Origin of the sequence: Citrobacter sp. wls619 (assembly GCF_005281345.1) — a bacterium.
GTDB lineage: Bacteria > Pseudomonadota > Gammaproteobacteria > Enterobacterales > Enterobacteriaceae > Citrobacter.
Map to the genome: position 1 here is coordinate 169,379 of NZ_SZXJ01000078.1, position 53,387 is coordinate 222,765.

The following is a 53,387-nucleotide window of genomic DNA, read 5'->3' on the forward strand; positions in this document are numbered from 1 at the left end:
AACGATAGGCGTGAGTCTCACCCTCAACTCTCCAGGTAGTTCGGCGCTGTCCTGATAGATTGGCTGTCTGTGTATCCCACGTGTAACCAGAATCCGGGTTATCACTGCGGCCCAGCTCAACAGTGATATCGTTCGCGCCTTTTCCGTTTAGGTATGCCTCGGTAATCATTGAGCGATAGCCAGTGTTAAACTCAAGCCCTCTACGCTCTGCGTAGCACTGCAAGTCTTGCTGGGTCATGATTCCCACGCCCCCCGAAATAATGTTTCTCACCTCCGTTGACCCGTAGTTCAGGTAATACACGCCACCAGCAGCAGATGCCCCAATCATGGTTCCCTGTGCCGTTTTCACGTCACCGCTGTCCCATGTCACGTTTGCGTCATCCCATATAGTGTCATCGTCATCCCACACAGTTGGGGAGCTAACTGGTGCTATTGGGCAGAAACATGCGTCGTTGATATAGGGGAGTGTTTTTCGTGACCACGTTTTTTTGACGTAGTTATAGGTGAGCGAGGTTGTTTTGGCGTAATCGCCCTCGGCCTGGTCTGCGCCGTACATCATCACCCAAATCTCTGACAGTTCCGGGTAATTGAGTAGGCGAATCATCCCCCGCTCGTGCGTTGATACGTAGTCAGCCAGATATTCTTTTACCGCCCCGTCAGCCACAGACACCCAGGACACGGAGTCGTGCTTCACCACGTCCGACCCGGTAAACACGTAGTTGTAACCGTGTGCGTTCACGCAACAGCCAATATCCAGGCACCCTAAATCGCTGTATACCAACTTAGTGATAAAGGGTGACTGGTCGTTGCCGCTGGGCGTTAGTGAGTATGTCTCGCGCTCGGTGTACACATACAGGGTGCCGCCGTTCTCCGCTGCGTCCGTTACCTCGTAATTGCTGCTCAGATCCTGCCAGCCTGCGTACCCGTCAATTACTGCTGACGCAAAGTCCTCCGGAGTCCTGTTTGCTGCTGTATCGTCCCAGTTTATTGGTAGGCTGTTTTCCTGAGCGAATCCAGACCACCTCACTCGCGTTGGGTACGGCACGTCCTGCCCGCCCTGCGATTCTTCAACCGTTGAGAGCAGTAGCAACCGGTTATCGAACGATACTATTTTTTTACACGTCCAGCGCCTGTCCTGAATATCCGGTGTCCCGGTACTGTCCACGACAGTTTGCTCACCCCATCCGGTTAGCGCGTCGAAGCCGTCCCAGTCGTACTGCTTGGCTATTGGCGCGGAACCAGTGACGCCAAAAATCTGACAGTTGTTAATCTGGCACTTGTAGCTAATCCAGATATCGTCAATCGAAAAACCTGTGGCGTAGTTGTCGTCAGACGTTACGGCGAGCTTTGCGAATTCCGCAGTAATCATCGACTGCTGCCACACGCAGACGTCGTCACCGTCAACGCCCAGCCCAAACAGAACTTTTGCTCCGGCCGAGTAGAAATCAAACATGACTACGTCAATCAACCACAGTGGCTGCGGTTGGTAGACTCCCGAACTATCAGTAGTGTAATACTCGCAGAGCTGATTCCCGAGATACTGCGTTATTTCACGTCCATTGAACCGGATGTTGACGGCGTCCGTAAACGCCGCATCAGGGAGCATTGTCGGGTCACCGTCGAGCATTAGCCCAACGGAGCCGAGTTGCTGAATATTTGGTTTTGTCATGCTGTACGCACCCAAATATAAGCACCGTAATGAAGCGGAGCAAACCCCTCTGCGGCAGTACCCAACGAAACGGCGTTTCCAGAGAATGTTGCGTTGTGCACATGCCCACCAGCCGACGCGGAGGGCTGATCTCCCCCGAACCCGGTATTGCCCATCACCGATGATTCAAGATATTTTTTCGCCTCCTTCCCTTCGCCGTAAGCGGGAAGGTCGTGCACGTGTTCACCCTGAGTGTCCAGCGATACGGTGCCAGTCGGGGTGATGGTTTCCGCAGATATGTTTGCCCGTGTCACGATGGCGCGACCATTAATCCCCACACCAAAACTGACAGACCCCCCATCCGCCGAAGATTTCGCAGTTCCAACCCCAGCAAGTAAGCCCGTTACCGCCGACCATGTACCAAACCCTAAAATATCAACCGGGTTACGGGTGTCGGTAAAGCTGATGAACGGTGCGCCTACCGGGTATTGCAGTTGCTGAAACAGCTTGAACGTCATTAATAGGTCGGTGTTGCTGTTGGCCTGTGTCGTTGTTGGTGTCCCTGCCGCCAGTGCCGCTAACGTCCCATCGTCTTTTGTTGGGTCGGTTAGGTTGAAATTACTCAGTGCACCAGCCGTGGCGCTGTTATCAATCCATGGGGTGTTTAGGGTGATGTTGTTGATTTGGTCCGGTGTCCCGGTTATTGGTGCGGTTGCGTTCGGAATTGTGTTCTGAACGGCGCTCTTTATCCCCCTGATGTGATCGTCACCGCCGCTGACAAAATCCGACTTTCCTACAGGCCAATCCGGGTTGAGCTGGCTAATATACGTGGCATTCTCAATGGGCATTATTTCTTATCCTCCAGTCGGTTTACGCGGCGATCAACGTCTACGATTTCCTGCTGCTGCACTCTGATATCAGCGCTTAGTGACTCAATCTGCGCCTGATCCGTCTTTGCCATGGCGCTTGTGTCGTCGATAACCTGTTGCGCGTGACCAAATGAGAACGCGACGCCAAAAATGGCGGCAACGCCAGTGAACCCCATAAACTTCAACAGGGAGTGAGTTTTGTCGTTAGAAGTAGCCACGGCGTTTCACCTTTGCTGTTCCGGTTTTCTTGAATTGGTCGCTAACGGCGTTTAGTTCCTGTACCTCTTTATCAGCCATTGCAGACCATGAGTTAGCTGAGTCGCTATCGCGTGAAAACATTGCGCAGTATGCCAGGCCATACCAAAGCAGGGCGTTTTCTGCTGCGTCGGTGTAGGCGTTAGTCTGGACACCTTGAGAAATGCGCGGGGGCTTTTGATAACCGGTTATCGTTACTGACGCGGGTTTTACCAGTTCAATATTATTGCCGTTGGTGGCGTAGTGGAAATCGTACCCCGCCAGCTCCGGGCGGTTCGCCAGCGCTACGCGCAAAGCCGTAACGTCTGCATAACTGGTTGCAGTCCCCACCAACTCAGAGATAGTGACGCTATCAACCGTCATGAACTCAGACATATCAATACTAACTGAGTCGGTGTTGTAGGTTACTGTTTTGCTCATTGCGCCGATTTTTAGCTCGCTATCCAGCTTGGTTTGAGCAGCGGCGATAAATTGCGGAATGGCGTTGATGGTCTGACTATCGGTGCGTCCTGACCATGATTTGATATTTGACACCAGGTCGTTGTATGTAGTGCTCATAATTCACCCTCAAATCCGTCGAACATAGCCCCTAGTAAGTAGCAATAGGTCTCATTTCCCTCGCCCTCTCTAACAGGCACGCCAACCATTGAGCATATTTCAAATGCTGTATGCGCCAACTCATGCACTAGCGTTGACTGCTTTCCGCTGTTTACGCACACCAAAAAACGACGCTTTCCGCGATAGTAGATATACCTACTTAGCCCCGAGGAATATTTATGATCCTCGCAAACCTCCAGTCCCGCCGCCTGATGCGCCTCGCGCCAATCATCAAAACCCCGACAAAGATATACCCACCCATTACCGAACAACGGCACCTTCATTGATGGGAGATCGGGCCATTTACTTTTCATAATTCACCTGTAAAAAAGGCTGGCATTTGCCAGCCTCCTGCTTATGCGTATTTGAGGGTTTTCTTTTCATCGCGGACAACGTTCATGATTTTTCTCACAACATTGCCCTCTGTGGTTTGCGGGATTGGCCTCCCGGTCAGCGCCTGGGTGATGTAGTCGATAACTACCCCTTGCGCGTCGGGTTCCAGATCCACAAAATCGAGTTGCTCACCCCCCCCTGTTGCTTCACGCAGTGCGGCTACACCTGCGTAGCAAATAGCCGCTAATTCAATAATTGTGATTCCTCCTTTCATTCAACCTCCACCGGGTCTGTTGGCTTTCCCTCGATCCATGCGGAGCGCCATGGGTTAGCGTGTTCCCAGCCAGATTCCAGCAGGAACGCCACTTCATCGGCGTCGCCAAGCTCAGGCAGGTCTTTGACGCGAGGCTCACCAAATACAGCCTCTTGCCAATCTTCCGGGTTGTAGATAAGGACGGTGCCGTTATTCATTATTGGATTGAACATCACCATTACTGTTTGCCCAAAGGCATCCGTCAGGGTGCTGACTTCCCAGCTCACTTTTGTGGAATCTTCGAATACGCGGACGCGGTTACCGTTCTCTCCGGTCTTCTCCTGCATGCCGGAAATGGTGTCCGACATATCCATAGATGCCATGAGAATCTTTGGCTTCGCGCCAACGGTTTTCAGGCGCTTTAGAGCGTCTTTAATGTCATCTTCGGTGGGGGTTGCAGAGGCAGAAACGATATAAGTTTCGACATTTTTAAGTGGATCGCCAGAAATGGTGGTGCCGCCGTCGGTGCTGGAAATCAGGTATTTTATACCCGCCGCAGTTGCTGCGGTTGGGTTGCCGTCAGAGTCATTAGCCGGAGCCTTTGCGGGGCCATTGTTGAACATTGCCCATTCAAAATCGGCTTTCAGTTCGGTGGCGCGTTTTTGGGATTGTCGATCAAGCTGCCCTTTGCCTGCATAGTATGCCTGGCGTTGAGCTTCACTGGTTACCGCTAAACCCAGAATGAGCTTTTGGGTGTAGTTTTCCAGCATGGTGGTTTTGCCGTAGGACTTTGGCACATCAGCCCATTGAACGTTTTCGGGATAGGCGTTTGCACCGGGCGCTTTCAGGCTATCAATCTGCCATTGGTGGTGCTGGTTATCTACTTTCTTTTTGCCGATGGTGGACCAGAACATAGTCTGTTCAGGGTCTAGCATGGCGATGTCGTTGGCTACTTCGCTTTCTACGCCGACGTGGTCATAAGACCAGAGTGTTAAGGCTGCCATTCATATAGGCCTCCTTTGTTGGGCTTCTTGCCCATATCCTGAGGATCGTTGAAATGATTTTTTGCATTAAATCGTCGCGATTAGATCATTGATTTTTGTTATATGTCAATTTATTTTTTTTGCTGCTGCCTCTATTTCCGCCCTTTCCTCCCTCCCAACCACACGGCGAACCACGGCGCGTGTCACTTTTTGTGCTACAGCTCTACTAACTGGCGCAGCAACAGCCCCAACCGGACCACCAAACATAAATCCCGCCCCCACTTGTGCAGCCGTATTATCCAGCGCCTTATCAGTCATTGTCTCATCCCTCACCCCCGGCAATGACGCTCGAATAGCCTCTAGCTGCTCATAAAGACGCATAGCCTTCGCACCGCGTTGCGCGGCATCATGCGTGTGCGTCATAGCCCAATAAATAGCCCGTTCATCTTCGGGTATATCAGACCATTTTACGCCATTAGCTTTAATGCCTTTTGCGTCATTCATAACCGACTTAACGTTTTTTTGTATCTTGTCTAACAGTTTGATTTTATGGTCTAAAGCTGTCTGCACATTCCTCTCGCCAGCGGCTCGGGCTTCCTGATATTCCGCTGATGTAAGCGATCTCTCTTTAGACAATTCTTTATCCAGCCTTTCCATTGCGGCGGTGTAGGCATCAGACACCCCGGCGCGGTGCGCTGCCGCCTGCTTTGCTGAAACATACCGCCTCATTTCAGGGTTTAAAATCCCTTTAGCATCTAGCCATTGCAATGTGTCTGGGGCGTCTTTTACCGCCTCAAGTAGTCGCTTTATATTGACGTGCGGTGACGTTTCAAGAAATCGCTCTAACTCAAACTTTGTGCCATGTATGTATGATGCGAGCGCATTATAAAACCGCTGTGACGACACATCTTCACCTGAATCTATTTTAGTGATCAGCTCGTTAAGCGGGTCATGACTGGCTCTCATGACTTGCTCAAATTGACCATAGCCAGATAACTCAGGGTGCTCATCTCCGGGAAAAGGCAGGTGTGGGTTTTCGTAGTCTTCTGTAAACTCCCTGAACTGCTGCAATGCCTGCTTAGCCGTCATCCCCTTTTCTGCTGTATCAGTTTCTTTCAGCCCGTTAAGAGCGTAGCTCTCGGCCTCGACACCCACCAGCCTATGCGCTATTTTTTGGTTATATTCATCCAACCATTGCGCCTGCTGAGCCGTTAGCGCGTCAACACGATCCGTTTGGCGCTGCCCTGCCTTTATCGCCTTTTCTGCCTCTTGCTCTCTGCTAACCTCCGTTACTGGGGATTCATCAACATACTTTTCAGCGTTTGCAATATCCTCAGGCGCTTCTACATGCCCCAAACGCCCTTTTAGGTATTGAACTGCAGACGGCGTAAATCGCTCTAATACAGGTGCGGCTAACTTTCCTACCGTGTGGATAACCCCAGGTAAAACCGCTGCCGTCGCCATGTTTGTAGCTACATCATTATTTTTTCCATCAACGATGTTTTCAGCCTCGGATTGCACCCCTGCCGTAGCTGCATTAAGCACCGAGTCAACACCCGCTCGCGCCACCCATGACAACCCTCGTGCGCCCGGTACAACAAACCCCGCCGCCACGTCACGAACGTCATGCTGCAATTCAACTGGTACACTATGCGCGTAATCGTTGATGCTCGCTGCCATCTTCGCTTGCGTCGCATTACCCTTGCCACCTACTGCCTTATAGATTTCAGGGTAATCCGCAAAATCCATTGGTGTTGCGTAGCCCTTTTGCACTGCTCTCTTCGCAATGTCGGTATCACTGGTTCCGTCAGGGATGTTATTCATCGTAAAGCCGTTTGGCAGCTCCATTGAGAAAGGCATTAGTAATCCCCGCTGCTCTGTTTAGGTTGTCCTGCGTTCTCGCCAAACTTACGAACCTCTGGCGCTACACGATTAACGTACTGCTGCGCGGCCTGCGTGGTCGTGATTGTGCCGTCATTCAGCGCCCTGATTGTGTCAGGCGAAACATGAAACGCAGCCACCAGCGCACCCATCACCTCTGGATTGTCCAGATCGTATCCCTTCGATTGTACCGTGTCCTGTACGTGCTGCATGTGGCTCTCTGCCTGAGCAGTTGCATTTTTCTTCGTCAAATCAATCATTTGTTGTCGGTCTGCGTCTGTCATACCCTCGCCAAGAAACGACTTAACAGCCCCATACGCCTTATCCACCATGCCCGTTGACATTTCACGCTGCACAGCATGATTTTGCGTGACTCGCGGCGACAAGTTAGGCGACTCGCCAACCTGAAATTGCATAGCGCGTTGCGTGTCACCTCCCGAGTTGTAAGGCGCTGCCGCTACTTTTTGTGCGGCTTCCAGCACCTTATCAAACATCGCTGTTTGAGCGCTCTCACTGGTTCGCAGGTTTTTGGCGCTGGCTATCTGCTGAATGGCCCCCTTTAAAATCGCCCCGTGATAAGCCCGCCCCGCCGCCGCGATGTAAGCAGCTCTCTCTTGCGGGTCTGTAATTTCCTGCGGCACTTGGACCTGCGCCGGATTGAATGACGCATTTTGCAGTGTTGGCTGACCACCAGCCGCTAATTGCTCGCCAGCCTGCGCACCCTGCTTAGCCAATGCTGAGATACGTGCACTTCCTGCGTTCTGCAGTGCGATATTTTCCATCACCCCCTCATGTCTCATTTGGTCATTATGGAAAACCGCGCTCTGCTCTCTCGCTAAACGCCCCTGTTCCATCTGGTCTTTATGAAACCCTTCGCGCTGCTCTCGATCCGCTTGACGCTCTTCCGTGTCAACCTGCCTGTCTAACGCTTTCTGCATACGGTCTGCTTCTTTGTCCAACTCCTTGTTATCGCCCGTTTGGTACCAGTTCAGAATCGCTGGGGCGCTAAAGCCCTTCTCGTGCAACTCCATGATGTAATCGCCACGCTGTCTCAGGTCGTAGCCGTGGTCATGCACCGCCAGCGCCGCCGACATACCACCAGCAATACCCGCAGCGGCGTTACCCGTCACCAGAGCCGTTACCAGCCCCATAAGGCCTGACGCCATCCACATTTGATGTGATATCTCTTCTTCACTTGGTGGACTTACCTTTGGAATTCCGTTATAAGCCGCCTGTGCCTGCTCAATGAGCTGTTGAGTCTGGATTACGTACGGGACGTTGCTACCCTGATTGGGTGTCACGCTCTGCCCGTGAATCGCATCCATGTTGATTTGCAGGTTTTCATTCTCGCGTTGTTGCTGCAGGTCGGTTACGGCTGTCATTTGTTAGTCTCCACTAATTTTTGACCTTTCATTGCTTTGCTCATGGTCTGCTGGTAACTGGAAGACTTAGCCCCAGCCCCTTTTGGTTTACCCATTGCTTTTGCTTCTTTGTAGTTGTTGCTCATGCACGTATAAATCAGCTCTTCTCCGCGCTGCTGCGTTATTTTTCCGTCTAAAACGCTCTGGTATATCTCCTTTAAAACCCCATCAATCTTGTCTGTCTTAAGTCCGAACATGGGGTAGTTTTCTGCCATCGTTTCCGGTGACATAGAGCCACGAAATTTCATGAGGTCGGGAACGTTGTAATTAGCCTCCGGCGTTTTCGTCCACATGACCTCATTAGCGTTCGGGTCGTATTCCTGTTGCCACCCTTCCTGCTTTGCCCATTGGTATTTGATGGGGTCATTCTCTGCCGTGGTTCCGGTGGTATTGTGCGATGCCAAAATCTCACTGGCTCTCGTGTTGTACTGCTCAAATAGCTGGTCAAACTGCTGGTTAATATTCATGGTTTCTCAGTTTTTTATTCTGCGCCGGTCAACTGGCCAACGCAGTTTTGTAGTTGATTGTTCTGTTACAGCAGGTTTTTAAATCCACTCAGCCCTTGTAGCGGGTCACCGCCTGCCAGCCCCTCCACCTCGTTAATTACCGAGCCGTTAGATCCTGCGCTGGCCTGAACTCCATGACCCGACCCACCCAGCGGGGCGCGTTGTTGGTATTTCGGGGTCATTGCCGCCTTTAATATCCCTGGCATTTGTTTACTCAGCGCCTGCATTGTCCAGTCTTTCAAACCACCGAAAACAGAGTCACCGCCAGCCATGGAGGTTGCGCTTACCCCTGATGCGAGTTGGTCTATCGTGGAGTCGGCAACCTTAGCCACATCAGCCGCCGAGTCTCCCATGCCGAGAAACTCAGCCACATCACCACCAGCCTCTACAATTGCCGAACCAGCCGCCGATGCCATTTCTTCGATTGATGCCATTACCATAAACCGCCTCCCGTTCCGTTCGTTGTCGACGTTGTGTCGGTTGTTGTGTCAATTCCTGCTGCTGGCAGTATTTCTTGCATCAATACAGAGAAATCAATCAAATCCATGTTGTTGTTAATCATGTCATTCTTGCGATTATTGTTGGCAGTCTGCTGATTAAACCACTGCTCAAATAGCCCGGCGTTAAACTGGTTTTTCTCTCCAGACGCCGCCATTTTTGTCCCGGTCTGGAATATTGAGCCGCCAGCACTTAGCAACTGATCCAGAAGACCCACCTCACCTGACATAGCGCCAGTTGTCAGGCCAACGGAGCCTTTCAGAATCTTCATAGCAAGGTCGCTTTCCTGAGTGACCATGCTATTAGCGCCGCTCGACAATACGGCGTTTCTCGCGCTATCAGCCGAGCTACTGCCACTTACAGCAGTTGATGCCATTGTTGATTGAGCGGTATTGCCGAACTCCGCACCCATTTCACTGTAAACGCTATCTTCAATTGCACTGTCTTGCGTATCCATGAAGTCGCTAGCGCCGTTGTACAGCCCCGTAACGCCGCTCATGAACTGCGTCTTGCCGTTACCCTCTAATAACCCCTGAATTTCCCCTAGCGCCTCATCAACCAGGCTTGCGCCGCCTTTAGCGATAGATGTACCCGTATCAATGGCCTTTCCGCTTCCTGCTCGCTCCAGCGCTGCTTGCTCTGCCGGAGTCAGGCCGGATACGACGCTATTCTCGTAGTTGATACCGCTGTAGCTGCTAATGAAGTCATTCACTATTGGCTCAAGAGCATCGGCAAGCCATGACGTTGTGTGGCTGGTTGAGCTTGATGTGCTGCTTCCGTTACCCGTAATGAGCCCCATTATTTGTACTTATCCCCCCACACCTTCTCACCGAATGACAGTCCGCGCTTCGCCTGCGGCTGCTCTGCTTTGGGCTGAGTTCGTGGCGTTTTCAGTGCCATGGTTGTTTTCTTCTGTAGTTTTTTCGCCGCCTCTTCACGTCCGGCTCGGTAAATCATTGCGTCCCTCACAATCTCCATGAATGCCGGGCTAATTGCGTCAGCGTATGCCGCCTCCGGCATCACCTTTTTAGCCAGGGCATCCACGGCGATGATGTGCTCGCGCTTCCATCCCGCTTTTGTCAGGGCCATTACGGTTTGCTTGGCGTTGTGTTTGCGCGTCCGGTTAATGGCGTTATCACGAAGGGTTTTCTCTTCGCTGGCGATCGCTTCCAGCTCGCGCTTTCTACCTCTCGCGTCGCGGAGTTGCATGTGTGCCGCCTGGTATTGCTGTGACGTCAGCTTTCCTGATGCAAGATGCGCCTCCAATTGCTCAATCTCTTTGTCACACTCAGTTACCGCCAGAAGCATTGCGCGTTCAAGCTTTTCGCCGTGCTCATTGACTGAGTCAGCCAGCGGGGCTACGGACTGGTTGTATCGCTGGTTTGTCTCCAGTTCGCGTAGTGCGTTTTCAACCTGCTCCGGCGTGTATTTAGTGCCTGAAAACTCATAAAACTCTACGCCGCCGTCCCCTTCGCCTTCTCCAGAATCTCCCTGAGTCGGGGTGCCATCGTCGGTGATACCGATAGCGATTTCCTCTGACTCTCCAGATGGTTTTCCATCTCCCTCTGTGCTGCTCGGTTCGATTTCTTTTGCCTGTTGGCGGTTTGTAGCCCGAAGTACAGCCTGTGCAAGAGCTGACCGTCCGATTCCTCCCACGGCAGGCGCTTTGCTTTTGTTTTCGGTGTTGGTGTTTTCATTTTCCATTTCATGCCTCTTGGGTGTTGTCGATGCGCTCTTGTTCCTGCGCGTTCTTGGTTACTTCGTTTGCTGAGTTCTGCTCCAGCTCCTGAGCCTTGAGCAGCGTGTCAACCATGCTGATTTTGGTTTCCGCGTCCATCTGCTTGATGGTGGCAAGGTCTTTCAATGCCTCGTTTAGTTTCTTGGCAACATCAGCCTTCATGTCACTTACTTTGGCCTCTGCCAGCCCGGTAGCGGCGATTTGCTCGCGAGCTTTACCGATGGTGATTAGTGCCGTAATGAGTTGCTCAACCTTTGACGGTTTCGGCATATCTTCAGGTGCGGTGATATAGCGGCTAACGTCCTCCTGCCCGGTAGCAACCCGGAGATAATCGGCGTAGATGTTGTATACGTTTTCAGGCTGGAAATTTTTCGGGAGCGTGCCGAGCTGCGCGGCTGTTTCATACGCAGATTTAACATTAGATGCGGCCTTGGCTGCGTCATAAACCGACTTAATGTCAGCAGTCAGGCCAATGTCTGAACGAATCAACTTGAGCGGGATGTGATCAGAACCAAGCTTCACGGATGCGCCGATTTCCTGCATAACCATCAGCAACTTGCGATACAACGGAATAACGAACGTCTCCGCTATGGTTTCTGCGATCTGGTTCTCATTCAGTTCCTGTTTGTCCTGGGTCAGTGCAATGGCTGTTCCGGATGCCTGGCTGTTTTCTTCCAGCGCCTGAGCCTGTCCGGCACTCCCCTGAATGGTCGCCTGCACATCCTCGTTAATCTCTTCATTAAGGAGTTGCATAGCGTTAGGAACGTCCGTTCCCTGTAATTTTTGAATGGCGTTAGGGCTGCGAACGTTATACGCCGCACCGGGACCACGATCATTCAGGAACACCGCAAGGCCGTCAGGCTCCATGTTGTTTTCCTGATAGGTATATTCCCCATATGCCGCACCGTCTGCGCTGCGCTGAATGGCTCGCATCGCACGCGTTTTGTTGGTTTGCGCGGTGATGCACATGTCATAGAGCGACTCTGACCACGCAGAACCGGAGACAATCGACATACCACCTAGAATCAGTGGGTTAACGTCAACTTTCTCTTGCAGCAGAATATCTGTATCGGTACTGACAACGTGCCATAACTCAGGTGTTTTCCCTTGATAGCATCCGCGCCAGTAGTGGTGGGTGATTGTAATTTCGCGGTTGTACTCGCTGTACGACAGGTTAGGCGCGTCGATATCTGAATTCATATCATCGACAACCAGCAGTTGCTTACTGGTTCCCGCAGTGGAATCAAGCGCCGACTTTTCACCTTTGGCGAGCTTGTTTTTTGGATAGCCGCGCATCTCCCCCTCAGCAACTGTTATCAACTCGCGATAGGCCGAATAGGTCGCGTCGTCGGTGTTTGTTGCCCTTGGGTGGATGTAGAAATCGGAGAAGGCGATCAGATTGAGGACGGGAAACTTGATTGTGCGAGTCCCTTTAATCCAACCGGTTACGGTCTGGTCGTCATTGACTGTGATTTCCTGGTCAATGTTGTACCCAGCCTTCATGATGACAGCCGTTTTCACCACCAGCTCGTGAGCCGGAGAATTGTCAAAGTCGTACCTTTCCGTTTCAAACAGCTTTTCGTCATAGCCAACACAGGCGACCTGATTACCGGTTATCAGGATCTCTTTGATTGCGGCCATGTAGAGCAACTTTGAGTTATTCACCTTCATTGCGGCGGTGTGCACTGCTTTGGTGATCGCCTTTGCCAGCTTGCCGCTGGTCAGGTCATCACTATCAAACGTTACCGGGCTGCGATTGCTATTGGTAAACAGCGCAAGCACTGTCGGGTAAATACTTTCAAATGATTCCCACATCACGCGAGAGGCGCGAATATCGGTGTCATCCGTTTTAGGTGGCACTTCGCCGCGATACGTCTCGTATGAGAGCGTATAGCGCCCTGTCACAGCCTGCTTGAATGTATCAGCCGCCTGAAACTGCGATTGCAGCTCGGCTAACAGTTCGTTTTTGTTCACAGTTTTTTGGCTCCCGCTTTGCTGTACGCCCGCATTGCGCGTTTGTAAGGTGATTTGGAGTGATCAACAGGTGGTTGTATTTTGCGTTTAGCTCGCAGCATGGTTACGCCGTCGAATTCCACGCGAGTTGAGCAATAACGCATAGCGTCAAGATGATGGTTGTTTTTGTCGGACGGCACGGTCTTTTTACCTTCCTTAACCCACTGATACAGGCGCAACTCATGCAGCAGGCCAGTACAGGTGTTAAATATTTTCAGGTCGTTATCCTGGAACCACTGAGCAAGGAGGGAGATAGAGCCCTGCAGGGTTTTGCGATTGGTATAGCCTGGTAGTTGCGTTTCGTGTAACTGCCACGCGTCCGGACAGGTAAGCGCCCCGACATCACGCATAACCTCTAAGCGAGTCATGTTGGTTCCTGCCTGCTGCCCGTTCCCGTCAGATGGTGAAATCACACGAATAGACGGCAAACCAAGACCAACAAACTCCACAGGTTCCTTTCCGGTTGCTTCCTCCCAGTCCTCCGGGGGTAGGTCGATGATTTTTCTAGCCATGTAGTCAGGCATGTGACTATTGAAATACACCTCAGACTCAGGAACGCCGTATAAATCCTCCCCTTCGCTACTCCACTCCTGAAACACGTACTTTTTTCCCGTTTCCGGGTCGTATGCCACGAAGAGAATGATTGATGGATCAGCGAGGCCGGAGTATCCAAAGTCCAACCCAGCCAGTACCAGCCAATGGTCAGGAATCTTGAAAGGAGTGCAGGTTATTTGCTCATCACTGTACGGGTAGATAGCACCCACACCGAGAACCGGTACACCCTCACTGCGCATCTTGCGTTGCCAGTATGGAATACGAGCCTCCATTGACTTCCGGCGCTCCGGTGTGATGTGCGGCGCGTCATTCCAGGTGGCGTTCTGGAAATATATCTCCCCCGTCTTATCGTGTTTGCACTGGTTGTAGAAATCAGTTGCGCCAACCTCCGGTGTTGCAGTACATGCCACGCACCCCTCGGTATTAGTGGTTCGCGTGGTGCATTGCGCGATTAATTCCGCCTCCTTTTCGCTTTGTTCATCAACCCATATATACATGACACGCTGACCCATGAAGACCTTCTCATCCTGGGTGGAGCTATAGAAATGAATCTCTGTCTGTCCACCCGTCGCATCCCATACACGGAACGACTTGACCGTTTCGCCATCAGTAATAAAGCTGTCAAAGTCGATACGTTCGCGAGGAATGGAGCCTGACCCCATCTCCTTACGCTTACGAGCGTCATTGGTTCCAAGCAATTCTTTTTGGAGCACTTTGCGGGTAGCATCAGTTGAGATGCCGATAGCCCACATGATGCGGGTGTCATCTGATGCGCGATCACAACGGAAGCCAGGCCACCACACCGGATACAGCGCCGTTGCTTGAATCGCAAACTCAACCGCTTCTCCGTATGTCTTACCAATCTGGTTGGCTGCTGACAGGTAGCGGAGCAAGTAGTTTGCACCAGAACGAAACCAGCGCATCTGGTACTGATAGGGTTCAAAGAAATCCAGCTTGTAGAACTTGTTGAAATGCGCCGCCAGCCGAAGCAAGTGAATATGCTCGCGCATCTTCCCCTTGCCCTGAGACACGATCATCACCGCCAGTGATCGCACACGGTCACGATATTCTCTGGTTGTGAACTCCGGGCGCTCAGTCACTGCTCACCCCTTTCATCACATCACGCTCAATGGCGTCGAGATCTGAATCAGAGAGATATGCATCCGACTGCCCAGCAAGCGCCGCCCTTGACTTATCGGCTAGTGTTGGAGCCAGCGATAGCAGGCGTGTTGCGGTTGTGGCTAGGTTGGCAAATGCAGTTGCCTTGATGCCGGGAGACTCCAGGCGGTCAAAGATTTGTGCCATTAACCCCCCGCGCTCAACGAACACAGACACTTCGTTGTTGAGTGCGTCAGCACGGCGTGACATAGCCAATGTTTCCAGGTGGGCTGCGTAGCGCTCAAAGTGCCTTTGAGTTACCACGCCCTTGCGAGGGGCAAAGCCAAGCTTGCGCATCTCCCGGAGTTGAGCCTTGCTCACTTCGGATATTGCTTGCTTAACCTGTTCTCTGCGTAGTGCGGATTTTTGGATCTGCTGCTCTTTGCGAGCATGTGCAGGTTTACTACTCATCACCAGCTCTCGCTAGTGCTTGGGCATCCGACCCATAACCTGAGGTTCGTTAAAAAAAATATTTCTGCGACTTGAGCAAGTGAGTGCGGATTAGGATTCGCGCCTCAGAGAAACGGCTCAAGAAACAGAAGTGACAAAGGTTCAGCCATTTTCAAGGCAAACCAATGTCACTTAACTCTCTGGAATTCTCGTCTCGGGAGGGTCCGTATACGAAGTTTCCAGCCTATCCGCACCGACCAAGGCGTGGTAGATAGGTGATGCAACGTTAGGGCTTATCCTGTCAGCCCCGCCAGGTGTGCACCATCAAAGGAGCCTGTCCCGGAACTCAATCCGCGAGACTCTTAAACTCTGATACGAGTCACCTGTGGGGCTTGGCGATCCAGATACCCCACTTCCCTTACCACGCCTCTGCAACCAGGCTAGTGACAGCCGTCAACGCTAAACGTAGCTCTACACCAGACACAAACCTCATGAGATTTGATAGCCCGTGCAGCAAGCCAGAACCCCGGCTCCCTTTTATCGTAAGACAATCACCCACTAAATGGTCAAGATTTATTTTGCTGTGAAGATGTTAAACGTCTGTGTATTCCAGCCAATACAGGCAAACCAATGGGGTAAAAACATTCCCCAAAACTATTTTTATATTGTTGTTTTAAAACGAGTTTATTTTTTGCTAAATCTTTACTATCAGACAAACAAAAACAAATCCAACCATTTGAATTTAATGATTTTTTATTGCTTGTTCAGCTGATGCGCCGCTTTCAGCGTCAAATATCCACTCCAGATCCGGGTGAGTGTTGTCATCCAGCACAGCGCGCCAAATATCCATGCCATCAGGGCAAAATAGCCTGGGAACAGGCAGCCCAGCACAAACAGCAAAATGGTCTCGGTTCCTTCGGTCAGCCCGCCCAGATAATAAAACGACTTATGCGCATAACCCGGATTATCAATCTGGTGTTTCGCCGCCAACGCGGCAAAGGCGAGAAAACTACTCCCCGTTCCGATAAAGGCGAACAACAGCCAGCTGCCGGCCAGCGCATTCAGATCCGGTGCGGCCAGAATAAAACCAAACGGCACTAAGGCGTAAAAAAGAAAGTCGAGCGAGATATCGAGAAACCCGCCGGCATCAGTAAGCCCCCTGCGCCGCGCCAGCGCACCGTCCAGTCCATCAAACAGACGATTTAGCACGATGGCCACCAACGCCGCCGGATACCAGCCTAAAGCCAGAAACGGCAGCGCCAGCACGCCAATGGCAAAACCTACCAGTGTCAGGCCATCCGGCGTAATTGCGGGCTTATCGATAACCCGCACACAGCGATGCAAAAGCGGTTTTAAGCGCGGATGAAGATGCCTGTCAAGCATGTGGGCGTCCTTTGAAGGTGTCGCACAGTCCCTGAGAGGGGATATCGAGTGCGGCATTAAAGCGCGCCGAGAGATTCTGGAACGCAATCAGCGCGGTCATTTCAGTAATGGCATCCTCGGAAAAATGCAGCTTCATTTGCGCTTTTAATGCCTCATCAACCCGAGGCGGCGTGGCGGTAACGGCATCCGCATAAGCCAGTGCGACACGTTCTTCTTCACTGAACAGCGTCGATTCTTGCCAGGCAGCAACCTGCAAGACTTTATCCAGTGCGCCACAGCGTTCAGCCAGACGTAAACTGTTGGCATCCACACAAAAGGCACAATGGCACACCTGAGAAACGCGGGTCATTAGCAATGCTCGCATCACCGGCGTTAAGCGCGCCCGCTTACGCTCCAGGAAGCCAACAAATAGCGCCACCAGCCAGAACAGAAATGGCATTCGCCCCCACCAGCGCGTGGGATGTAGCACATCGCCATAGTGTTTTTTCTGTGTTGCTACAAGCGGTTTCAAACTGGAAGGGATACGCGTCAACGGTTTTACCCATGACTGAGGTTCATTCAACGGTTGCTCCTGAATACTTTTGGTCAAACCCATGGTTAACTATATTATGTCATTTTCTGCTGTTAGATCTTGATGAATATGATGAAAACCCTCGACGTGGTTGCCGCGATTATTGAACGTGATGGCAAAATTTTACTGGCTCAACGCCCGCAGCATGCAGATCAATCCGGTATGTGGGAATTTGCTGGTGGTAAGGTTGAACCTGGAGAGAGCCAACCACAAGCGCTGGTCCGTGAATTACGTGAGGAACTGGGTATCGAGGCTATCGTTGGGAATTACATCGCCAGCCATCAGCGTGAAGTATCAGGCCGATTGATACATCTGCATGCCTGGCACGTGCCGGCTTATCGGGGCGAGCTTTACGCCCATGAGCATCAGGATTTGGTCTGGTGCTCCCCCGAAGAGGCGCTGCGTTATCCACTCGCGCCTGCTGATATCCCGCTATTAGAAGCGTTTATTCTTTTACACGCCGCCAGACCAGCGGGTTCGTGCTGATGGTTTTCTCATCGCGCTGGCACTGTAGCAGCACGCCATCGGCTTTCACCACCGCCCCTTCTGAATAGTTTTGATCCTGATAAATGCAGCACTGATTACAGGGCTGCGCGCGCTGACCGCTGGAACTGAACACTTCCGGCGGCACATTCACTTGCACATCCGGACGATAAAGCTGATTTGCCAGTACCCCGTTGGATAACATCACCAACGCACCTGCCATGATTAAACGGCGCATATTCTTTCCTTTTTAACTGACATTTATGCTCAGTATAACGGTATAAACCGGCAGAAACTTTAGTTCCTCGATCATCGTTTTTGGTTATGAGCAACGCCGCGATATTAATTTACTTAGCGGGATTAATTTTTTCTTGCGTCTCGTCACACTGCTGATGGTATAGTCAAAAACTGCAAAACACTTAACACAAATATCAAAAATATAACCATATCAATACATAAGAGGTTCTTATATCTATGGATCAGACATGTTCTCTGGAGTCGTTTCTCAACCATGTACAAAAGCGCGACCCGAATCAGACCGAGTTCGCGCAAGCTGTTCGTGAGGTAATGACGACACTGTGGCCGTTCCTTGAGCAAAACCCGCGCTATCGTCAAATGTCCTTGCTGGAGCGTCTGGTTGAGCCTGAGCGCGTGATCCAGTTCCGCGTGGTCTGGCTCGACGATCGCAATCAGGTACAGGTTAACCGTGCGTGGCGCGTACAGTTCAGCTCCGCGATTGGCCCGTACAAAGGCGGCATGCGTTTCCATCCTTCGGTGAACCTGTCGATCCTGAAGTTCCTCGGCTTCGAGCAGACCTTTAAAAATGCACTAACCACGCTGCCAATGGGCGGTGGTAAAGGCGGTAGCGACTTTGATCCGAAAGGTAAAAGCGAAGGCGAAATCATGCGTTTTTGTCAGGCGCTGATGACGGAACTGTTCCGCCATTTAGGGCCCGATACCGACGTCCCTGCGGGTGATATCGGCGTGGGCGGTCGTGAGGTCGGCTTTATGGCCGGGATGATGAAAAAGCTGTCCAATAACAGCGCCTGCGTCTTCACCGGAAAAGGCCTTTCTTTCGGTGGCAGCCTGATTCGCCCGGAAGCAACGGGCTACGGTCTGGTGTACTTTACCGAAGCGATGCTCAAACGCCATGGTCTGGGTTTTGAAGGGATGCGTGTGGCGGTTTCCGGCTCCGGTAACGTTGCACAATTCGCCATTGAGAAGGCGATGGAGTTTGGTGCGCGCGTGGTTACCGCCTCCGATTCCAGCGGTACCGTGGTTGATGAAAGTGGATTTACAACAGAAAAACTGGCGCGTCTGTGCGCGATTAAAGACAGCCGTGACGGTCGCGTGGCGGATTACGCCCGTGAGTTTGGTCTGACCTATCTGGAAGGTAAACAACCCTGGTCTGTTCCGGTTGATATCGCCCTGCCATGCGCAACCCAGAACGAACTGGATGTCGATGCCGCACGCGTACTGATCGCCAATGGCGTGAAAGCCGTCGCCGAAGGCGCAAATATGCCAACGACCATCGAGGCCACCGATCTGTTCCTGGAAGCCGGCGTTTTGTTCGCGCCAGGCAAAGCCGCTAACGCGGGTGGTGTCGCCACATCCGGTCTGGAAATGGCGCAGAATGCCGCGCGTCTGGGCTGGAAGGCAGAGAAAGTCGATGCCCGTCTGCACCATATCATGCTGGATATTCACCATGCCTGTGTCGAGTACGGCGGTGAAAGCAAACAAACCAACTATGTGCGCGGCGCCAACATCGCAGGCTTTGTGAAAGTTGCCGACGCGATGCTGGGCCAGGGTGTGATTTAATTCAGAACGGTCGCTCCCGTAGGCCTGATAAGCGTCGCGCCATCAGGCATTGCCGGATGCGGCACACGTGCCTTATCCGGCCTACGAATACACTACACGCCTGCCTCTTCCGATGGCGGGCTTTTTTTTGCCGGACGTTTACGCGGCGCACTCTTTTTCTTCTCACTACCGCCAGGTGCGGCAATCCCACGGAACCGGCGAACGGGTGTACTACGAGCCTGGTCGATTAACTGATACAGCGTTCCGACTAACGGTTGCATAAAGTCCTGATAACGACACTGTTTTTCACTAATTTGGGTCAGAATCGACTCCCAGTGCGCGGTCATATCCGGGCGCGTCGCCATTTCAGGCAATGAGTGGAACAACGCTTTTCCGGCATCGGTCGAATGGATATAGCGCCCTTTTTTCACCAGGAATCCGCGTTTAAACAGTAATTCGATAATCCCGGCTCGTGTTGCTTCGGTTCCCAGTCCGTCTGTCGCACGGAGGATCTTTTTCAGATCTTTATCCTGCACAAAACGCGCGATCCCGGTCATTGCCGACAACAACGTTGCATCGGTAAAGTGGCGCGGCGGCTGGGTCTGGCGTTCAACCACTTCGCCTTTTTCACACAGCAACGCATCGTCTTTTGCCACCACTGGCAGCGGCGTACCGTCGTTATCTTCATCGCGCTCTTTGTTACCGAGCAGCGTACGCCATCCGGCCTCCGCCAGGAAACGCGCCTTGGCCACAAACTTACCTTTGGCGATATCCAGTTCAATGACGCACTTACGAAAAACAGCATCCGCGCAGAACTGCATCAGATACTGACGGGCAATCAGGTTGTAAATTTTCGCTTCGTTGTCATTCAGGTTGATGGATGAACTGCGCGCGGTAGGAATGATGGCGTGGTGCGCATCCACTTTTTTATCGTCCCAACAGCGGTTTCGCGTATCGGGATTGACCGCCGGTTGCGGGAGCAAATCCGGGGCATGAACGCTAATCGCGTTCAACACCGCGTGACGTCCGGCAAAGTGTTCTTCCGGTAGATAGCGACTGTCCGAACGCGGATAGGTAATCAGCTTGTGGGTTTCGTACAGTTTTTGGCAGATATCCAGAACATTTTGCGCACTTAAACCGAAGCGTTTCGCGGCTTCAATCTGCAACGCTGACAGCGAAAACGGCAGCGGCGCGGATTCTGATTCCCGTTTATCATTATAACTGGTGACTATCGCCGGCTGGCCGTTAATGCGGTTTACCACGTGTTCAGCCAGGGTACGATTCAGCAAGCGCCCTTCTTCATCCTGATACGGCTCACACGCTTCGCTCGGTTGCCAGATAGCGGTAAATCGCTCATCGGCAGGCGTCACGATATGCGCTTTTACCTCGAAGAAATCTTTGGCGACGAAGTTTTCAATCTCTTCATCGCGACGCACAACCAGGCCGAGCACCGGCGTTTGTACACGACCAACAGAGAGGACGCCCTGGTACCCTGCGTTGCGCCCGAGAATAGTGTAGGCGCGCGTCATATTGATACCGTACAGCCAGTCCGCCCGCGCCCGCGCCAGTGCCGACACGCACAGTGGGATGAAATCGCTGTTTGCACGTAGGCGATCTATCGCCCGCTCCACTGCCTGTGGGTTGAGGTCGTTAATCAGGCAGCGTTGTACCTGCTGGCGCTTTTCAGGCGCCAGTTGCAGGTAATCCAGCACCTCGTCCACCAGCAGTTGTCCTTCGCGATCGGGGTCTCCCGCGTGAATAACTTCGCTGGCTTCATGTAAAAAGCGTTTAATGACGTTGAGTTGTTTGGTCACAGAAGGACGCGGCTGTAGTTGCCACTTTTCCGGAACAATCGGCAGATCGGCCAGGCTCCAGCGAGCATAACGGCTGTCGTAGGCGTCCGGCTGCGCCTGTTCAAGCAGGTGACCGATACACCAGGTCACCACTTGCCCATTTCCGCATTCAATGAAACCGTCACCTTTACGATGTGGTTTGGGTAACACATCGGCGATGGCGCGCGCCAGACTCGGTTTTTCGGCAATAAACAACCGCATCGGGTTAACGAATCTCAACCATGGCGCGACCGCCGCGGGCTTCCACTAGCTCACCGATAGCCGTGAGATCGATACCAAACTGCGCCGCTGCGGCTTTGACCTCAGCTTCAGATTCCGGCGTTACCGCCAGCAGCAAGCCGCCGGAAGTTTGCGGATCGCACAGCAGATCGCGTACCGATTGCGGCATTTCCCCCATCAGGTGTCCATAGCTCGCGTAGTTACGCTGCGTACCGCCCGGCACTGCGCCCTGCGCGATGTATTCTTCAACGCCAGGCAGCTTAGGAATGTCCTGATAGACGATCTGCGCCTGAACGCCGGCCCCCTGGCACATCTCGCTCAGATGACCCAGCAGACCAAAACCGGTTACATCGGTCATGGCTTTCACACCGTCGATATCGGCAAATGCCGCACCGGCAATGTTCATCCGGCACATCACTTCCGTCGCCAGTCCGACGTGTTCCGGTTTCAGCAGCGATTTTTTCTCCGCGGTGGTCAGTACACCAATACCCAGCGGTTTGGTGAGGAACAGCTTACATCCAGCCTCTGCGGTGCTGTTTTTCTTCACACGTTCGGTTGGCACAATACCCGTCACCGCGAGTCCAAAGATTGGTTCAGGGGCATCAATAGAGTGTCCACCCGCCAGTGCAATCCCCGCCTGACGGCAGGCAAAACGCCCACCTTCGGTCACTTCGCGGGCTATTTCCGGCGCCAGTTTATCAAGAGGCCAGCCCAGAATAGCGATTGCCATAATCGGTTTGCCGCCCATCGCAAAAATGTCGCTGATAGCGTTGGTCGCAGCAATGCGGCCAAAATCAAACGGATTATCGACAATCGGCATAAAGAAATCGGTGGTACTGATAACGCTGGTGCCGTTACCCAGATCGTACACCGCCGCGTCATCGCGGGTTTCATTACCCACGAGTAAATTCGGATCAACAAACTTCGCCTGCTCGCTGTGCAGGATAGTTTCCAACACTTTCGGGGAAATTTTACAACCGCAACCGGCTCCGTGGCTGTATTGTGTTAAACGAATAGCGTGCTCGCTCATGGACATCTCCTGTCATTGCAATGCGGATATGGTAGCGCTCATTCCATGATGTGGTAAGAGTGACTGTCTGAATTAGGGTGTCTTTGCTCATAATCCAGACAGTTTTGCCGTTGGTATCAGAAATAACGGACGAATGAGGTCGGATCGGCAAGATTAATCGAGGTGGAGGCTTTTAGCTGCGGCGTTCCCAGATAGAGAAAACCGACGATTTTATCCTGTGGACGACAATCAAACGCTTCGCGGACTACCGTACTTTCCGTTAAGGCTCCGCTGCGCCAGATCCCGCCAAACCCTTGCGCAATCGCCGCCATTTGCATCGCCATTACCGCGCAGCCCGCGGACATTTCTTGTTCCCACATCGGGACCTTGTCGCTTTCTTCACATTTCGCCACCACAGCGATAATCAGCGGCGCGCGAAACGGTGCTGTACGGGCTTTATCCTGTGCTTTTTCATCACTTCCGGCAGCAATCGCGCCTTTTTCAAGCACGGCGCTAAAACGTTCGCGCCCTTCACCTTCAATCACAAAAAATTGCCACGGTTGTAGCGATTTGTGGTCTGGCGCACGCATACCAGCGCGCAGGATATTTTGCAGTTGCTCTCCCACCGGGGCCGGTTCGACAAGACGAGAAGCGCTACGACGGGTCATAAGTAATTCGAGTGCATCCATTTGCTTAACTCCAACAATGATATTTGTTCACAAAATTAACACGTGGGCGGATTTTGTTACAGCACAGGTAGTGATTCCTGCTGACAAGTGCCTGCCGGGTCATTACGATAGCCACATCTTAACGCCTTTCTCGTGGCTCACGGGGGCGTGTTGTTAATCGATAGGGAGAATACATGCGAACCCTGTGGCGATTTATTGCCGGATTTTTTAAATGGACATGGCGATTACTCAATTTCGTCCGTGAATTTGTGCTTAACCTGTTCTTTATCTTTTTAGTACTGGTGGGTGTTGGGATCTGGATGCAGGTCAGTAGCAGCAACACCAGCGAACATGCTGAACGTGGCGCACTGCTGCTGGACATCTCGGGGGTTATTGTTGATAAACCTTCAAGCACCAGTCGGTTAAGTGTCATCGGTCGTCAGCTGTTTGGCGCAAGTTCCGATCGTCTACAGGAAAACTCCCTGTTCGATATCGTGAATACCATTCGACAGGCCAAAGATGACCGCAACATTACCGGCATCGTGATGGACTTGAAAAACTTCGCCGGTGCCGACCAACCGTCGATGCAATATATCGGTAAAGCGCTACGCGAGTTCCGCGACAGCGGTAAGCCTGTCTTTGCTGTAGGCGATAACTTCAGCCAGGGGCAGTATTACCTGGCAAGTTTTGCCAACAAAATTTGGCTATCTCCGCAGGGTTCCGTTGATCTGCACGGCTTTGCCACCAACGGTCTGTACTACAAATCCCTGCTGGATAAGCTGAAGGTCTCAACGCATGTATTCCGCGTGGGCACCTATAAATCCGCCGTCGAACCGTTTATCCGTGATGATATGTCACCTGCCGCACGTGAAGCTGACAGCCGCTGGATTGGCGAGCTGTGGCAGAACTATCTCGATACGGTCGCCGCTAACCGGCAGATCCCGGCGCAACAGGTATTCCCTGGCGCGCAAGCGATGCTGGACGGCCTGACGAAAGTCGACGGTGATACCGCGAAATATGCTCTCGATAACAAATTGGTGGATGCTCTCGCCTCCAGCGCTGAAATCGAAAAGCTGCTGACCAAACAGTTTGGCTGGAGCAAAGTGGATAAAAACTACCGCTCTGTCAGCTACTACGATTACACGCTGAAAACGCCTGCTGATACCGGGGACAGCATCGGCGTCGTCTTCGCCAACGGCGCCATTATGGACGGAGAGGAAACGCCGGGGAATGTAGGTGGCGATACAACCGCTGCACAGATCCGTGAAGCACGCCTCGATCCGAAGGTGAAAGCCATTGTCCTGCGCGTGAATAGCCCAGGCGGTAGCGTCAGCGCCTCGGAAGTGATCCGTTCTGAGCTGGCAGCGGCAAAAGCGGCGGGCAAACCGGTTGTCGTTTCCATGGGCGGCATGGCGGCGTCCGGGGGGTACTGGATCTCCACGCCTGCAAGCTACATCGTGGCAAACCCCAGCACCCTGACCGGTTCCATCGGCATCTTTGGTGTTATCAATACCGTGGAAAACAGCCTGGATTCAATTGGCGTGCATACTGACGGTGTTGCAACATCCCCACTGGCGGATATCTCTATCACCAAAGCGTTACCGTCGGAAGTACAGCAAATGATGCAGTTAAGCATCGAGAACGGCTATAAGCGCTTTATCACGCTGGTTGCGGATGCACGTAAGACGACACCAGAACAGATTGATAAAATCGCGCAGGGTCACGTCTGGACCGGTCAGGATGCGAAAGCAAACGGACTGGTAGACAGCCTGGGCGATTTCGATGATGCCGTCGCGAAAGCTGCAGAGCTGGCAAAACTGAAACAATGGCACATTGAGTATTATCAGGACGAACCCACCTTCGTGGATATGGTCATGGACAGTATGTCAGGTTCGGTGCGCGCCATGCTGCCAGAAGCCCTTCAGGCAATGCTCCCGGCGCCGCTGGCTTCTGCTGCCAGCGCGGTAAAAGCTGAAGGAGATAAACTGGCTGCGTTTAACGATCCGCAAAACCGTTATGCGTTTTGCCTGACCTGCGCCAACGTCCGCTAACTATTGACCCCTCTTCGGGATGAGGAGGGGTTTTCTTTGAGACAGAAGAAAAGTCATGCAAAAGAAATCGATTTACGTTGCCTATACCGGCGGTACCATAGGTATGCAGCGTTCTGAACAGGGTTACATTCCGGTATCGGGCCACCTGCAGCGCCAACTGGCATTGATGCCTGAATTCCACCGCCCTGAGATGCCAGACTTCACCATCCATGAATACGTCCCACTGATGGATTCCTCCGATATGACGCCGGAAGACTGGCAACATATTGCTGAAGACATCAAAGCGCACTATGACGATTATGATGGCTTTGTCATTCTGCACGGCACAGACACCATGGCGTTTACCGCCTCGGCGCTCTCTTTTATGCTGGAAAATCTGGGCAAACCGGTCATTGTGACAGGGTCACAAATCCCACTGGCAGAGCTACGCTCGGACGGACAAATCAATTTGCTGAATGCATTGTACGTTGCAGCAAATTACCCGATTAATGAAGTCACCCTGTTTTTCAACAATCGCCTGTTTCGTGGCAACCGTACAACCAAAGCACATGCTGACGGTTTTGACGCTTTCGCCTCACCAAACCTTGCTCCACTACTGGAAGCGGGGATCCACATCCGCCGGCTTGGGACGCCGCCCGCACCGCATGGTGCAGGCGAACTGATTGTTCACCCTATCACCCCGCAGCCGATCGGCGTGGTCACGATTTACCCCGGGATCTCTGCTGACGTGGTGCGAAATTTCCTGCGCCAGCCCGTGAAAGCGTTAATTCTTCGCTCCTACGGTGTCGGTAATGCACCACAAAACAAAGAATTTTTGAAAGAGCTTGAAGATGCGAGTTCGCGTGGCATTGTGGTGGTGAATCTCACCCAATGCATGTCCGGCAAGGTCAATATGGGCGGTTACGCGACGGGGAACGCGCTGGCGCACGCGGGCGTCATTGGCGGCGCGGACATGACCGTCGAAGCTACGCTTACCAAGCTGCATTATTTGCTGAGTCAGAACCTGGATACCCAGGCTATTCGCGAAGCGATGACGCAAAATCTGCGTGGCGAGCTCACACCAGACGAGTAAAGGAGTCTATGACGATGGCCCGAGCCTTATTGTTGGTCGATTTACAGAATGACTTTTGCGCCGGTGGCGCTCTCGCCGTCCCGCAAGGCGACAGCACAATCGATATTGCCAACCGTCTGATTGACTGGTGCGCCGTACGCGGTGACACCGTCGTTGCCAGTCTGGACTGGCACCCGGCGAATCACGGTAGTTTTGCCAGCCAGCATCAGGTTGCGCCTTACAGTCAGGGACAACTGGACGGACTGCCGCAGACGTTCTGGCCCGATCACTGTGTGCAAAACAGCGAAGGTGCTGCCCTGCATCCACTGTTGAACCAGCGTGCGATTTCTCAAACCTTCACCAAGGGTGAAAATCCACTGGTCGACAGTTACAGCGCCTTTTTTGATAACGGCCGTCGTCAGGCAACTGCGCTTAATGCATGGCTGCTGGAAAACCGCAAGGCTGAACTGATCATCATGGGTCTGGCAACCGACTATTGCGTAAAATTTACCGTGCTGGATGCGCTCGATCTTGGCTATACCGTCAGCGTTATTACTGACGGTTGCCGTGGGGTAAATATTCAGCCAGAAGACAGCGCGCACGCCTTTATGGAAATGGCTGCGGCCGGAGCAACGCTGTACACACTGGCTGACTGGGAAGAAACGCAGCGCTAATATTTTGCCTGATGGCGTACTGTCAGGCAAAACTCACCCCAGGCTCGATATCTGCTCCAGCGAAACCCTGCGGGTTTCAATACCAAAACAAAACAGGATCAGTGAGCACACCACCAGCATAGCGCCGAGCACAATAAACACGGTGACCGCGCCATACTGAGTGAGTAATACAGCAACCCCGTACGGTGTAAATACAGCGACAATTCTCCCCACGGCATTCACAAAACCGGAACCTCGCAATCGAAGATGGGTTGGCCAAAGTTCCGGGACATACACCGCAGAAGCAAAACAGACATACATATACAAAAAAAAGATCATCACCAGGCCATAGCTTAAAATCGCCCATTCCTGTGTTTGAATCGAATAAAAATATCCCAGGATAGCAATAATAATCAGCAGCGTTGAGCCAAATAACCGTCGTGGGAAGCGGTCAATAATTAATGCGGCAATATAAATGCCTACCGGTGCCCCAATCATAATAATCGAGGTCATGAAAATAGATTTCGTCACATCAAAACCGGTGTTAACGAAAATTGTCGGGATCCAGACGGTAATAGTATACAGCGAGATGTTCATCGCGATCAGTACTGTGATCGCCACCAGCGTCCGGCGTAACATTTGCCCCTTGAATAACAACCAAAACGAATCATTTACCGTGCTTAACCCCGTTTTTTCTCGAGGATTTGGACATGGCGGCAAGATGATCTTTTTTTCTTTCTCGACCTGTTGTTCTACATCCAGGATATGCTTTTCCGCCTTTTCTTGCAGACCTTTGCCTGCCAGCCACCGGGGAGACTCAATAAGGTATTTTCCTGACAGATACCAGGCCAACAGCATTCCCACACCACCAAGAAAAAACATCACTCGCCAGCTGAAACAGGCGATGACGACAACACCGACAGCCGCAGACAGCATGGGTGACCAGTTGCCGACAAAAGACAAACGAGCAGACCATTTACCGCGTACCACCGGGGGAATAAACTCAGTAAAGGAGGCATAACCCACCATAATCAGCGCCCCCATTCCTACCCCCATAAGCCCACGGAAGAAGATTAACCAATACATATTGGGAACAAAAGAGGCGGCAGTTGCAGAAATACCGACTATCAGCAAATTCATCCGAAACGCTTGCCGCCGCCCAAGATAATCGCCGATAAACCCACCGCTCAATGAGCCAATAAAATAACCAAACATTAGCGCTGAAGTAAATGCCGCATTAAGGTAGTTATTCGACCAGCCATTACTAACCAGTTTAGCTAATACCACATTACCGGAATAACTCAGAAAGCCCGTCAGCAACAAACCAAAGCTGATAATACCAAAAATACGAAAGTGAAACTTTGAAAAAGGTAAGCGATCCAGCCTTGCGCCGATATGTTCATATTGTTCCATCTGGGTGCCTCAAATGCAGCAAAATATAATAAACTTGTTATGGCAATAGGCGACAGTGTAAATCTGTCGCATTTACCATCATCATTTTTATTTGGCATTAACCGGATGCAATCTAAAAAATATCGACTACTTAGCCCTGCATTAGTACACAAGCTGGATATTATTTTTCTTGCAAAATTCAACCCACTCAGCACCCGGTGCTTTATCTGTTATAATGTAATTAATATGGCTAAGATCCACTAACTGGACAAATGCTTTACGATCAAACTTTGAGTGATCGACTAACAGAGCGACCTCTGCCGCCTGACGAATCATTGTTTTTTTGATCTCAGCTTCTGCTTCGTTTGAATCAAGCGCACCGCTTGTAATGTCCAGCCCTTTGCAGCTCATCACCATGATATCAACGTGATAGCGGCTGATAATCTCTTTGGTGATACGGCCCTGAAGTGACAGTGTATTCTTATTTAACTCTCCCCCAGTCGAAACCACATTAATCTCAGATTGCGCTAATTCATGAAACGCTTCCGCTGAGTTCGTCAGCAACGTCAGATCGTTTCTTTCCTTCAATAGCTTTAATAATTCCATCGCAGTACTGCTGGAGTCGGCAGCCATCGTGGTCTTATTTTTAATAAACGGTAACGCATTACGGGCAATGATCTGCTTCTCTTCGAAGAAAGATTTTGCACGCTTATAAAAATGAATATTGTCGGACAACGCGGTAGTATTGAGCACTGCACCGCCATATGTTCGGGTCAGAAAACCTTCATCTTCCAGTTTTTCAAGATCGCGGCGAATCGTTTCCTCAGTTACCTGAAAGATTGAACTTAAATTAGATACCGCCACTTTCTTATCATTAGCCACCATTTGCTTAATGGCCTGAATCCTGTCTTTTGCCGCCACGATGACACCTCTGTTTCCTGCAAAGTAATAATAAGACCCTAGTATCTCACAGGCTATGTTTATTTTCAAAAGAACATGTCTGAATCACAGATTTCAATACTCTTTTACACAGAAACAGAGGTCAATCCTATCTGCTGGCTTATTTGCTATCCAACGCCTCTGCCATTTGCCTCATCAATAATGAATCATCATCTGTCAGAGGAATGGTCAACGCCTCGACATTCTCGCGAACCTGTTCAGGCGCGGTTGCGCCGCTCAGTAAGGTAATTAAATCGCTTTGCTTTAAAATCCATGCCAAGGCCAGCGCGGGGATTGTGCAGCGGTATTTCTCGCACAGTGGCTGCCATTGCTCAAGCATGTCAATCACCCGCAGCATATTGTCCCGTTGGAACCAGACTTTGTTGGCCCGCGCACCGCTAGGGACATAATCTCGATCAATAGTCCCGGTCAGGAGTCCCTGCTCGAGTGGGGAATAAACCTGCACAACAATGCCATTCTGCTGGCATAACGGCAGCAGTTCAGTTTCCAGCGCGCGATCAAGAATGCTGTACTTGGCCTGCACGATATCCAGCTCGCCATACTTGAGGTACTCCCTGACATGCCCGGCATCCACGTTGGCGGCGCCGATAGACCGAATTTTCCCTTCTTTCTTTAGGGCGTTTAGCGTATTAACGGTTTCCGCTATCGGCGTAAAACAGGGTTCAACCGACTGCCAGTGGGTCATATAGATATCAATACTGTCGATACCCAATCTTTGCAGGCTGGCATCAACCTCTTCGCGAATAGACTCAGGCGAGAGGTTTTTATACAGCTGGCGATCACCTACTTTGTTAAACAGGCTGCCTGTTCGCTCCCATACGATGCCGCATTTGGTTTCAACCACGATCTCGCTGCGCGGCAGCTTTTTCAGCGCCTGCCCGACAATCACTTCGCTATTACCGAAGTTGTACCCCGGAGCGGTATCAATCAGATTAATGCCGCAACGGTGTGCTTCAAGAATGGTGTCGATACAAACCTGCAAATCAAGATCGCCATTCCATGCCGGACCGCCGCCGATGGCCCAGGTGCCCAGCCCCATACGGGAGAGCGTAATATCCGTAATGCCTAAAGGAATCATTTTCATCTGCCGCTATTACCCTTCATATTCGTCGAGAAGTTGTTCAACCAGCTTTCTGTTCTTCACGCCCGTCGTGGCGCCCACGCTGAGGACCGATATTGCTGCCGTTGCATTAGCAAATAACGCACACTCGCGCAGCGGTTTGCCTTCAAGCAGCGCGGAGATAAACCCCGAGGCGAAATTGTCTCCCGCGCCGATGGTGTCGATGGCGGTAATTCCCGACACCGCCGGGACCTCCATTTTCATATCAGCACGCTTGATAAAGCAGCCTCTCTTGCCGGTCTTAATGACTACCGTTTTCACACCACAGCTCAGGAAGCTATCGGCTATTTCATCCAGCGTCTCTTTCCCGGTGAGCAGTTTTGCCTCTTCAAAATTGGGAAACAGATAATCCACATAGCTCAGCGCCTCACGGATGTCGTCCAGCGTTTCATTCAGTCGCGGTTTAATCATATCGGCGCAGATAATGAGCTTATGCGCTTTCGCCTGCGTGAAAATGGCCGTTAACGCCTGACCATCAAGCAGCGGACTGTTAAAAATACTCGCCAGCGACAGCAGCTTTGCCTGCGAGAAACGGTCAAAATCAACATCGTTAATATTCAGTTTCCACAGGCTGCCGTTGCGGTTGGTGACAAAGGTGCGCTCACCATCGGCGGTGACTAAACCCACGTTAATAGAAGTATCAATATCCGCATCCTGTTTCAGGCTCTGAATATCAATATTCTCCCGACGACAATGGTCGACAATAAAATGTCCCGCAGCATCGTCACCGACCCGGCTTATTAATGCAGTACGATGTCCGAGACGAGAAATAATCGTCGCTTCATTAATCGCATCGCCTCCCGTCGTCATCGCAATACGTTCTAAAGGATAAGAATCTACATCAAAGATATTTTTACTTACTGGCTGCAAGGGAATATCAACAATAGCCGCCCCGATACAAATAACCTCGATATTATCCATATTGTCATTCCGCTTTACCGTCAGAGCCAAACAGTTTAATTTTCTCCAGTGCGCGCTCTTTTACCGCTTTGCGAACTTCACGCTCAACGTGCAGGAACGGCTGATTCTGGTTCTCCTGCACCGCCGCCATTGCCGCCTGGCACAGTTCGGTATGAATATTGATTTTCGAAATACCTAATGAAATGGCCTTTTTGATATCCGCATCGCTAATGCCGGACGCGCCGTGCAGCACCAGCGGAACGGATACCGCCCGGCGTACGCGCTCAACAACCTCGAAATTAAGTTTCGGTTCAGAGCTATAAACCCCGTGCTGATTGCCAATCGCTACCGCCAGAGAATCGCAGCCGGTACGCTCGACAAATTCCGCCGCCTGGCTCGGGTCGGTATAGTGATAGCCCGCCAGCGCTTCTTCATAAACCGTTTCATTCCCCACGTGGCCCAGCTCCGCCTCGACCGGAATACCCAACGGATGGAAGAAATCCACTGCCTCTTTAGTCAGGCGAATATTCTCTTCGAAATCAAAGGCGGAGGCATCGCGCATCAGCGAATTCATGCCGTGGGTCCAGGCGTTATGGATAATTTCCATGCTGCGCCCGTGGTCCCAATGGGTAATAACCGGCACCGAGGCTTTTTTCGCCATCGAAACCATCATATGCGAAAAATCTTCAAACGAGGTATTACCCACAAAGCCGGTACCGAATGAAATAATCACCGGCGATTTAGACTCTTCCGCCGCATCGATCACCCCCATTAACATTTCCGCATTCCACACGTTAAAGTGGGCAATCGCATAATGTTTATTCTGGGCATCATTTTCCCAATATTTAATATCTGCCAGCATAGTTGTTTCTCCCTTTTCAATAAATTAATGGTTAACTTTAATAACGCCTTTGATAATTTCGCGTTTATTGTTGACTGACTCATCAAACGCGCGCTGAACATCTTCATAATCATAAATATGTGTCACCATCGACTTGACATCGAAACGCCCGGAGGAAATGGCTTCAATAGTGACCGGATAGCGGTTGGCGTAGCGAAAAACGGTCTGAATGGAGACTTCACGGTTAATTTTGAGGAAATTAATCGCCGAATCACCGGGAACCGTCCCAACGATCATGATTTTCCCGCCGCGCATCACCAGGTACGGAGCCTGCTTAACGGTGATCGCCGAGCCGGCAGTTTCAAAAACAATGTCAGCCCCCATATCGCCGGAGAACTGCTGACAGCGGGCAACGGTGTCCTCTTTCGCTCCGTTGATCACCGTCGTCGCACCAAGCTGCTCGGCCATGGCCAGACGTTTTTCCAAAACATCAACAACGGCGATGTCGGTAGCACCCAAACATTTACAGGCTTGCAGGGTCATTAAACCAATACAGCCCGCCCCCAGAATGACAATTTTCTTGCCCGGTTTAACGTCTGCCAGCATTGCGGCATGCATCCCTACCGCCGCAGGCTCTACCAGCGCGCCTTCCATGGTGTCCATGTTATCGGGCAGCTTGTAAGTGAAGCTCTCCGGATGGCACAGATAGTGGGTTAGCGCGCCGCGATAATTAGGCTGCGTGGCCATAAAATCGACGTCCGGACAGATGTTGTATTTCCCTTCCAGACAGTAGCGACAGTGACCACACGGCACGCCCGGCTCAATATTGACCCGGTCGCCCGGTTTAAATTTACTGACGCGGTTTCCTACCGCCACCACCGTACCGGCACATTCATGTCCGAGGCCAATTTCCTGGTTTGGGTCTTTTGGCGGAATAAAGGGACCTGATTCGAAACCGTGAACATCTGAACCGCAAATACCTACATATTCAATTTTGATCAGTACTTCATGCTCTTTGGGTACCGGGATATCGGCGGCAATAATTTTCATCGTGCCCGGCGTTTTTAATATCGCTTTTGAATTTTTCATTTTATTTCCCCATCAATATTATTTGCTGGTAACTGCATCAATACCGAGGCTTTCGACAGAGACGCCTTTGGTTTCAATTCCGATGGTAGCAATGGCGACAGCGACAATAATGGAGACCGCCCCGAGCAGTACAAACACTCCCGTCACGCCGTAACTATTAAGCAATACTGCGACCGCGTAAGGCGCAGCGATGCCGCTGATACGCCCCACCGCATTTGCCAGTCCGGAGCCACGCAGTTTCGCTTCGGTTGGCCATATTTCCGGTACATATACCGCTGAGGCGTAGCAAACGTACATATACACAAAGGTAATCAGGAAGAAGCCTATTAACGTAATCAGCAGCATGCTGGTTTGCAGCGAGTAGATATATCCCAGCACGGCGATTAATACTAATAAGCCCACCCCCATGGTCTTTCTGGGAATTTTATCCATCACCAGCATGGCGATAAATATTCCAAACGGCGCACCAAACATACTCATGGTATTTAAGACAATGGAATCTTTCAGGTTAATGCCCTGGGTCATAAATATCGTCGGCAGCCAGTTAATTAAGGTGTACTGCACGACGTTCATGGCAATCAGAACAAAGGAACCTAAAATAACGCGCTTGAGTAATACGCCGGTTAATAAAGCCGAATACGGAACAGAGCGCGGTGCCTTGCCGTCATCTCCTATCACCACTGGCGGCAGTGGCTTACCGGTCTGCTGAACCACGCCCTCTTCTATTGCCCGCATCACTTTTTCGGCTTCCGCGTAGCGTCCACGAGACTCCAGCCAGCGAGGCGACTCGGGGAACCAGCGCCAGGCAATGGCGGTGGCAATCAGCGATAGCACCGCCGGGATCAGCAGTTGCACGCGCCAGTTCCATTCAGCACTGATTAACGGCGTCAGTCCCATCGCAATCAGCGAGCACAGCGGATAAGACCAATTACCGATAAACGAGACCCTACTGGACCAGGTACCGCGATTTCTGCCAGGCATATATTCGGTGAACCCGGCAAACAGAGTCACCAGCAGCGCACCTAATCCCACCCCCATCACAAAACGGCAGGCAATAAGGAAGGTCATATTTGGCGAAAACGCACCAACGATCATAGAAATAATATGAATCGCTTCATACAGGATAAAGGCATTTTTGCGCCCGGTTTTATCCCCGATAATTCCCCCGGCAAGCGCACCAAGAAACATTCCCGCCGTCGTAATGGCAGAAAACGTGGCGGTAGTGGAATTATCGGTCCAGCCGAGTTCTTTTAACTGCGCAAGAATTAATCCGCCAACGGCATTACTCCAACAAACCAGTAATCCAAAGGCAACCATCGCAAACATCGACGTGTGCCAACGGCAGTCAGGCAGCCTGTCCAACCTCGCGCCGCAGTACGGTTTTGCTATCTGTTCCATCCGGGAACCTTCCTTTAATAAATGAGGTTATTCATCAAAGTCGTAGGTCATGATGACCTTAATCGCGGTTTTATCGACCATGGCGTCAAACCCTTCGCGCCATTGCGACAAGCCGATACGGTGAGTAATCATCGGTTTAACTTTCAGCGCACCGCTGGCCAGCAGGCGGATGGCATTGCGCCAGGACGTAGAATCGTATGCCATATGGCCAATGATGCTTTTATTCCACGCGGTGATATCGTTAATGGAAAAGTCGAGAGGCTTGAAGCCCATGCCCACGCGGACGACTTCACCGTTTGGACGCAGCATTTCAATAGATTGTTTCAGGGCAATATTGGCGCCGGAGCATTCGATGACCAGCCCCAGATTGTCTTTACCGCAGATTTCCTGGCAGCGCGCGACCACATCTTCGGTGGAACCGTTGACAACCGCAGTCGCCCCCAGCTCTTTGGCGATCGGGAAGCGTACGGCGACGTCCTCTTCCAGCCCGACCATCACGATATTGACGGCCCCCATAATGCGCGCCATCTGGACCGAAAAGAGTCCCAATGGACCGGTGCCGAAAACCACAACGTCCTGGCCGGGAAGGAATTTGGATTGCTGAGCGATAGATTTGTAGGCGTTACAGATAGGATCCAGCACCGCCGCTTCTTCATAATCAACGCCTTGTGGGATTTCCCACAGCGCATGGCGGTGAATTTTGAGGATTTCCCCCGGCACCAGGCAATATTTCGAGAACCCTCCGCCCCATGTGTTGTTGTCGAGACCTAAGTTCACTTTTTCTGTACAACACAGAAAATCGCCTTGTTCGCAGGCTGGGCAAACGCCGCAGACATGTCCACTATTGTCAGAAACCACCCGCTGACCGACTTTCCAGTCCTTAACTTTGTCGCCAACGCGGACAATTTTACCGGCGAACTCATGGCCGCGGATGGAGTTAAACTGATCGGATCCGCTATCAACATTGTAGTGTTTCATGTCCGCGCCGCAGATAGCCGCCGCTTTGATTTCAACCACGATGTCATCCGGGCCACAAACCGGTTCCGGTACATCAATCATCTTATAGCCGCCAAAGGCCTTGCCAAATCTTGCCAGTGCTTTCATTGAATTTTCCTTTGTGTTTAGTTTTGCATCAGTGGTCATCATACTTATCCATATAATTTTTGAGGTCAACATCAAATCTTTGCAACGCAGATAAAATTCTGTATTTCACAACTCAGATCACAAATAAGTGCAACTATGAACTGAAAAACAAAGGAACATGGCAGCCGCTTCGCTAAAGTGACGTGAACCCCTTCGCATTTTTCCTGTTATGAAACTGTTAACCTACAAGAGCTGTTTTTTTCGCCACGCCATTTCCGTGGCGTGTTTGCTTTTTTAATTGTCAAAGAGGAACTCCGATGAAACTTTTGCCTTTGTTGGCAGCATTACCCCTGCTCTGTGCCAGCGTTGTTTCCGCTAACTCACTGATGTCTGTCGGCTACTTCAACGGCGGCGGCGACGTCACTGCCGGTCCTGGCGGCGATATCGACAAACTGGATGTTCGCCAGATAACCCACCTGAACTACTCATTTGGCCTGATCTATAACAACGAGAAGGACGAAACCAATGACGCGCTAAAAGATGCCAGTAAGCTGCATCAAATTTGGCTTTCAGAAAAAGTGCAGTCTGATCTGCAAAAGATCCCGGAATTGCGTAAACAGAACCCGAATCTTAAAGTTCTGCTTTCCGTTGGTGGTTGGGGGGCGCGTGGATTCTCAGGCGCTGCGGCCACAAAAGAATCCCGGGCGGTATTTATTCAGTCGGTGCAAGACATCATTGCGAAATATGGCCTGGATGGTATCGACCTCGACTGGGAGTATCCGGTAAACGGTGCATGGGGGTTAGTTGAAAGTAAACCGACCGATCGTGCAAACTTTACTACGCTGCTGAAGGAGTTACGTGCCGCAGTGGGCCATAAAAAACTGGTGACCATCGCAGTCGGTGCAAACGCTGAAAGCCCGAAAAGCTGGGTAGACGTCAAAGCCATTGCGCCATTGCTCGACTACATCAATCTGATGACCTACGATATGGCTTACGGTACTCAGTACTTCAACTCAAACCTGTACGATTCGACAACGTGGCCAACGGTCGCCGAAGCGGATAAGTACAGCGCCGATTTTGTCGTCAATAACTACCTCGCAGCAGGGCTAAAGCCCGCTCAGATGAACCTGGGTATTGGGTTTTATGGTCGCGTGCCTAAACGCGCCGTTGAGCCAGGGATTGACTGGAGCAAGCCCGACGCACAGAAAAATCCAGCCACTCAGCCCTATTTTGAGCCACAGCAAATAGCGTTGTTCAAATCACTGGGCGTTGATCTGAGCAAAGATACCTATGTGAAGTACAACGACATTGTGGCGAAGCTCATCAACGATCCGCAAAAGCGCTTTACCCAACACTGGGACGATGAAGCAAAAGTGCCGTGGTTGTCGGTGCAGTCTGCCGACGGAAAAGCACTTTTCGCCCTCTCTTACGAGAATCCGCGCTCTGTTGCCATCAAAGCGGACTACATCAAAAGCAAGGGACTGGGAGGCGCGATGTTCTGGGAGTATGGTGCGGATGATAAAAACCAGTTAGCGAAGCAGTTGGCCGATTCATTGGGTATCAAACACTGATCCCAACGCTTGCCACAATAGGTTATGATTATCGCAATCCGCTGCGCCATTCTCTGGCGCAGCTTTTCATCTTCTACTGGAGGCATGAGCTGGTATGGCTTTCATCCCTAAAAATTACGCCCGTCTGGAAGTCGGTTATCGGGAAAAGGCACTTAAGCTCTTTCCCTGGGTCTGTGGACGTTGTTCCCGCGAGTTCGTGTACTCAAATCTGCGCGAATTGACCGTACACCATATCGATCACGACCATTCTAACAACCCGGAAGACGGTAGCAACTGGGAAATGTTGTGCCTGTACTGCCACGATCATGAGCATTCCAAATATACGGAAGCGGACCAGTATGGTTCAACAGTGGTTGCCGGAGAAGACGCGCAGAAGGCCATTGGCGAAGCGAAATATAATCCGTTTGCCGACCTTAAAGCGATGATGAACAAAAAGTAGTCTACTGCATATGCCCGGCATAAACGCTCACCGGGCATTTATCATCAGGATTTAAACGTCGCAATCGGCTCAGGCGTAATGCCAAATTCCACTTTTAGTTGCTGCTTACTCTTCATCACCATCTCACCGTTGGTATCGATAGTCATGTGCTGCGCATTCGTGTTGTTACGTGCCTGCCATAACATCACCAGTTGCAGACTGTTCTCTTTTTGTTCTGCGGTCAGCGCGACGCCATCCGGCCATTTTCCCAGTTCAACGGCTGTCGATAAGCGCTGATAAACTTCCGGCGTCATGCTGTTGATCATCTCATCAAGATTCATGTTAAATCCACTCTCCGTAGAATAATTTGCTGAATCGTTTCTTCAGCCTTTCGTTTGCTCGCCGTTTTCGCCGTCTGTGAAGTTCAATGACGCTGAATTAACGCAGTAACGCTCACCTGTGGGCTGAGGCCCATCCGGAAAGACATGCCCGAGATGCGCATCACAGTTTCCACAGCGGATTTCAATGCGCTGCATGCCATGAGACGTGTCTTTTATGTAACGGATAGCCTCTTCGCTCACCGGCTCGTAAAAGCTAGGCCAGCCGCAGCCAGAATCGTATTTCGTCTCTGAACGAAACAAGGGGTTATCGCAGATCAGACAATGGTAGATGCCATCACGCTTATTGTGCAGCAAACGCCCGGTAAATGGCGGTTCTGTCCCATGATTTTGTGTCACGTAAAACTGCATTTCGGACAAATTTTTTTTCAGTTCTTCTGGGGAAGGTTGCTTAGCCATTTGCTCACATCTCGCTTTATCTAAACTCACATCGCGAGACAGATTCTAACAAAACATTAACACCGTAGTGCGAACTTTTGTTCTAAACTTGATCCGTGCGAAATGGCAGCCCAGGAATCGTGATCAACATCACGTTTTTATCTTGATTGCCCTTTAAAATTCGGGCCGCCGCCCCCATGTGGTTTCAAGCCCAAAGGAAGAGTGAGGCGAGTCAGTTGCGCAAAGCTTAAGCAGCAGTTTGATTTGTCGCAATGATTGACACGATTCCGCTTGACGCTGCGTAAGGTTTTTGTAATTTTACAGGCAACCTTTTATTCACTAACAAATAGCTGGTGGAATATATGACTATCAAAGTAGGTATCAACGGTTTTGGCCGTATCGGTCGCATTGTTTTCCGTGCTGCTCAAGAACGTTCTGACATCGAGATCGTTGCAATCAACGACCTGTTAGACGCTGACTACATGGCTTACATGCTGAAATATGACTCCACTCACGGCCGTTTCAACGGTACCGTTGAAGTGAAAGACGGTCATCTGATCGTAAACGGTAAAAAAATCCGTGTTACCGCTGAACGTGATCCGGCTAACCTGAAATGGGACGAAGTTGGTGTTGACGTTGTAGCTGAAGCTACTGGCCTGTTCCTGACAGATGAAACCGCTCGTAAGCACATCACTGCTGGCGCGAAAAAAGTTGTTCTGACTGGTCCTTCCAAAGACAACACCCCGATGTTTGTTAAAGGCGCTAACTTTGACAAATACGAAGGCCAGGACATCGTTTCTAACGCTTCCTGCACCACTAACTGCCTGGCTCCGCTGGCTAAAGTTATCAACGACAACTTCGGCATCATCGAAGGTCTGATGACGACTGTTCACGCGACCACCGCTACTCAGAAAACCGTTGATGGCCCGTCTCACAAAGACTGGCGCGGCGGCCGCGGCGCATCCCAGAACATCATCCCGTCCTCTACCGGTGCTGCTAAAGCGGTAGGTAAAGTACTGCCAGAACTGAATGGCAAACTGACTGGTATGGCGTTCCGCGTTCCGACCCCGAACGTATCCGTTGTTGACCTGACCGTTCGTCTGGAAAAAGCTGCTTCTTACGAAGAAATTAAGAAAGCAATCAAAGCTGCTTCCGAAGGCCCGATGAAAGGCGTTCTGGGTTACACCGAAGACGACGTTGTATCTACCGATTTCAACGGTGAAGTTTGCACTTCCGTGTTCGATGCTAAAGCAGGTATCGCACTGAACGACAACTTCGTGAAACTGGTTTCCTGGTACGACAACGAAACTGGTTACTCCAACAAAGTTCTGGATCTGATTGCTCACATCTCCAAATAAGTTGAGATGGGACAGTAATCTGTAAGAGCGACTCAGGTCGCTCTTTTTTTTGCCCGAAGATACCCGTCATACTTCAAATTGCAGGTGTGTTGGCTACGCTCTCTCACCCGAATCACTTACTACAGTAAGCTCATCGGGGTGAATCAGGGACATCCATGTCCCTGACCGAAGGCAACCTTTGGTTGTTCAAATTCGTTCCTGACGAATTTGTCGTTCACTTGCCGCCGTCCTGCAACTCGAAATATTTAGGGTTAAAAAGGATTGCGTAATGATTAATAAAATTTTTGCACTTCCGGTAATCGAACAAATTACCCCTGTCCTCTCCCGCCGCCAGCTTGATGAGCTGGAGGTTATTGTTGTCGATCACCCTCAGGTTAAAGCCTCTTTCGCACTGCAGGGTGCTCACCTTCTGTCCTGGAAACCAAACGGCGAAGATGACGTTCTCTGGTTAAGCAATAACACGCCGTTTAAAACTGGTGTGGCGCTGCGGGGTGGCGTACCGATTTGTTGGCCGTGGTTTGGCCCGGCGACTCAGCAAGGTCTGCCTTCTCACGGCTTTGCACGTAACCTGCCCTGGACGCTGAAGGCGCACAACGAAGATGATAACGGCGTGGTTCTGACGTTTGAGCTGCAAAGCAGCGCTGAAACGCGTCAGCTATGGCCGCACGACTTTACCCTGCTTGCCCGCTTTAAAGTCGGCGCTACCTGTGAAATCGAACTGGAAGCCCACGGTGAGTTTGAAACCACCTCCGCACTGCATACCTACTTCAACGTGGGCGATATTGCCGCAGTGAAAGTCAGTGGTCTTGGCGACCGCCTGATCGATAAAGTGAACGATGCGAAAGAAGATGTGCTGGCCGATGGTATCCAGACCTTCCCGGATCGTACTGACCGTGTTTATCTGAACCCGGAAGCATGCAGCGTCATCCATGATGGTTCACTCAAGCGTAATATCGATGTCGTGCACCACCACCATCTGAACGTTGTGGGTTGGAACCCGGGTCCGGCGCTGTCTGCCAGCATGGGTGACATGCCGGACGATGGCTACAAAACGTTTGTTTGCGTAGAAACAGCCTACGCAACCGCACCGCAGAAAACCACGGAAGAGAAACCTTCTCGTCTGGCGCAAACTATTCGTGTTGCGAAACGATAAGATTTTGCCTGTTGCCTGATGGCGACTTATCCGGCCTGCTGACGCATTGCATAGGCCGGATAAGAAAAGTAAACATCGCTATCAGGCCATATCCAACGCGGTTTTGCCTGCTGGAGCAGGGCAGGCTTTATCTAATAATCTTAACTCATCAGTAGAGAGCGTTATCTCTAACGCGGTCGCATTCTGTTCGACGTGCGCCACACTCGCCGCTTTTGGAATCGCGATCACGCCCGGTTGCCGAATAACCCATGCCAGCAAGATCTGGGCGGTACTGGCATCATGTGCACGTGCAATGTCGCTAATCACCGAATGAGTGAGCAGACCACGGCGCAACCGTCCTGCCTGTGCCAACGGGCTATAGGCCATAACAGGCATCTGCTGTTGCTGACACCATGGCAGCAAGTCATATTCAATGCCGCGCGACGCTAAATGATATAGCACCTGGTTAGTGGCGCATTGCCGTCCACCGGCAACCTGCCATAGCGCCTGCATCTCGTCATAATCGAGATTTGAAACACCCCATCGACGAATTTTCCCCTGAGCGATGAGTTTTTCCATGGCGCTGACGGTTTCTTCATAAGTAAAGTCCCCCGTCCAGTGCAGCAAATAGAGATCCAGATAGTCGGTTTTCAGCCGACGCAGACTGCCTTCACAGGCAGCAATCGCTTTCTGGCCACCGGCATTCCATGGATAAACTTTTGAAACCAAAAATGCACCATCGCGCCGTCCCGCTAAAGCTTCGCCAACAATTTCTTCTGCTGCACCATCAGCATACATTTCAGCCGTATCAATCAGACGCAGCCCCAGATCCAGGCCAGCCTGCAACGCCGAAACTTCATCACGACGACGGCAGGGATCCTCCCCCATGTTCCATGTTCCCTGCCCTATCGCAGGAAGCGAAACCTGCTCGGTAAACATCACCTGTTTTACTGTCATAGTTCCCCCCTGAGTACATGCACCACAGTAAAGCAAAACTCGGGGGATGTGTCCTGGGGTGGTGCACAAATTGCACCATCCTCGTTTGGAGGGTTCGTCGTTAATCAGATGCAATAAAAAACCCGGGAACAGTATTTATTCCCGGGCTTAGACAGATAACGTGTTAGTTGTGCAGAGATTATTTTAAACGGCCTAAATATTTACCTTCTTGCATGGCGTTTATTTTTCCATTCTTATATACAATAACCGAAATCAAGCCTGCACTGTAGGTTTGCGCATCTGCATTATTTTCATCATTTGCTGCCGGGCTACCATTAATATAGGCAATGCCATCGGCGCCACGTTTAAAATCAACTCCCAGTTTCTTTACATGTATGGGTTTTACCGTACTGGCGTTAACCGGAGCATTCGCTTCGCTAACCATGGTTTTATGATCATGTTGTAACTGGCGGCGGTAAGCCTCGCTAATAGCATGAGCAGGTGCAACAGTTGATGCCACCAGCGCAGCGATAATAATTAATTTTTTCATAAGGAAAACCTTAATATTTATCGTGGTTATGATGATGGCTGGAATTACCGTCATTTGTGCTGTACAGGCTCTGTGCATTTTCCATCGCCTGCTTTTCCGCTGCGGCATTGATTGTAGCCTGACGATTCTGCTCAGCAACGTAGCATGCGTCCCGACTGACGCCCTTGTTCTCACAGTCATTCATGCGAGAAGCCTCGGTAGAACAACCCGCCAGAACCCCGCCCATCACAGCTATCATGATTAACTTTTTCATTATCTATACCAGGTTTTTTCTCAAAAAACCTTCATCGCAGATTATATTTCTGCAAGGAAGAATTACTCTCGCTACTTTTTAAGTTTGAGTAATATCTGCAATAGAATATTTAATGTCAATTTTAATTTTTTCAGATAATTACCTAAAGAATGTAAAATAAAAATTAAACACTTTGTTTTTTACTCTTCACATGAAAGATGACTTTCATGGTTAAGTTAGACAATCAAAATAGTTGTCAGATATTTGCAACACGCTTGCAAGGTTAATTGAGATCCAGACATCATAACAAAACAGTGCATTTTCAGTATATTGCCGCAGTAGATTTTGTTAGTCGCTAACGATGATTGGTCGTGGGACACCTGTATTTCTTACTCTGGAAAAAAATCGATATCAGACTAATTAAATAATACGTTCCTTTTTGGTAACTACACCAGGTAAAACACGTTAATTATTCGTTGCGGCAGCGCATAAGACAGGAGCAGCAGAAATCGTGAATTCTCATGCTTTAGATCAACATTCATTCCCGTCAGGCATAAAAAAGCCCGCATAACGCGGGCTCATGTTCAGCATTGGAAATGCATCAGAACTTATAGGTGATACCCGTTGAGATCAAACCCGTCCAGGATTTGTCTACCATCGGGCTGTCTGTCACTTCATCAGACAAACGGGTGTAACGCGCAGTACCGTACACGCTCCAGTCGCCTAAGAAATTATAGTTGGCGCTGAGTTCAAGGTACGGGTTCCAGCTGCTTTCAGGATCGTAGCTGCGTAAACCACTGCGGGACGATTCGTGGCGCGATACACCATAGTAGTACTGGTTCTGGTTTTCACTGTTCCACTCAACACCAATCCCCGGTGTCAGCGTCAGGCCCCCGTTGGTATAACGGTACAGCCATGCCAGATCCCATACGATACCATTACTGTTATCCAGCGCGTCTCCCGCGAGGCTGGTACGCAGGAAACCATATTGTGTGTTATGCACGTAAGAAAGCCCGGCCATCATGGTGCTCTTACGCTTATCAAGATTACGCAGACGGCTATCGTCGCTGTCGCCCGGTTTGAAGTACAGTGGAGACCAGTACGCCATCACAGATAATTTATCTGTATTGTCATTCCACAGGTAGTAACCGCCGCCCAGACCACGGAACCAGAAGTTGTCGCTTTCATAGGTCACAACAGGGACCGGGTAAACGTCACTATCGTAGTTTTTGTAAGGGTGTTCAACCACACCAACGCCTGCGCCCAGCGTCAGGTTGCTTTCTGCTTGCGCGACGCTCGCGGACGTGGCAATAAGCACGCCAAGTGCCAGAAGTTTGAGTTTGGTCACAATCCATAATTCCTTATTCAAATGTTTAGCGACGAAAGTGTAACCGCCAATACGCTTCAGCCCAACTATTTTACGTATTACCTGCCCGATGTAACCCCCTAATTTCTCAACGAGTGATGACATTTTGCTTGCAGTACGGTGAACAGCACATGAATTCAACCCCATTTCTTTACATAACATGTGCTTTTTTTGCTGATGAGTTATTGATATGCCATTGAAATTCATTTGCGCGTGCAGGCAAGTTTTGCAAATGCCATCTACGCTTAAATTTAGAAGGTGTATCACCGAATACGTTGATCTCCTGACCATCGAAATGGCATGAGAGTTGCTTATTTTTTTCAGCAGCGACGTCGTTCAGTTTACCTCTTCAGGGGCCTCTACTATTCATATGAACGGCTCTTAACATGTGCTAAAAAACGAAAGGACGGCATACCATGAATATATTCGATCACTATCGCCAGCGTTATGAAGCTGCCAAGGACGAAGAGTTCACGCTGCAGGAGTTTCTTACCACTTGTCGGCAAGATCGCAGTGCTTATGCCAACGCGGCAGAGCGGCTATTAATGGCTATTGGTGAGCCTGTCATGGTTGACACTGCCCACGAACCTCGACTTTCTCGACTCTTTTCGAATCGGGTGATTGCACGTTATCCCGCTTTTGAAGAGTTTTACGGCATGGAAGACGCGATTGAACAGATTGTCTCTTATCTGAAGCATGCGGCTCAGGGGCTGGAAGAGAAGAAGCAGATCCTGTATCTGCTGGGGCCGGTGGGAGGGGGGAAATCATCGCTTGCAGAGCGACTGAAGTCGCTGATGCAAAGAGTGCCCATTTATGTCCTCAGCGCCAATGGTGAACGTAGCCCGGTTAACGATCATCCGTTATGCCTGTTTAATCCGCAGGAAGATGCACAGATCCTGGAAAAAGAGTATGGGGTCCCGCGTCGCTATCTCGGTACGATCATGTCGCCGTGGGCTGCGAAGCGTTTGCATGATTTCGGCGGGGACATCACTAAATTCCGTGTCGTCAAAGTCTGGCCGTCTATTCTGGAGCAAATCGCCATCGCTAAAACCGAGCCTGGTGATGAAAACAACCAGGACATTTCCGCTCTGGTCGGGAAAGTGGATATTCGTAAACTCGAACACCATGCGCAGAACGATCCTGATGCCTACGGCTACTCAGGTGCGTTGTGCCGCTCCAACCAGGGGATTATGGAATTCGTAGAGATGTTTAAAGCACCGATTAAAGTGCTGCATCCTCTGCTGACTGCAACCCAGGAAGGAAACTACAACGGGACAGAAGGTATCTCTGCCCTGCCGTTTAACGGGATTATTCTCGCCCACTCGAACGAATCTGAATGGGTGACGTTCCGTAACAACAAAAATAACGAAGCCTTCCTCGACCGTGTATACATTGTGAAGGTCCCGTATTGCTTACGTATCTCTGAAGAGATAAAGATCTACGAAAAACTGCTTAACCACAGTGAGTTGACTCATGCGCCTTGCGCACCGGGCACGCTGGAAACGCTCTCTCGCTTCACGATTCTTTCGCGTCTGAAAGAACCTGAAAACTCGAGCATCTATTCGAAGATGCGCGTTTATGATGGTGAAAGCCTGAAGGATACCGATCCTAAAGCAAAATCGTATCAGGAGTACCGGGATTACGCCGGGGTTGATGAGGGGATGAACGGTCTGTCCACGCGTTTCGCGTTTAAGATCCTCTCCCGCGTATTTAACTTTGACCATGCCGAAGTCGCAGCAAACCCCGTGCATCTGTTCTATGTGCTTGAGCAGCAAATCGAGCGCGAGCAATTCCCGCAGGAGCAGGCAGAACGTTATCTCGAGTTCCTGAAAGGCTATTTGATCCCGAAATACGCCGAGTTTATTGGCAAAGAGATCCAGACGGCTTACCTCGAGTCCTATTCAGAATATGGACAGAACATTTTTGACCGTTATGTAACCTATGCGGATTTTTGGATTCAGGATCAGGAGTATCGCGACCCGGATACCGGTCAGTTGTTCGATCGCGAGTCACTGAACGCCGAACTGGAGAAAATTGAAAAACCGGCGGGTATCAGCAACCCGAAAGATTTCCGTAACGAGATCGTCAACTTTGTTCTGCGTGCCAGAGCAAACAACAGCGGTCGTAATCCAAACTGGACCAGTTACGAAAAACTGCGCACGGTTATTGAGAAGAAAATGTTCTCGAATACCGAGGAGCTGCTGCCGGTCATTTCGTTTAACGCTAAAACCTCGACTGACGAGCAGAAAAAACACGACGATTTTGTCGACCGTATGATGGAAAAAGGCTACACGCGTAAACAGGTGCGTTTACTGTGCGAATGGTATTTGCGCGTACGTAAATCGTCTTAACATAAGTGCCCGGTGGCGCCTGCGCTTACCGGGCCTGCAAAACAATATTCCGTAGGTCGGATAGCGCCAGCGCCATCCGGCACTTACAGACATGGCGAACAGTTGGCAGTACGGGGGGCATATGACCTGGTTTATTGACCGGCGTCTTAACGGCAAGAACAAGAGCACGGTAAATCGCCAACGCTTCTTGCGCCGTTATAAATCGCAAATTAAACAGTCGATCTCCGAGGCCATTAACAAGCGTTCGGTGACCGATGTAGATAGCGGCGAATCTGTCTCTATTCCGACCGATGATATTAGCGAACCGATGTTTCATCAGGGCCGCGGTGGCCTGCGTCATCGCGTGCATCCGGGTAACGATCATTTTGTACAGAATGACCGTATCGAACGTCCGCAGGGGGGCGGCGGCGGCTCAGGAAGCGGACAAGGCCAGGCCAGTCAGGATGGAGAGGGTCAGGATGAGTTCGTCTTTCAGATATCTAAAGATGAATATCTTGATCTGCTGTTCGAAGATTTAGCGCTCCCAAACCTGAAGCAGAATCAGCAGCGTCAGTTAACGGAGTTTAAAACGCACCGAGCAGGGTTTACCTCCAACGGCGTGCCCGCCAATATCAGCGTGGTGCGCTCCTTGCAGAACTCACTGGCGCGTCGCACAGCAATGACGGCGGGTAAACGTCGTGAATTGCATGCGCTTGAGGCCGATCTGGAAACCATCGCCAAAAGTGAACCTGCGCAGTTGCTGGAAGAAGAACGATTACGCAAAGAAATTGCTGAATTACGGGCAAAAATCGAACGCGTACCATTTATTGATACTTTTGATTTGCGCTACAAGAATTATGAGAAACGACCCGATCCTTCCAGCCAGGCCGTGATGTTCTGCCTGATGGATGTCTCTGGCTCAATGGATCAGTCGACTAAAGATATGGCAAAACGTTTTTATATCCTGCTGTATCTGTTCTTAAGCCGCACTTACAAGAACGTGGAGGTGGTCTATATTCGCCATCATACTCAGGCAAAAGAGGTTGATGAACACGAGTTCTTCTACTCTCAGGAAACGGGGGGAACTATAGTTTCCAGCGCCCTGAAGTTAATGGATGAAGTGGTAAAAGATCGCTACAACCCTGCCCAGTGGAATATCTATGCCGCTCAGGCATCGGATGGCGATAACTGGGCAGATGATTCACCACTGTGTCATGAAATCCTGGCGAAAAAGCTGCTACCGGTGGTGCGATATTATAGCTATATTGAAATCACCCGGCGCGCGCACCAGACCCTGTGGCGCGAGTATGAGCATCTGCAATCTACCTTTGATAACTTTGCGATGCAGCATATCCGCGACCAGGATGATATTTATCCGGTATTCCGCGAGCTGTTCCATAAGCAAAGTGCTACCAGCAATAGTTAGCGCTTAGTAACGTAAAAAATCAGCCAGTTTTTCATCTCTGGCTGATTTTTTCTTGCCGGGTTCAGTGCGTTCCGTTCATACATAGAATGACGCTACATTCTTTCTACCAGCGGGTAGAAGTCTTTATTTTCCCGTTGCATACGCTCATATACTTTACGCAAAACGATGTTGGCATCGCGTCTGAACGCGTCATCGTTGCCCATCAACTTACTGGCAATATTCCAGCGGCGGGAGAAACCCTCATATTCGTTAACAATATCCGCCATTTCGCGTTTAAATTTTGTGCTGACTTGCCGAAGCGCGTTATTACCATCCTGTTCAATATGCGGATAAAGGAACTGATCTTCAGCAGATAAATGCGTTTTAATGATCGCACTCATGCTCACAATCGCAGTAGCGATTTCCTGAGCATTGGCTGAGACGCCAGCGAGGCTTAACTTACGCAAGAATGATATTTTTTCCAGTATATCAACATGCTGACTTTTCATTTTATCAATATTCATCCGTTTATCCTTGTTATCTTCCTTTGATGGAACAGCAGGCAATGTAGTTTAGTTGGTGACGTTGCGAGTGGAAAAAACGAAACATTTTCAAGAATCGACGACGATTTTCATACGTTCGCATACCGTTAAACGCAATTTTAATCGCGCCCTTTACTCCTTCATCGCGAATTAATCCGCGCGGTGACATCAACGACATTTTGCCATTCTGTTGCATGACCTGTTCAAACCCCGCGCTCATCAACAGGTCACTCCATCCTTGTTTGGTCAGCGGACTGACGTTTGATTTCACCACCTGAACCAACTGATACTGGTCGCCCTCTTCCAGTTTTTGCGCAGTGAACATAATGTCGTGGGTCAATAAACGTCCACCGGGTTTCAGCACCCGATGATATTCCGCAATCAGTTTCGCTTTAGCTTTGTCTGCATACATCGTCAGCATGGCTTCATTAATCACAACATCGAAGCTGTTATCTGCAAAAGGCAGCGTATTGGCGTTTGCCGCCATGACATGAATGTAATTTTCCAGTCCGTTAAGCGCCACATTACTTCTGGCCTTGCTCAGCGCATTTTTATCCATATCAATGGCATAGACCGTACACCCAAAGCGCTGTACCAGTTCGATGGCCGTCGTAGCCATATTACAGGCCACTTCAAGGACCTGGCTGCCAGGCGTCAGTTGGGACTGCCGGAACAACCATTCTGTCGCTTCAACTCCGCCTGGGCGCAGGCGGGTTTTTCCCAGGCTGGCTAAAAATGTATGGCCCGCTTTTTCAGTCGCGCTCATTCGCCGGTCTCTTTTTTTATAAGTTGCATTATAAATACAACATTAGATGTTAAAGGTGAAGAGCACGAATGATTTTTATTACAAACAATGCGCAATTCTGCGGGATTTTCCGTACTGTTAGAGTGGATGTATACCGTGTGATAGACTGGCGTATCCGACTTACAGGGTTGTAAATCATTATGAAATTGCATCATAAAGCGCTCCGGCACTTTATCTCCGTAAGCGTTATTGTTTTGACATCTTCTTTTTTGGTTTATGAACTTGTTGCCAGCGATCGGGCAATGAGCGCGTATATGCGCTACATCATAGAGAAAGCAGATTCATCCTTTCTCTATGATAAATATACCAATCAGAGCATTGCTGCCCATATGATGCGCCAATTTTCATCCCCGAAAAAGCCCATCACAATCGAACAACGAAAAGCGCTGTGTACCGCTTTCGAAACCGTTAACGGCATCCATGGATTCAATCTCACTACCCATGACTATCTTCCGTTACGCGGTACGTTACAGACCCACTCTCCGAGTTGTATTGAACAACTTGACGATATCTTTCTGCTCCCCGCCTTCGATCAGGCCGTAAACGCAAATCGTGAACGGGTAGATTACGGTCAGGGATTAGGCACCATGGAATACAAGTTTCGCTATTACATTGACCTGAAAAACGACTACATCTATTTCTACAACCTGGTAAATTCATATCAATTTGCCATGAATCACTGGTCCTTTCTGCAGAAAGGTACGCTGGGAATAAACCAGAGCGATATTGATGATGTTTTTACTGGCCGAACCGTCATTTCCAGTATTTATCAGGACGATCTCACCCAGGAGAAAGTGATGAGCTTTTTGACCCCGGTCTACTATACCGGCAAGCTAAAAGGCATCGTCATGGTGGATGTTAACAAAGACAATTTAAAGAACATATTTTATACCAACGACCGTCCCCTCGTCTGGCGCTATCTCAATGTGACCTTATCTGATATCAACTCAGGTAAAGAGATTATCATTCACCAAAGTGAGAGCGACTTGTTTCAGTATGTTCATTATATTAATGACATCCTAGGCGGAATGCGTATCACATTATCGCTTGATTTTATGTACTTTATTGTGTCTTCCTGGAAGTTATTTGCCTTCTATTTACTGGCCACTGCACTGTTACTGAACATGGTCAGGATGCATTTTCGTTTGTATCACAACGTCACACGCGAAAATATCAGCGATGCAATGACCGGGCTTTATAACCGCAAAATATTAACGCCCACGCTTGAGCAGCGTTTGCAGCAGTTGGTCAACGCCGGAACCTGCGTAACGTTTATTGCTATTGATTGCGACAAGTTAAAGACAATTAATGACACGCTCGGGCACCAGGAAGGCGACCGTATTATCACCATTCTGGCCAACGCTATTCAGGCCTCTATTCGCAAAAGCGACTACGCCATCCGTCTCGGTGGAGATGAGTTTTGTATTATCCTTATCGATTATGCCCCTGAATTCACCGCCCAACTACTGGATCGTATTCGCGAAAAATTACACACTATAGCTCCGGATACCTCTGTCAGTTTTTCCGCGGGGATTTATAACATGCAGCCAAACGACACCATTGATGACGCCTATAAGGCATCAGATGTGCAGCTCTATAGGAACAAACAGAAAAAACACCACCGTGAGTGATAGTGTATTCGTCAGGATGTTCATCGTAGTACCAGGAGTAAGAAATGACAGAAGTAAATAAAGGCGACGTGACGCACCAGCGTTTAATTTCACTGTTGTCAGAACAAGGCGCAACGTATCGTGTGGTCAGCCATGAAGCCGTTGGCAAGTGTGAAGCTGTCTCGGAAATTCGCGGTACAGCGCTCGGTCAGGGGGCAAAAGCCCTCGTCTGTAAAGTAAAAGGCAACGGCGTTAATCAGCATGTACTAGCTATTCTCCCGGCTGACCAACAGGCTGACCTGAACCAGCTTGCCGGACATATCGGCGGTTTACGCGCATCACTTGCCAGCCCGGCGGAAGTGGATGAACTGACCGGCTGCGTGTTTGGCGCTATCCCACCGTTTAGTTTCCATCCGAAACTCAAGCTGGTTGCCGATCCGCTGTTGTTTGAGCGTTTTAATGAAATTGCGTTCAATGCCGGACTGCTGGAAAAATCCGTGATCATGGACACCCAGGATTATTTGCGCATTGCGCAACCTGAATTAATTCCATTCCATCGCGCACAATAGCAAGTCCATAACATCAGTATCAAAACGCGATATTATGCGTTCGCCTAAAAATAATAATAATCAATAAAAAAGCCTGTTCCGTCACGCATTTACGCGTACAGTAAGCAGGCTTAATTTTTCTTTTGGCAAGGAAACTACGATGTTTGATGTCACACTGCTGATCCTGCTTGGACTGGCAGCTCTGGGCTTTGTCAGCCACAACACCACTGTCGCCGTTTCAATTCTGGTGCTGATAATTGTCCGTGTTACTCCGCTGAATACATTCTTCCCGTGGATTGAAAAGCAGGGGCTTACCGTTGGGATTATTATTCTGACGATCGGCGTCATGGCGCCCATCGCCAGCGGCACGCTGCCCCCCTCCACGCTTATTCACTCCTTTGTAAACTGGAAGTCGCTGGTCGCTATCGCCGTCGGCGTTGTTGTCTCCTGGCTTGGCGGGCGCGGCGTCACGCTGATGGGTAGCCAACCTCAACTCGTCGCCGGTTTACTGGTGGGCACAGTATTGGGCGTTGCCCTCTTTCGCGGTGTGCCGGTGGGTCCGCTTATTGCGGCCGGTCTGGTGTCGCTGATTGTTGGGAAGCAGTAGTCAACCCCGCCAGATAGCGGCCTGGTGTTTGACCCAGACCTTTCTTGAACATGGTGATAAACGCGGTCGTAGAATCGTAGCCAAGCATTTGAGCAACCTGCTGTACATTGTGCCCGTCGATCAGCGCCTGCAGCGCCAGGATCAGTTGCAGCTGATGGCGCCAGCGGCGAAAACTGAGCCCCGTTTCTTTGACGACCAGACGGGCAAGGTTACGCTCACTCATGGCAAACACGTTGGCCCACTGCCCCAGTGTTTGCCATTGTGCAGGCTCCCGCGCCATCGTCGCCACCATCTTGCGAATTTTCGGATGATCGGATACCGGTAACTGCATTTGCTCCTGCGGCTGCTGCGGTAGTTCGTCAAACAACACCTGCGTTAACCGCTGAGTGGCGGGTTCACAGAGCTGGGCATCCGTTTTGCTCGCCAGCGCAAGAATAAGCTCCCGGCATAATGGCGCTATTTTCAGCGTACAACAGCAATCCGGCATCACTACTGCATGAGGTTCAATGAATAAAAAGCACAACTGCGCGCCAACGGTAACGTGGTTGCTGTGCGGAATTTCACCCGGTATCCAGACCGCATATTGCGGCGGCACCATCCACATGGCGTTCTCCACTTCGCAGGTAATTGCGCCATGCAATGCCAGGATTAACTGGCCTTTGCGGTGTTGATGCAGCGGGCTGAAAAGTTCGTCTTCCTGAGCCTGAATACAAAAAGCCACGGCGGCATCGTGGTAAAGATCGGGTTGATACCCATCCAGCCTCAGTCCAAACATAAGAATGTCCGATTTTAGCGATAAACTGTCATTTTAGCTTGATTCATCCACAGAGTAAAAACGCTAAGGTAACGCCTCGCCTGACGATATGAGAAAAAAATGACTAACTCCCCTTCTTCCCGCGGTAAAAACGGTGCGCTGTTAATTGCGGGTATCCTGATGATCGCAACCACACTACGCGTTACGTTTACCGGCGCAGCCCCTTTACTCGACGCGATTCGCACTGACTACGGTCTGACCACCGCCCAGACGGGACTCCTGACCACCCTCCCACTGCTTGCTTTTGCGCTGGTGTCGCCTCTGGCGGCAACCGTCGCTCGCCGTTGGGGTATTGAACGCAGCCTTTTAGCCGCCATGTTGCTGATCTGTATAGGTATTGCTATACGTTCACTCCCTTCATCCGGAGCCCTGTTTGGCGGGACGGCAGTCATTGGCTGTGGCATCGCACTGGGAAATGTCCTTTTGCCGGGCCTCATTAAGCGTGATTTTTCACAGCATGTGGCAAAGCTCACCGGGGCGTATTCGTTAACGATGGGCGCTGCGGCAGCGCTGGGGTCGGCAATGGTCGTGCCGCTGGCGTTACATGGCTTTGGCTGGCGCGGCGCGCTGATGATGTTAATGGTCTTTCCGCTGCTGGCGTTATTGATCTGGTTACCTCAGTGGCGCCAGACGGCCAATGCCAGCCTCAGCAATTCGCGAGCGTTGCACTCCCGCGCAATCTGGCGCTCCAGTCTCGCCTGGCAGGTCACGCTGTTTTTGGGCATCAACTCGCTTATTTATTACGTTGTTATCGGCTGGCTACCCGCC

Annotated in this window: 53 protein-coding genes (1 of these 53 cut by a window edge); 15 read left to right on the forward strand and 38 right to left on the reverse strand. The window is 50.7% G+C overall.

From position 1 onward, the window contains the following. The 17 genes from FDX19_RS15540 to FDX19_RS15620 form a co-directional block, all read right to left on the reverse strand. On the reverse strand, positions 1-1,669 hold the 5' portion of the coding sequence (locus tag FDX19_RS15540) for a hypothetical protein (protein WP_137383403.1). Its footprint begins 74 nt before the window's first position; only the first 1,669 of its 1,743 coding nucleotides appear in the window; the start codon lies at positions 1,667-1,669; its stop codon lies beyond the left edge, outside the window. Further along, a complete protein-coding gene (locus FDX19_RS15545) occupies positions 1,666-2,496 on the reverse strand; it encodes a hypothetical protein (protein ID WP_137383404.1) in 831 nt (276 codons plus the stop codon). Before FDX19_RS15545 ends, FDX19_RS15540 begins: the two co-directional genes overlap by 4 nt. Then, positions 2,496-2,735, reverse strand: a complete 240-nt coding sequence (locus FDX19_RS15550; RefSeq protein ID WP_137383405.1) for a hypothetical protein — start codon at positions 2,733-2,735, stop codon at positions 2,496-2,498. The genes FDX19_RS15545 and FDX19_RS15550 overlap by 1 nt, the downstream gene beginning before the upstream one ends. After that, complete coding sequence (locus FDX19_RS15555) at positions 2,722-3,330, reverse strand: hypothetical protein (RefSeq protein WP_137383406.1); 609 nt, start codon at positions 3,328-3,330, stop codon at positions 2,722-2,724. Before FDX19_RS15555 ends, FDX19_RS15550 begins: the two co-directional genes overlap by 14 nt. 394 nt (positions 3,331-3,724) lie before the next feature. After that, positions 3,725-3,976 carry a hypothetical protein gene (locus tag FDX19_RS15560; RefSeq protein ID WP_137383407.1) on the reverse strand — a complete coding sequence of 84 codons (252 nt, stop codon included), beginning with the start codon at positions 3,974-3,976 and terminating at the stop codon, positions 3,725-3,727. Next, entirely contained in the window at positions 3,973-4,959 is a 987-nt protein-coding gene (locus tag FDX19_RS15565; RefSeq protein ID WP_137383408.1) for a DUF5309 family protein, read from the reverse strand. The genes FDX19_RS15560 and FDX19_RS15565 overlap by 4 nt, the downstream gene beginning before the upstream one ends. A 105-nt stretch (positions 4,960-5,064) precedes the next feature. Beyond that, positions 5,065-6,798, reverse strand: a complete 1,734-nt coding sequence (locus FDX19_RS15570; RefSeq protein ID WP_137383409.1) for a hypothetical protein — start codon at positions 6,796-6,798, stop codon at positions 5,065-5,067. Next, on the reverse strand, positions 6,798-8,201 hold the full coding sequence (locus FDX19_RS15575; protein ID WP_137383410.1) for a hypothetical protein: 1,404 nt from the start codon (positions 8,199-8,201) through the stop codon (positions 6,798-6,800). The genes FDX19_RS15570 and FDX19_RS15575 overlap by 1 nt, the downstream gene beginning before the upstream one ends. Continuing rightward, on the reverse strand, positions 8,198-8,707 hold the full coding sequence (locus tag FDX19_RS15580) for a hypothetical protein (RefSeq protein WP_137383411.1): 510 nt from the start codon (positions 8,705-8,707) through the stop codon (positions 8,198-8,200). Before FDX19_RS15580 ends, FDX19_RS15575 begins: the two co-directional genes overlap by 4 nt. A gap of 65 nt (positions 8,708-8,772) precedes the next feature. Beyond that, positions 8,773-9,186, reverse strand: coding sequence for a hypothetical protein (locus tag FDX19_RS15585; protein ID WP_137383412.1), 414 nt, complete (start codon positions 9,184-9,186; stop codon positions 8,773-8,775). Next, on the reverse strand, positions 9,180-10,043 hold the full coding sequence (locus FDX19_RS15590; protein ID WP_137383413.1) for a hypothetical protein: 864 nt from the start codon (positions 10,041-10,043) through the stop codon (positions 9,180-9,182). The genes FDX19_RS15585 and FDX19_RS15590 overlap by 7 nt, the downstream gene beginning before the upstream one ends. Next, positions 10,043-10,948 carry a hypothetical protein gene (locus FDX19_RS15595; RefSeq protein WP_137383414.1) on the reverse strand — a complete coding sequence of 302 codons (906 nt, stop codon included), beginning with the start codon at positions 10,946-10,948 and terminating at the stop codon, positions 10,043-10,045. The genes FDX19_RS15590 and FDX19_RS15595 overlap by 1 nt, the downstream gene beginning before the upstream one ends. A gap of 1 nt (position 10,949) precedes the next feature. Continuing rightward, positions 10,950-12,956 (reverse strand): hypothetical protein, encoded by a 2,007-nt coding sequence (locus FDX19_RS15600; RefSeq protein ID WP_137383415.1) that lies wholly within the window; start codon positions 12,954-12,956, stop codon positions 10,950-10,952. Then, positions 12,953-14,650: a terminase family protein gene (locus FDX19_RS15605; protein WP_137383416.1), complete on the reverse strand. Its 1,698-nt coding sequence runs from the start codon at positions 14,648-14,650 to the stop codon at positions 12,953-12,955. Before FDX19_RS15605 ends, FDX19_RS15600 begins: the two co-directional genes overlap by 4 nt. Further along, complete coding sequence (locus FDX19_RS15610) at positions 14,643-15,119, reverse strand: hypothetical protein (RefSeq protein ID WP_137383417.1); 477 nt, start codon at positions 15,117-15,119, stop codon at positions 14,643-14,645. The genes FDX19_RS15605 and FDX19_RS15610 overlap by 8 nt, the downstream gene beginning before the upstream one ends. Positions 15,120-15,851: 732 nt before the next feature. Beyond that, a complete protein-coding gene (locus tag FDX19_RS15615) occupies positions 15,852-16,481 on the reverse strand; it encodes a CDP-alcohol phosphatidyltransferase family protein (protein ID WP_137383418.1) in 630 nt (209 codons plus the stop codon). Further along, positions 16,474-17,043: a carboxymuconolactone decarboxylase family protein gene (locus FDX19_RS15620; RefSeq protein ID WP_137383419.1), complete on the reverse strand. Its 570-nt coding sequence runs from the start codon at positions 17,041-17,043 to the stop codon at positions 16,474-16,476. Before FDX19_RS15620 ends, FDX19_RS15615 begins: the two co-directional genes overlap by 8 nt. 81 nt (positions 17,044-17,124) lie before the next feature. Here FDX19_RS15620 and FDX19_RS15625 point away from each other — a divergent pair, with 81 nt between their 5' ends. Next, the gene (locus tag FDX19_RS15625; RefSeq protein WP_137383457.1) at positions 17,125-17,538 is read left to right on the forward strand and encodes a pyrimidine (deoxy)nucleoside triphosphate diphosphatase; all 414 of its coding nucleotides are present in this window, start codon (positions 17,125-17,127) and stop codon (positions 17,536-17,538) included. Here the strand turns inward: FDX19_RS15625 and FDX19_RS15630 are convergent. Further along, positions 17,498-17,773 carry a YnjH family protein gene (locus FDX19_RS15630; RefSeq protein ID WP_137383420.1) on the reverse strand — a complete coding sequence of 92 codons (276 nt, stop codon included), beginning with the start codon at positions 17,771-17,773 and terminating at the stop codon, positions 17,498-17,500. The two genes, FDX19_RS15625 and FDX19_RS15630, sit on opposite strands and share 41 nt — an antisense overlap. Positions 17,774-18,009: 236 nt before the next feature. On the opposite strand from FDX19_RS15630, the gene gdhA reads away from it, so the two are divergent. After that, positions 18,010-19,353 carry an NADP-specific glutamate dehydrogenase gene (gene gdhA, locus FDX19_RS15635; protein WP_137383421.1) on the forward strand — a complete coding sequence of 448 codons (1,344 nt, stop codon included), beginning with the start codon at positions 18,010-18,012 and terminating at the stop codon, positions 19,351-19,353. A gap of 92 nt (positions 19,354-19,445) precedes the next feature. Here the strand turns inward: gdhA and FDX19_RS15640 are convergent, their stop codons facing one another. The 3 genes from FDX19_RS15640 to FDX19_RS15650 all read right to left on the reverse strand — a co-directional run bounded on the left by FDX19_RS15640 (position 19,446) and on the right by FDX19_RS15650 (position 23,102). Continuing rightward, on the reverse strand, positions 19,446-21,386 hold the full coding sequence (locus FDX19_RS15640) for a DNA topoisomerase III (protein WP_137383422.1): 1,941 nt from the start codon (positions 21,384-21,386) through the stop codon (positions 19,446-19,448). Positions 21,387-21,390: 4 nt separating this feature from the next. Next, positions 21,391-22,434 (reverse strand): selenide, water dikinase SelD, encoded by a 1,044-nt coding sequence (selD, locus tag FDX19_RS15645; RefSeq protein WP_137383423.1) that lies wholly within the window; start codon positions 22,432-22,434, stop codon positions 21,391-21,393. Positions 22,435-22,550: 116 nt separating this feature from the next. Then, on the reverse strand, positions 22,551-23,102 hold the full coding sequence (locus FDX19_RS15650) for an NAD(P)H nitroreductase (RefSeq protein WP_137383424.1): 552 nt from the start codon (positions 23,100-23,102) through the stop codon (positions 22,551-22,553). Positions 23,103-23,275: 173 nt separating this feature from the next. Between FDX19_RS15650 and sppA the strand changes: the two genes are divergently transcribed. The 3 genes from sppA to pncA are packed head-to-tail and all read left to right on the forward strand — an operon-like array spanning position 23,276 to position 26,857. Then, positions 23,276-25,132 (forward strand): signal peptide peptidase SppA, encoded by a 1,857-nt coding sequence (gene sppA, locus FDX19_RS15655; protein ID WP_137383425.1) that lies wholly within the window; start codon positions 23,276-23,278, stop codon positions 25,130-25,132. 55 nt (positions 25,133-25,187) lie between these two features. Beyond that, positions 25,188-26,204: an asparaginase gene (ansA, locus tag FDX19_RS15660; RefSeq protein ID WP_137383426.1), complete on the forward strand. Its 1,017-nt coding sequence runs from the start codon at positions 25,188-25,190 to the stop codon at positions 26,202-26,204. Between the two features lie 14 nt (positions 26,205-26,218). Next, entirely contained in the window at positions 26,219-26,857 is a 639-nt protein-coding gene (gene pncA, locus FDX19_RS15665; RefSeq protein ID WP_137383427.1) for a bifunctional nicotinamidase/pyrazinamidase, read from the forward strand. A 33-nt stretch (positions 26,858-26,890) separates the two neighbouring features. Here pncA and FDX19_RS15670 read toward each other — a convergent pair whose 3' ends face one another. From FDX19_RS15670 to FDX19_RS15705, 8 genes are all read right to left on the reverse strand, one after another. Continuing rightward, a complete protein-coding gene (locus FDX19_RS15670; RefSeq protein WP_137383428.1) occupies positions 26,891-28,249 on the reverse strand; it encodes an MFS transporter in 1,359 nt (452 codons plus the stop codon). Positions 28,250-28,390: 141 nt separating this feature from the next. Next, the gene (locus tag FDX19_RS15675) at positions 28,391-29,149 is read right to left on the reverse strand and encodes a DeoR/GlpR family DNA-binding transcription regulator (RefSeq protein ID WP_137383429.1); all 759 of its coding nucleotides are present in this window, start codon (positions 29,147-29,149) and stop codon (positions 28,391-28,393) included. A 139-nt stretch (positions 29,150-29,288) separates the two neighbouring features. Continuing rightward, positions 29,289-30,272 (reverse strand): aldo/keto reductase, encoded by a 984-nt coding sequence (locus FDX19_RS15680; RefSeq protein ID WP_137383430.1) that lies wholly within the window; start codon positions 30,270-30,272, stop codon positions 29,289-29,291. 9 nt (positions 30,273-30,281) lie between these two features. Further along, the gene (locus tag FDX19_RS15685; protein ID WP_137383431.1) at positions 30,282-31,229 is read right to left on the reverse strand and encodes a carbohydrate kinase family protein; all 948 of its coding nucleotides are present in this window, start codon (positions 31,227-31,229) and stop codon (positions 30,282-30,284) included. 4 nt (positions 31,230-31,233) lie between these two features. Next, positions 31,234-32,070, reverse strand: coding sequence for a ketose-bisphosphate aldolase (locus FDX19_RS15690; RefSeq protein WP_137383432.1), 837 nt, complete (start codon positions 32,068-32,070; stop codon positions 31,234-31,236). A 24-nt stretch (positions 32,071-32,094) separates the two neighbouring features. Beyond that, positions 32,095-33,138, reverse strand: coding sequence for an NAD(P)-dependent alcohol dehydrogenase (locus tag FDX19_RS15695; protein ID WP_003832485.1), 1,044 nt, complete (start codon positions 33,136-33,138; stop codon positions 32,095-32,097). An 18-nt stretch (positions 33,139-33,156) separates the two neighbouring features. Beyond that, positions 33,157-34,536: an MFS transporter gene (locus FDX19_RS15700; protein ID WP_137383433.1), complete on the reverse strand. Its 1,380-nt coding sequence runs from the start codon at positions 34,534-34,536 to the stop codon at positions 33,157-33,159. Positions 34,537-34,563: 27 nt separating this feature from the next. Continuing rightward, positions 34,564-35,640: a zinc-binding dehydrogenase gene (locus FDX19_RS15705; RefSeq protein WP_137383434.1), complete on the reverse strand. Its 1,077-nt coding sequence runs from the start codon at positions 35,638-35,640 to the stop codon at positions 34,564-34,566. Between the two features lie 296 nt (positions 35,641-35,936). On the opposite strand from FDX19_RS15705, the gene FDX19_RS15710 reads away from it, so the two are divergent. Further along, entirely contained in the window at positions 35,937-37,190 is a 1,254-nt protein-coding gene (locus FDX19_RS15710; protein WP_137383435.1) for a glycoside hydrolase family 18 protein, read from the forward strand. A gap of 94 nt (positions 37,191-37,284) precedes the next feature. Then, positions 37,285-37,629, forward strand: a complete 345-nt coding sequence (gene yajD, locus FDX19_RS15715) for an HNH nuclease YajD (RefSeq protein ID WP_106107396.1) — start codon at positions 37,285-37,287, stop codon at positions 37,627-37,629. Between the two features lie 44 nt (positions 37,630-37,673). Here yajD and FDX19_RS15720 read toward each other — a convergent pair whose 3' ends face one another. Continuing rightward, positions 37,674-37,949 (reverse strand): YeaC family protein, encoded by a 276-nt coding sequence (locus FDX19_RS15720; protein ID WP_005121124.1) that lies wholly within the window; start codon positions 37,947-37,949, stop codon positions 37,674-37,676. A gap of 42 nt (positions 37,950-37,991) precedes the next feature. Next, the gene (gene msrB, locus FDX19_RS15725) at positions 37,992-38,405 is read right to left on the reverse strand and encodes a peptide-methionine (R)-S-oxide reductase MsrB (RefSeq protein ID WP_040233651.1); all 414 of its coding nucleotides are present in this window, start codon (positions 38,403-38,405) and stop codon (positions 37,992-37,994) included. 341 nt (positions 38,406-38,746) lie between these two features. On the opposite strand from msrB, the gene gapA reads away from it, so the two are divergent. Both gapA and FDX19_RS15735 read left to right on the forward strand, forming a co-directional pair. Next, positions 38,747-39,742: a glyceraldehyde-3-phosphate dehydrogenase gene (gene gapA, locus FDX19_RS15730; RefSeq protein WP_003030697.1), complete on the forward strand. Its 996-nt coding sequence runs from the start codon at positions 38,747-38,749 to the stop codon at positions 39,740-39,742. A gap of 268 nt (positions 39,743-40,010) precedes the next feature. Next, positions 40,011-40,895, forward strand: coding sequence for a D-hexose-6-phosphate mutarotase (locus FDX19_RS15735; protein WP_137383436.1), 885 nt, complete (start codon positions 40,011-40,013; stop codon positions 40,893-40,895). 81 nt (positions 40,896-40,976) lie between these two features. Here the strand turns inward: FDX19_RS15735 and FDX19_RS15740 are convergent, their stop codons facing one another. The 4 genes from FDX19_RS15740 to FDX19_RS15755 form a co-directional block, all read right to left on the reverse strand. Next, entirely contained in the window at positions 40,977-41,831 is an 855-nt protein-coding gene (locus tag FDX19_RS15740) for an aldo/keto reductase (protein ID WP_137383437.1), read from the reverse strand. 178 nt (positions 41,832-42,009) lie between these two features. Further along, complete coding sequence (locus FDX19_RS15745) at positions 42,010-42,360, reverse strand: hypothetical protein (protein ID WP_137383438.1); 351 nt, start codon at positions 42,358-42,360, stop codon at positions 42,010-42,012. A 10-nt stretch (positions 42,361-42,370) separates the two neighbouring features. Then, positions 42,371-42,613 (reverse strand): hypothetical protein, encoded by a 243-nt coding sequence (locus FDX19_RS15750; RefSeq protein WP_137383439.1) that lies wholly within the window; start codon positions 42,611-42,613, stop codon positions 42,371-42,373. Positions 42,614-43,193: 580 nt separating this feature from the next. After that, entirely contained in the window at positions 43,194-43,940 is a 747-nt protein-coding gene (locus FDX19_RS15755; RefSeq protein WP_048212595.1) for a MipA/OmpV family protein, read from the reverse strand. Positions 43,941-44,374: 434 nt separating this feature from the next. Here FDX19_RS15755 and yeaG point away from each other — a divergent pair, with 434 nt between their 5' ends. Both yeaG and FDX19_RS15765 read left to right on the forward strand, forming a co-directional pair. Further along, a complete protein-coding gene (gene yeaG, locus FDX19_RS15760; protein ID WP_137383440.1) occupies positions 44,375-46,309 on the forward strand; it encodes a protein kinase YeaG in 1,935 nt (644 codons plus the stop codon). A 121-nt stretch (positions 46,310-46,430) separates the two neighbouring features. Then, positions 46,431-47,714 (forward strand): YeaH/YhbH family protein, encoded by a 1,284-nt coding sequence (locus FDX19_RS15765; protein WP_137383441.1) that lies wholly within the window; start codon positions 46,431-46,433, stop codon positions 47,712-47,714. Between the two features lie 92 nt (positions 47,715-47,806). Here FDX19_RS15765 and FDX19_RS15770 read toward each other — a convergent pair whose 3' ends face one another. Further along, positions 47,807-48,217 (reverse strand): hemerythrin domain-containing protein, encoded by a 411-nt coding sequence (locus FDX19_RS15770; RefSeq protein ID WP_137383442.1) that lies wholly within the window; start codon positions 48,215-48,217, stop codon positions 47,807-47,809. A 13-nt stretch (positions 48,218-48,230) separates the two neighbouring features. Further along, positions 48,231-49,001, reverse strand: a complete 771-nt coding sequence (locus FDX19_RS15775) for a class I SAM-dependent methyltransferase (protein WP_137383443.1) — start codon at positions 48,999-49,001, stop codon at positions 48,231-48,233. Between the two features lie 179 nt (positions 49,002-49,180). On the opposite strand from FDX19_RS15775, the gene dgcJ reads away from it, so the two are divergent. From dgcJ to FDX19_RS15790, 3 genes are all read left to right on the forward strand, one after another. Continuing rightward, positions 49,181-50,671: a diguanylate cyclase DgcJ gene (gene dgcJ, locus FDX19_RS15780; protein ID WP_137383444.1), complete on the forward strand. Its 1,491-nt coding sequence runs from the start codon at positions 49,181-49,183 to the stop codon at positions 50,669-50,671. 44 nt (positions 50,672-50,715) lie between these two features. Then, positions 50,716-51,219: a YbaK/prolyl-tRNA synthetase associated domain-containing protein gene (locus FDX19_RS15785; protein ID WP_137383445.1), complete on the forward strand. Its 504-nt coding sequence runs from the start codon at positions 50,716-50,718 to the stop codon at positions 51,217-51,219. 139 nt (positions 51,220-51,358) lie between these two features. Further along, the gene (locus FDX19_RS15790) at positions 51,359-51,805 is read left to right on the forward strand and encodes a DUF441 domain-containing protein (RefSeq protein ID WP_042308914.1); all 447 of its coding nucleotides are present in this window, start codon (positions 51,359-51,361) and stop codon (positions 51,803-51,805) included. Here FDX19_RS15790 and FDX19_RS15795 read toward each other — a convergent pair. Further along, positions 51,762-52,580, reverse strand: a complete 819-nt coding sequence (locus FDX19_RS15795; RefSeq protein ID WP_137383446.1) for a helix-turn-helix transcriptional regulator — start codon at positions 52,578-52,580, stop codon at positions 51,762-51,764. The genes FDX19_RS15790 and FDX19_RS15795 overlap by 44 nt on opposite strands. 99 nt (positions 52,581-52,679) lie before the next feature. On the opposite strand from FDX19_RS15795, the gene FDX19_RS15800 reads away from it, so the two are divergent. After that, positions 52,680-53,387, forward strand: a 708-nt coding sequence (locus FDX19_RS15800) for an MFS transporter (protein ID WP_137383447.1), incomplete at its 3' end; no start/stop codon positions are given.

Excerpts from the sequence above, each read along its gene's own strand:
- FDX19_RS15580 (WP_137383411.1), bottom strand. The coding sequence starts at position 8,707 with ATGAATATTAACCAGCAGTTTGACCAGCTATTTGAGCAGTACAACACG.
- FDX19_RS15700 (WP_137383433.1), bottom strand. The coding sequence starts at position 34,536 with ATGGAACAGATAGCAAAACCGTACTGCGGCGCGAGGTTGGACAGGCTG.
- ansA (WP_137383426.1), top strand. The coding sequence starts at position 25,188 with ATGCAAAAGAAATCGATTTACGTTGCCTATACCGGCGGTACCATAGGT.
- gapA (WP_003030697.1), top strand. The coding sequence starts at position 38,747 with ATGACTATCAAAGTAGGTATCAACGGTTTTGGCCGTATCGGTCGCATT.
- FDX19_RS15625 (WP_137383457.1), top strand. The coding sequence starts at position 17,125 with ATGAAAACCCTCGACGTGGTTGCCGCGATTATTGAACGTGATGGCAAA.
- msrB (WP_040233651.1), bottom strand. The coding sequence starts at position 38,405 with ATGGCTAAGCAACCTTCCCCAGAAGAACTGAAAAAAAATTTGTCCGAA.
- FDX19_RS15575 (WP_137383410.1), bottom strand. The coding sequence starts at position 8,201 with ATGACAGCCGTAACCGACCTGCAGCAACAACGCGAGAATGAAAACCTG.
- FDX19_RS15785 (WP_137383445.1), top strand. The coding sequence starts at position 50,716 with ATGACAGAAGTAAATAAAGGCGACGTGACGCACCAGCGTTTAATTTCA.
- FDX19_RS15565 (WP_137383408.1), bottom strand. The coding sequence starts at position 4,959 with ATGGCAGCCTTAACACTCTGGTCTTATGACCACGTCGGCGTAGAAAGC.
- yeaG (WP_137383440.1), top strand. The coding sequence starts at position 44,375 with ATGAATATATTCGATCACTATCGCCAGCGTTATGAAGCTGCCAAGGAC.
- FDX19_RS15615 (WP_137383418.1), bottom strand. The coding sequence starts at position 16,481 with ATGCTTGACAGGCATCTTCATCCGCGCTTAAAACCGCTTTTGCATCGC.
- FDX19_RS15765 (WP_137383441.1), top strand. The coding sequence starts at position 46,431 with ATGACCTGGTTTATTGACCGGCGTCTTAACGGCAAGAACAAGAGCACG.
- FDX19_RS15705 (WP_137383434.1), bottom strand. The coding sequence starts at position 35,640 with ATGAAAGCACTGGCAAGATTTGGCAAGGCCTTTGGCGGCTATAAGATG.
- FDX19_RS15545 (WP_137383404.1), bottom strand. The coding sequence starts at position 2,496 with ATGCCCATTGAGAATGCCACGTATATTAGCCAGCTCAACCCGGATTGG.
- FDX19_RS15610 (WP_137383417.1), bottom strand. The coding sequence starts at position 15,119 with ATGAGTAGTAAACCTGCACATGCTCGCAAAGAGCAGCAGATCCAAAAA.
- FDX19_RS15585 (WP_137383412.1), bottom strand. The coding sequence starts at position 9,186 with ATGGTAATGGCATCAATCGAAGAAATGGCATCGGCGGCTGGTTCGGCA.
- FDX19_RS15560 (WP_137383407.1), bottom strand. The coding sequence starts at position 3,976 with ATGAAAGGAGGAATCACAATTATTGAATTAGCGGCTATTTGCTACGCA.
- FDX19_RS15630 (WP_137383420.1), bottom strand. The coding sequence starts at position 17,773 with ATGCGCCGTTTAATCATGGCAGGTGCGTTGGTGATGTTATCCAACGGG.
- gdhA (WP_137383421.1), top strand. The coding sequence starts at position 18,010 with ATGGATCAGACATGTTCTCTGGAGTCGTTTCTCAACCATGTACAAAAG.
- FDX19_RS15670 (WP_137383428.1), bottom strand. The coding sequence starts at position 28,249 with ATGGAACAATATGAACATATCGGCGCAAGGCTGGATCGCTTACCTTTT.
- FDX19_RS15795 (WP_137383446.1), bottom strand. The coding sequence starts at position 52,580 with ATGTTTGGACTGAGGCTGGATGGGTATCAACCCGATCTTTACCACGAT.
- dgcJ (WP_137383444.1), top strand. The coding sequence starts at position 49,181 with ATGAAATTGCATCATAAAGCGCTCCGGCACTTTATCTCCGTAAGCGTT.
- FDX19_RS15555 (WP_137383406.1), bottom strand. The coding sequence starts at position 3,330 with ATGAGCACTACATACAACGACCTGGTGTCAAATATCAAATCATGGTCA.
- FDX19_RS15595 (WP_137383414.1), bottom strand. The coding sequence starts at position 10,948 with ATGGAAAATGAAAACACCAACACCGAAAACAAAAGCAAAGCGCCTGCC.
- FDX19_RS15745 (WP_137383438.1), bottom strand. The coding sequence starts at position 42,360 with ATGAAAAAATTAATTATTATCGCTGCGCTGGTGGCATCAACTGTTGCA.
- FDX19_RS15735 (WP_137383436.1), top strand. The coding sequence starts at position 40,011 with ATGATTAATAAAATTTTTGCACTTCCGGTAATCGAACAAATTACCCCT.
- selD (WP_137383423.1), bottom strand. The coding sequence starts at position 22,434 with ATGAGCGAGCACGCTATTCGTTTAACACAATACAGCCACGGAGCCGGT.
- yajD (WP_106107396.1), top strand. The coding sequence starts at position 37,285 with ATGGCTTTCATCCCTAAAAATTACGCCCGTCTGGAAGTCGGTTATCGG.
- FDX19_RS15695 (WP_003832485.1), bottom strand. The coding sequence starts at position 33,138 with ATGAAAAATTCAAAAGCGATATTAAAAACGCCGGGCACGATGAAAATT.
- sppA (WP_137383425.1), top strand. The coding sequence starts at position 23,276 with ATGCGAACCCTGTGGCGATTTATTGCCGGATTTTTTAAATGGACATGG.
- FDX19_RS15710 (WP_137383435.1), top strand. The coding sequence starts at position 35,937 with ATGAAACTTTTGCCTTTGTTGGCAGCATTACCCCTGCTCTGTGCCAGC.
- FDX19_RS15680 (WP_137383430.1), bottom strand. The coding sequence starts at position 30,272 with ATGAAAATGATTCCTTTAGGCATTACGGATATTACGCTCTCCCGTATG.
- FDX19_RS15590 (WP_137383413.1), bottom strand. The coding sequence starts at position 10,043 with ATGGGGCTCATTACGGGTAACGGAAGCAGCACATCAAGCTCAACCAGC.
- FDX19_RS15685 (WP_137383431.1), bottom strand. The coding sequence starts at position 31,229 with ATGGATAATATCGAGGTTATTTGTATCGGGGCGGCTATTGTTGATATT.
- pncA (WP_137383427.1), top strand. The coding sequence starts at position 26,219 with ATGGCCCGAGCCTTATTGTTGGTCGATTTACAGAATGACTTTTGCGCC.
- FDX19_RS15790 (WP_042308914.1), top strand. The coding sequence starts at position 51,359 with ATGTTTGATGTCACACTGCTGATCCTGCTTGGACTGGCAGCTCTGGGC.
- FDX19_RS15650 (WP_137383424.1), bottom strand. The coding sequence starts at position 23,102 with ATGGATGCACTCGAATTACTTATGACCCGTCGTAGCGCTTCTCGTCTT.
- FDX19_RS15770 (WP_137383442.1), bottom strand. The coding sequence starts at position 48,217 with ATGAATATTGATAAAATGAAAAGTCAGCATGTTGATATACTGGAAAAA.
- FDX19_RS15640 (WP_137383422.1), bottom strand. The coding sequence starts at position 21,386 with ATGCGGTTGTTTATTGCCGAAAAACCGAGTCTGGCGCGCGCCATCGCC.
- FDX19_RS15690 (WP_137383432.1), bottom strand. The coding sequence starts at position 32,070 with ATGCTGGCAGATATTAAATATTGGGAAAATGATGCCCAGAATAAACAT.
- FDX19_RS15740 (WP_137383437.1), bottom strand. The coding sequence starts at position 41,831 with ATGACAGTAAAACAGGTGATGTTTACCGAGCAGGTTTCGCTTCCTGCG.
- FDX19_RS15775 (WP_137383443.1), bottom strand. The coding sequence starts at position 49,001 with ATGAGCGCGACTGAAAAAGCGGGCCATACATTTTTAGCCAGCCTGGGA.
- FDX19_RS15720 (WP_005121124.1), bottom strand. The coding sequence starts at position 37,949 with ATGAATCTTGATGAGATGATCAACAGCATGACGCCGGAAGTTTATCAG.
- FDX19_RS15570 (WP_137383409.1), bottom strand. The coding sequence starts at position 6,798 with ATGCCTTTCTCAATGGAGCTGCCAAACGGCTTTACGATGAATAACATC.
- FDX19_RS15750 (WP_137383439.1), bottom strand. The coding sequence starts at position 42,613 with ATGAAAAAGTTAATCATGATAGCTGTGATGGGCGGGGTTCTGGCGGGT.